59 protein-coding genes (1 of these 59 cut by a window edge) are annotated in these 56,726 nt (G+C 54.4%); 32 read left to right on the forward strand and 27 right to left on the reverse strand.

Annotated features, from left to right (window positions below; all coding sequences use genetic code 11):
• Positions 1–745 (reverse strand): tRNA (adenosine(37)-N6)-dimethylallyltransferase (locus tag TA5113_RS13550; RefSeq protein WP_258953930.1); only part of this gene is annotated, 745 nt, incomplete at its 3' end.
• 119 nt (positions 746–864) lie between these two features.
• Here TA5113_RS13550 and pyrH point away from each other — a divergent pair.
• The 12 genes from pyrH (at position 865) to lpxB (ending at position 11,913) form a co-directional block, all read left to right on the forward strand.
• Positions 865–1,599: a UMP kinase gene (gene pyrH, locus TA5113_RS13555; RefSeq protein WP_106387458.1), complete on the forward strand. Its 735-nt coding sequence runs from the start codon at positions 865–867 to the stop codon at positions 1,597–1,599.
• A gap of 59 nt (positions 1,600–1,658) precedes the next feature.
• Entirely contained in the window at positions 1,659–2,222 is a 564-nt protein-coding gene (frr, locus tag TA5113_RS13560) for a ribosome recycling factor (protein WP_058314358.1), read from the forward strand.
• Positions 2,223–2,243: 21 nt separating this feature from the next.
• Positions 2,244–2,966 (forward strand): undecaprenyl pyrophosphate synthase, encoded by a 723-nt coding sequence (uppS, locus tag TA5113_RS13565; RefSeq protein ID WP_245627132.1) that lies wholly within the window; start codon positions 2,244–2,246, stop codon positions 2,964–2,966.
• The gene (locus TA5113_RS13570) at positions 2,963–3,739 is read left to right on the forward strand and encodes a phosphatidate cytidylyltransferase (protein ID WP_058314356.1); all 777 of its coding nucleotides are present in this window, start codon (positions 2,963–2,965) and stop codon (positions 3,737–3,739) included. The genes uppS and TA5113_RS13570 overlap by 4 nt, the downstream gene beginning before the upstream one ends.
• 121 nt (positions 3,740–3,860) lie before the next feature.
• Entirely contained in the window at positions 3,861–5,210 is a 1,350-nt protein-coding gene (gene rseP, locus TA5113_RS13575; protein WP_058314355.1) for an RIP metalloprotease RseP, read from the forward strand.
• Positions 5,211–5,318: 108 nt separating this feature from the next.
• Positions 5,319–5,459, forward strand: a complete 141-nt coding sequence (locus tag TA5113_RS17025; protein ID WP_165589428.1) for a hypothetical protein — start codon at positions 5,319–5,321, stop codon at positions 5,457–5,459.
• Between the two features lie 175 nt (positions 5,460–5,634).
• Positions 5,635–8,016: an outer membrane protein assembly factor BamA gene (gene bamA / locus TA5113_RS13580; RefSeq protein WP_058314354.1), complete on the forward strand. Its 2,382-nt coding sequence runs from the start codon at positions 5,635–5,637 to the stop codon at positions 8,014–8,016.
• A 10-nt stretch (positions 8,017–8,026) separates the two neighbouring features.
• Complete coding sequence (locus TA5113_RS13585) at positions 8,027–8,590, forward strand: OmpH/Skp family outer membrane protein (protein WP_165589429.1); 564 nt, start codon at positions 8,027–8,029, stop codon at positions 8,588–8,590.
• An 87-nt stretch (positions 8,591–8,677) separates the two neighbouring features.
• Positions 8,678–9,142 (forward strand): 3-hydroxyacyl-ACP dehydratase FabZ, encoded by a 465-nt coding sequence (gene fabZ, locus TA5113_RS13590; RefSeq protein ID WP_058314352.1) that lies wholly within the window; start codon positions 8,678–8,680, stop codon positions 9,140–9,142.
• A gap of 4 nt (positions 9,143–9,146) precedes the next feature.
• A complete protein-coding gene (lpxA, locus tag TA5113_RS13595; RefSeq protein WP_058314351.1) occupies positions 9,147–9,944 on the forward strand; it encodes an acyl-ACP--UDP-N-acetylglucosamine O-acyltransferase in 798 nt (265 codons plus the stop codon).
• Between the two features lie 10 nt (positions 9,945–9,954).
• A complete protein-coding gene (locus TA5113_RS13600) occupies positions 9,955–10,755 on the forward strand; it encodes an LpxI family protein (protein WP_058314350.1) in 801 nt (266 codons plus the stop codon).
• On the forward strand, positions 10,756–11,913 hold the full coding sequence (gene lpxB / locus TA5113_RS13605; RefSeq protein ID WP_058314349.1) for a lipid-A-disaccharide synthase: 1,158 nt from the start codon (positions 10,756–10,758) through the stop codon (positions 11,911–11,913).
• An 84-nt stretch (positions 11,914–11,997) separates the two neighbouring features.
• On the opposite strand, the gene mnmA is transcribed toward lpxB, so the two are convergent.
• Positions 11,998–13,152, reverse strand: coding sequence for a tRNA 2-thiouridine(34) synthase MnmA (mnmA, locus tag TA5113_RS13610; RefSeq protein WP_058314348.1), 1,155 nt, complete (start codon positions 13,150–13,152; stop codon positions 11,998–12,000).
• Between the two features lie 212 nt (positions 13,153–13,364).
• Between mnmA and sciP the strand changes: the two genes are divergently transcribed.
• From sciP to TA5113_RS17250, 5 genes are all read left to right on the forward strand, one after another.
• Positions 13,365–13,643 (forward strand): CtrA inhibitor SciP, encoded by a 279-nt coding sequence (gene sciP, locus TA5113_RS13615; protein ID WP_058314499.1) that lies wholly within the window; start codon positions 13,365–13,367, stop codon positions 13,641–13,643.
• 90 nt (positions 13,644–13,733) lie between these two features.
• On the forward strand, positions 13,734–14,453 hold the full coding sequence (ctrA, locus tag TA5113_RS13620) for a response regulator transcription factor CtrA (protein ID WP_058314347.1): 720 nt from the start codon (positions 13,734–13,736) through the stop codon (positions 14,451–14,453).
• A 125-nt stretch (positions 14,454–14,578) separates the two neighbouring features.
• Complete coding sequence (gene ligA / locus TA5113_RS13625) at positions 14,579–16,831, forward strand: NAD-dependent DNA ligase LigA (protein WP_058314346.1); 2,253 nt, start codon at positions 14,579–14,581, stop codon at positions 16,829–16,831.
• The gene (recG, locus tag TA5113_RS13630; RefSeq protein WP_058314345.1) at positions 16,828–18,918 is read left to right on the forward strand and encodes an ATP-dependent DNA helicase RecG; all 2,091 of its coding nucleotides are present in this window, start codon (positions 16,828–16,830) and stop codon (positions 18,916–18,918) included. Before ligA ends, recG begins: the two co-directional genes overlap by 4 nt.
• Before the next feature lie 107 nt (positions 18,919–19,025).
• Positions 19,026–19,148 (forward strand): hypothetical protein, encoded by a 123-nt coding sequence (locus tag TA5113_RS17250; protein WP_258953931.1) that lies wholly within the window; start codon positions 19,026–19,028, stop codon positions 19,146–19,148.
• Between the two features lie 256 nt (positions 19,149–19,404).
• Here the strand turns inward: TA5113_RS17250 and TA5113_RS13635 are convergent, their stop codons facing one another.
• Positions 19,405–19,857: an iron-sulfur cluster assembly scaffold protein gene (locus tag TA5113_RS13635; protein WP_058314498.1), complete on the reverse strand. Its 453-nt coding sequence runs from the start codon at positions 19,855–19,857 to the stop codon at positions 19,405–19,407.
• Positions 19,858–19,922: 65 nt separating this feature from the next.
• Between TA5113_RS13635 and hisI the strand changes: the two genes are divergently transcribed.
• Positions 19,923–20,318, forward strand: coding sequence for a phosphoribosyl-AMP cyclohydrolase (hisI, locus tag TA5113_RS13640; RefSeq protein ID WP_058314344.1), 396 nt, complete (start codon positions 19,923–19,925; stop codon positions 20,316–20,318).
• Between the two features lie 128 nt (positions 20,319–20,446).
• On the opposite strand, the gene gluQRS is transcribed toward hisI, so the two are convergent.
• From gluQRS to TA5113_RS13655, 3 genes are all read right to left on the reverse strand, one after another.
• On the reverse strand, positions 20,447–21,286 hold the full coding sequence (gluQRS, locus tag TA5113_RS13645) for a tRNA glutamyl-Q(34) synthetase GluQRS (RefSeq protein WP_058314343.1): 840 nt from the start codon (positions 21,284–21,286) through the stop codon (positions 20,447–20,449).
• Positions 21,287–21,313: 27 nt separating this feature from the next.
• A complete protein-coding gene (gene trmFO / locus TA5113_RS13650) occupies positions 21,314–22,672 on the reverse strand; it encodes a methylenetetrahydrofolate--tRNA-(uracil(54)-C(5))-methyltransferase (FADH(2)-oxidizing) TrmFO (protein WP_058314342.1) in 1,359 nt (452 codons plus the stop codon).
• Positions 22,673–23,091: 419 nt separating this feature from the next.
• Entirely contained in the window at positions 23,092–23,877 is a 786-nt protein-coding gene (locus TA5113_RS13655) for an enoyl-CoA hydratase (protein WP_058314497.1), read from the reverse strand.
• 94 nt (positions 23,878–23,971) lie between these two features.
• On the opposite strand from TA5113_RS13655, the gene TA5113_RS13660 reads away from it, so the two are divergent.
• From TA5113_RS13660 to rpsI, 4 genes are all read left to right on the forward strand, one after another.
• Positions 23,972–24,397 carry a PaaI family thioesterase gene (locus TA5113_RS13660; protein WP_058314496.1) on the forward strand — a complete coding sequence of 142 codons (426 nt, stop codon included), beginning with the start codon at positions 23,972–23,974 and terminating at the stop codon, positions 24,395–24,397.
• Between the two features lie 355 nt (positions 24,398–24,752).
• Positions 24,753–26,126, forward strand: coding sequence for an aminotransferase-like domain-containing protein (locus TA5113_RS13665; RefSeq protein WP_058314341.1), 1,374 nt, complete (start codon positions 24,753–24,755; stop codon positions 26,124–26,126).
• 176 nt (positions 26,127–26,302) lie between these two features.
• Complete coding sequence (rplM, locus tag TA5113_RS13670) at positions 26,303–26,764, forward strand: 50S ribosomal protein L13 (protein WP_058314340.1); 462 nt, start codon at positions 26,303–26,305, stop codon at positions 26,762–26,764.
• Positions 26,765–26,766: 2 nt separating this feature from the next.
• Positions 26,767–27,252 carry a 30S ribosomal protein S9 gene (gene rpsI / locus TA5113_RS13675; RefSeq protein ID WP_058314339.1) on the forward strand — a complete coding sequence of 162 codons (486 nt, stop codon included), beginning with the start codon at positions 26,767–26,769 and terminating at the stop codon, positions 27,250–27,252.
• 70 nt (positions 27,253–27,322) lie between these two features.
• Here rpsI and TA5113_RS13680 read toward each other — a convergent pair whose 3' ends face one another.
• The 10 genes from TA5113_RS13680 to guaA all read right to left on the reverse strand — a co-directional run bounded on the left by TA5113_RS13680 (position 27,323) and on the right by guaA (position 36,955).
• The gene (locus TA5113_RS13680; protein ID WP_058314338.1) at positions 27,323–27,709 is read right to left on the reverse strand and encodes a hypothetical protein; all 387 of its coding nucleotides are present in this window, start codon (positions 27,707–27,709) and stop codon (positions 27,323–27,325) included.
• A complete protein-coding gene (locus tag TA5113_RS13685; protein WP_058314337.1) occupies positions 27,706–28,323 on the reverse strand; it encodes a TetR/AcrR family transcriptional regulator in 618 nt (205 codons plus the stop codon). Before TA5113_RS13685 ends, TA5113_RS13680 begins: the two co-directional genes overlap by 4 nt.
• Positions 28,316–29,185, reverse strand: coding sequence for a polyphosphate kinase 2 (gene ppk2 / locus TA5113_RS13690; protein WP_058314336.1), 870 nt, complete (start codon positions 29,183–29,185; stop codon positions 28,316–28,318). Before ppk2 ends, TA5113_RS13685 begins: the two co-directional genes overlap by 8 nt.
• A gap of 41 nt (positions 29,186–29,226) precedes the next feature.
• Complete coding sequence (locus TA5113_RS13695) at positions 29,227–30,051, reverse strand: alpha/beta fold hydrolase (RefSeq protein ID WP_306338672.1); 825 nt, start codon at positions 30,049–30,051, stop codon at positions 29,227–29,229.
• A gap of 111 nt (positions 30,052–30,162) precedes the next feature.
• Positions 30,163–31,086 (reverse strand): homoserine O-acetyltransferase MetA, encoded by a 924-nt coding sequence (gene metA / locus TA5113_RS13700; RefSeq protein WP_058314334.1) that lies wholly within the window; start codon positions 31,084–31,086, stop codon positions 30,163–30,165.
• Between the two features lie 41 nt (positions 31,087–31,127).
• On the reverse strand, positions 31,128–31,988 hold the full coding sequence (locus tag TA5113_RS13705) for a hypothetical protein (RefSeq protein ID WP_058314333.1): 861 nt from the start codon (positions 31,986–31,988) through the stop codon (positions 31,128–31,130).
• Positions 31,989–32,135: 147 nt separating this feature from the next.
• Positions 32,136–33,257 carry an OmpP1/FadL family transporter gene (locus tag TA5113_RS13710; protein ID WP_058314332.1) on the reverse strand — a complete coding sequence of 374 codons (1,122 nt, stop codon included), beginning with the start codon at positions 33,255–33,257 and terminating at the stop codon, positions 32,136–32,138.
• A gap of 107 nt (positions 33,258–33,364) precedes the next feature.
• Positions 33,365–34,231 (reverse strand): DMT family transporter, encoded by an 867-nt coding sequence (locus TA5113_RS13715; protein ID WP_058314331.1) that lies wholly within the window; start codon positions 34,229–34,231, stop codon positions 33,365–33,367.
• A gap of 60 nt (positions 34,232–34,291) precedes the next feature.
• On the reverse strand, positions 34,292–35,197 hold the full coding sequence (locus TA5113_RS13720) for an NAD-dependent epimerase/dehydratase family protein (RefSeq protein WP_058314330.1): 906 nt from the start codon (positions 35,195–35,197) through the stop codon (positions 34,292–34,294).
• Positions 35,198–35,395: 198 nt separating this feature from the next.
• Positions 35,396–36,955 carry a glutamine-hydrolyzing GMP synthase gene (guaA, locus tag TA5113_RS13725; protein ID WP_058314329.1) on the reverse strand — a complete coding sequence of 520 codons (1,560 nt, stop codon included), beginning with the start codon at positions 36,953–36,955 and terminating at the stop codon, positions 35,396–35,398.
• 253 nt (positions 36,956–37,208) lie between these two features.
• Here guaA and TA5113_RS13730 point away from each other — a divergent pair, with 253 nt between their 5' ends.
• A complete protein-coding gene (locus TA5113_RS13730; protein WP_058314328.1) occupies positions 37,209–38,789 on the forward strand; it encodes a trimethylamine methyltransferase family protein in 1,581 nt (526 codons plus the stop codon).
• On the opposite strand, the gene TA5113_RS13735 is transcribed toward TA5113_RS13730, so the two are convergent.
• On the reverse strand, positions 38,767–39,087 hold the full coding sequence (locus TA5113_RS13735) for a DUF6477 family protein (protein WP_181949472.1): 321 nt from the start codon (positions 39,085–39,087) through the stop codon (positions 38,767–38,769). The genes TA5113_RS13730 and TA5113_RS13735 overlap by 23 nt on opposite strands.
• Positions 39,088–39,320: 233 nt before the next feature.
• On the opposite strand from TA5113_RS13735, the gene TA5113_RS13740 reads away from it, so the two are divergent.
• Complete coding sequence (locus TA5113_RS13740) at positions 39,321–40,409, forward strand: DUF6456 domain-containing protein (RefSeq protein WP_058314327.1); 1,089 nt, start codon at positions 39,321–39,323, stop codon at positions 40,407–40,409.
• A gap of 3 nt (positions 40,410–40,412) precedes the next feature.
• Here TA5113_RS13740 and TA5113_RS13745 read toward each other — a convergent pair whose 3' ends face one another.
• Both TA5113_RS13745 and TA5113_RS13750 read right to left on the reverse strand, forming a co-directional pair.
• Positions 40,413–40,793 carry a VOC family protein gene (locus tag TA5113_RS13745; protein WP_058314495.1) on the reverse strand — a complete coding sequence of 127 codons (381 nt, stop codon included), beginning with the start codon at positions 40,791–40,793 and terminating at the stop codon, positions 40,413–40,415.
• A gap of 88 nt (positions 40,794–40,881) precedes the next feature.
• Positions 40,882–41,427, reverse strand: a complete 546-nt coding sequence (locus TA5113_RS13750; RefSeq protein ID WP_058314326.1) for a peroxiredoxin — start codon at positions 41,425–41,427, stop codon at positions 40,882–40,884.
• Positions 41,428–41,671: 244 nt separating this feature from the next.
• Here TA5113_RS13750 and lipA point away from each other — a divergent pair, with 244 nt between their 5' ends.
• The gene (gene lipA, locus TA5113_RS13755; RefSeq protein WP_058314494.1) at positions 41,672–42,622 is read left to right on the forward strand and encodes a lipoyl synthase; all 951 of its coding nucleotides are present in this window, start codon (positions 41,672–41,674) and stop codon (positions 42,620–42,622) included.
• Between the two features lie 45 nt (positions 42,623–42,667).
• On the opposite strand, the gene TA5113_RS13760 is transcribed toward lipA, so the two are convergent.
• The 4 genes from TA5113_RS13760 to hpt all read right to left on the reverse strand — a co-directional run bounded on the left by TA5113_RS13760 (position 42,668) and on the right by hpt (position 44,847).
• Complete coding sequence (locus TA5113_RS13760) at positions 42,668–43,546, reverse strand: c-type cytochrome (protein ID WP_058314325.1); 879 nt, start codon at positions 43,544–43,546, stop codon at positions 42,668–42,670.
• Positions 43,547–43,555: 9 nt separating this feature from the next.
• Positions 43,556–44,011, reverse strand: coding sequence for a c-type cytochrome (locus TA5113_RS13765; protein WP_058314324.1), 456 nt, complete (start codon positions 44,009–44,011; stop codon positions 43,556–43,558).
• Between the two features lie 117 nt (positions 44,012–44,128).
• Positions 44,129–44,311 carry a hypothetical protein gene (locus TA5113_RS13770; RefSeq protein WP_058314323.1) on the reverse strand — a complete coding sequence of 61 codons (183 nt, stop codon included), beginning with the start codon at positions 44,309–44,311 and terminating at the stop codon, positions 44,129–44,131.
• A complete protein-coding gene (hpt, locus tag TA5113_RS13775) occupies positions 44,308–44,847 on the reverse strand; it encodes a hypoxanthine phosphoribosyltransferase (RefSeq protein ID WP_058314322.1) in 540 nt (179 codons plus the stop codon). Before hpt ends, TA5113_RS13770 begins: the two co-directional genes overlap by 4 nt.
• Positions 44,848–44,928: 81 nt before the next feature.
• Between hpt and TA5113_RS13780 the strand changes: the two genes are divergently transcribed.
• Positions 44,929–45,372 (forward strand): type II toxin-antitoxin system RatA family toxin, encoded by a 444-nt coding sequence (locus tag TA5113_RS13780; protein ID WP_058314321.1) that lies wholly within the window; start codon positions 44,929–44,931, stop codon positions 45,370–45,372.
• 55 nt (positions 45,373–45,427) lie between these two features.
• Here the strand turns inward: TA5113_RS13780 and TA5113_RS13785 are convergent, their stop codons facing one another.
• The 4 genes from TA5113_RS13785 to TA5113_RS13800 form a co-directional block, all read right to left on the reverse strand.
• The gene (locus TA5113_RS13785; protein WP_058314320.1) at positions 45,428–46,759 is read right to left on the reverse strand and encodes a ferredoxin reductase family protein; all 1,332 of its coding nucleotides are present in this window, start codon (positions 46,757–46,759) and stop codon (positions 45,428–45,430) included.
• Positions 46,760–46,908: 149 nt separating this feature from the next.
• Positions 46,909–48,090, reverse strand: a complete 1,182-nt coding sequence (locus TA5113_RS13790) for an ammonium transporter (protein WP_058314319.1) — start codon at positions 48,088–48,090, stop codon at positions 46,909–46,911.
• Between the two features lie 154 nt (positions 48,091–48,244).
• Positions 48,245–48,718, reverse strand: a complete 474-nt coding sequence (locus TA5113_RS13795) for a CinA family protein (RefSeq protein WP_058314318.1) — start codon at positions 48,716–48,718, stop codon at positions 48,245–48,247.
• Positions 48,718–49,227 carry a phosphatidylglycerophosphatase A family protein gene (locus tag TA5113_RS13800; protein WP_058314317.1) on the reverse strand — a complete coding sequence of 170 codons (510 nt, stop codon included), beginning with the start codon at positions 49,225–49,227 and terminating at the stop codon, positions 48,718–48,720. The genes TA5113_RS13795 and TA5113_RS13800 overlap by 1 nt, the downstream gene beginning before the upstream one ends.
• A 159-nt stretch (positions 49,228–49,386) precedes the next feature.
• Between TA5113_RS13800 and dusB the strand changes: the two genes are divergently transcribed.
• From dusB to trkA, 6 genes are all read left to right on the forward strand, one after another.
• A complete protein-coding gene (dusB, locus tag TA5113_RS13805; RefSeq protein ID WP_058314316.1) occupies positions 49,387–50,385 on the forward strand; it encodes a tRNA dihydrouridine synthase DusB in 999 nt (332 codons plus the stop codon).
• Positions 50,382–51,461, forward strand: coding sequence for a two-component system sensor histidine kinase NtrB (locus tag TA5113_RS13810; RefSeq protein WP_058314315.1), 1,080 nt, complete (start codon positions 50,382–50,384; stop codon positions 51,459–51,461). Before dusB ends, TA5113_RS13810 begins: the two co-directional genes overlap by 4 nt.
• Positions 51,462–51,464: 3 nt before the next feature.
• Complete coding sequence (locus tag TA5113_RS13815; protein ID WP_058314314.1) at positions 51,465–52,829, forward strand: response regulator; 1,365 nt, start codon at positions 51,465–51,467, stop codon at positions 52,827–52,829.
• Positions 52,830–52,929: 100 nt separating this feature from the next.
• Positions 52,930–55,206 (forward strand): sensor histidine kinase, encoded by a 2,277-nt coding sequence (locus TA5113_RS13820; protein WP_245627131.1) that lies wholly within the window; start codon positions 52,930–52,932, stop codon positions 55,204–55,206.
• A 17-nt stretch (positions 55,207–55,223) separates the two neighbouring features.
• Positions 55,224–56,642, forward strand: a complete 1,419-nt coding sequence (gene ntrX, locus TA5113_RS13825; protein ID WP_058314313.1) for a nitrogen assimilation response regulator NtrX — start codon at positions 55,224–55,226, stop codon at positions 56,640–56,642.
• A 69-nt stretch (positions 56,643–56,711) separates the two neighbouring features.
• A protein-coding gene (gene trkA, locus TA5113_RS13830; RefSeq protein WP_058314312.1) for a Trk system potassium transporter TrkA crosses the window boundary here: on the forward strand, positions 56,712–56,726 show its start. 1,365 nt of this gene lie beyond the right edge of the window; the window shows 15 of its 1,380 coding nt (coding positions 1–15); it begins with the start codon at positions 56,712–56,714; its stop codon lies beyond the right edge, outside the window.

Below are 56,726 nucleotides of genomic sequence, written 5' to 3' on the forward strand. Positions count from 1 at the left end.
AGGCAATCAATTCTGGGGCGCCGATGGCTTTGGAACTTGGTAAGTCCGGGTTCCAGCCATGAAGGTTGGCTTCAGCTTCTTCCATCGCGCCCAGTTCGAGCATCAGATTAAAGCGCCGCGCAATCCTCTCATTAAGCCAGTCCTTGTCGGCATCCATCACGAAAGCAGCGCAGTTTTCGAGTGGCAATAGCGGGGGCGGGGTTTGGTCTTGCCAATGCCAGATGGGTTTCCCGGTGGCTGTCATGACTTCCCAAGCCCGTTGGACACGCATCGGGTTTTGTTGATCGATGCGCCGCAAGGTTTCTGTGTCGAGTTCCGCACGCAGCGCTTCAAACCCTTCGGCGGCCACGCGTGCATTTGCGGTCTCTCTCAACTTAGTTGGAGTCGCAGGTATCTCTGCTAGGCCTTCGGTGAGCGCGCTGAAATAAAGGCCGGTCCCGCCGACGATAATGGGGCGTTTTGCGCCGTCTATGAATTCAGAAACATCCCGCAGCCAGTGACCAACAGAATAGTCATCTGTCTTTCCCACATGCCCATAAAGTGCGTGCGGGGCTTGGGCTTCGTCTTCCTCCGAAGGTCGCGCAGAGAGGACACGCCAGTTCTCATAAACTTGAAGCGCATCGGCGTTGACGATGATTCCCCCTTGAGCTGCCGCAATCTCTAGCGCGAGGGCGCTTTTGCCGCTTGCGGTTGGCCCGGCGATCAGTACTGGCTGATCCGGGGCCAGCGCATCCATGTCGATCATGCAATTAAATTCCGCGTTTTGGCCTAAGGCCGCTCAAGAGGTGGTTTCTTCGATTGAATATGTCTGCGAATTCAGACATCTTGCGCGCAATTTACATGCCAGTCGTGACGGAGTGCAATATGGCCGATCAAACCCCAAGTTCCGCCCCTAAATATAAACGCGTCATGCTGAAGATTTCGGGGGAGGCTTTGATGGGGGATCAAGGTTTCGGCCTGCACCCGCCAACGGTTCAGCGCATCGCGCAAGAAATCAAATCGGTACATGACCTTGGCGTTGAGATTTGCCTTGTGATCGGTGGTGGCAACATTTTCCGCGGTCTTTCCGGGTCCGCACAGGGCATGGAACGCACTACTGCGGACTACATGGGCATGCTGGCAACTGTTATGAACGCGCTGGGGATGCAGTCTGCTTTGGAAGAAGTGGGCGTCTTTACCCGGGTGATTTCTGCGATCCGGATGGATGAAGTGGCAGAGCCTTACATCCGCCGCCGCGCGGTGCGCCACTTGGAAAAACAGCGTGTTTGTATTTTTGCGGCAGGCACCGGTAACCCTTATTTCACAACCGATACTGCAGCGACACTTCGTGCCAACGAAATGGCCTGTGAAGCGATCTTTATGGGCAAGAACGGCGTTGACGGCGTCTACGACAAAGATCCGAAAGAGCACGCGGATGCGGTGCGCTATGACGAGATCAGCTATGACGATGTTCTGGCCAAGCGCCTGAAAGTCATGGATGCGTCTGCGATTGCCTTGGCACGTGACAACAACTTGCCACTGATCGTCTTTGGGCTGGATGAGCCGGGCGGCTTTAAAGGCATTCTTGCTGGTGAGGGGACCTATACAAAGGTCCAGTAACCTCGTTAAGGTAATAAAAACAATCTCGGGATATCCCGACAAGCATAGAGCAAACCGCCATGTCTGAAGAATTTGAACTTGATACCGATGATCTGACCCGCCGTATGGACGGCGCAATGTCTAACCTGAAAACTGAATTTGCCTCCCTGCGCACAGGGCGCGCATCCGCAGCGATGCTTGAGCCAGTGCAGGTTGATGCTTACGGATCTATGACACCGATCAACCAGGTGGGCACAGTGAACGTGCCAGAGCCGCGCATGGTCACCATCAATGTTTGGGACAAAGGTCTGGTGGGCAAGGTTGAAAAGGCGATCCGCGAATCCGGTCTGGGCATCAACCCTCAGCTGAATGGCACGATCATCATGCTGCCGATCCCCGAGCTTAACGAAGAACGCCGCCGCGAGCTTGGCAAGGTTGCAGGTCAATATGCTGAAAGCGCCCGCGTTTCGATCCGCAACGTGCGTCGAGATGGCATGGACCAGATCAAGAAGGCGAAAAATGACGGCATGTCCGAAGATGACCAGAAGCTCTGGGAATCGGAGATGCAGGAGCTGACAGATAGCTACATCAAGAACGTCGATGATGCGCTGGAAGCAAAACAAGCCGAGATCATGCAGGTCTAACGGCTGACGAGGATGACGAGTATGGTCAGTGAAGACCCCCAAAAGGGGCCGCGTCATGTGGCCATAATCATGGATGGTAACGGTCGTTGGGCGCAGGCAAAAGGGCGCCCGCGACTTTTTGGCCACCATGCAGGGGCGCGGCGCGTGAAAGAGATTGTTCGCGCATGTAAGCCCTTGGACGTAAAGTACCTTACAATTTTTGCCTTCTCGACAGAGAACTGGAAGCGCACACAAAGTGAAGTTTCCGGTCTCATGACCCTGTTTCGTCAGTATATCAAACGCGAAATGCGCGGTTTGAAAGAAGAAGGTGTGCGCGTCCGCTTTATTGGCGACCGCGTGCGGCTAGACGACAAGCTCCTCGAGATGATGGATGATCTGGAAGAGGTGACCAAAGACAATGACGTGGTCAACCTAACGATCGCCATCAACTACGGTGGTCGAGATGAAGTGGCCCGTGCCACAAAACGCCTAGCCACGGATGTGGCTGCGGGCAATCTTGATCCCGAATCTGTGGATGAAGAAACGCTTACAAGGTATTTGGATACAAGGGTTTTGCCTGATCCTGATCTTGTGATCCGTACGAGCGGTGAAGCACGCATTTCGAACTTCTTGCTCTGGCAATCTGCCTATTCTGAATATGAGTTCATCGATACGTTGTGGCCCGACTTCTCAGAAGACGAGTTTTGCAAAGTTGTCGGCTCTTTCGGCAAACGTAAACGCCGTTTTGGGGCCGTGCCTGCATGACGTCCCAAGGTAAATGGGGCGACCTTCAAGCACGGGTATTGTCGGCCGTCGTTATGCTGGCGGTGGGGTTGGTTGCCCTGTGGCAAGGGGGCATTCTTTTCCACGCGCTGGTTGCCTGTGTCGCCGGGGGCATGATCTGGGAACTCACGCGACTGATCGCGCATGACAAGCCGTCCTGGCCAATCCAAATGGGCGCTGTTGTGACCTTGGCGTTGTTCGTGCTCTATTTTATACCGCCGTTTTTTGCGCTTCCGATCCTTCTTGCGCCTGTATTGGTTGCGCTGAGCGGAATGACCGCTGATCGGCTGCGCTACGCGCTTTATGCGATCGGATTGCTGGTTGCGTGTTTTGGATTGACCGTGCTTCGGGAACAGGGTGGCCTAGAGCGGGTGCTTTGGTTGATCTTGCTAGTCGTCGCCACTGATATTGCAGGTTATTTTGCGGGAAAAATGATCGGTGGCCCAAAATTCTGGCCATCGCTTAGCCCCAAGAAAACCTGGTCAGGTACGTCCGCGGGTTGGGTTGCGGCTTTTGTTGTCGGTCTGATCTTTGGTGGCTTTTGGTTGGGCTTGATCAGTGTCGCCGTTTCCTTTGCCAGTCAGCTAGGCGATATATCTGAAAGCGCGCTAAAGCGCAGGGCAGGGGTGAAGGACAGTAGTAACCTTCTTCCAGGTCATGGCGGATTGCTGGATCGCTTTGATGGGCTCGTGGCCGCAGCTTTGCTTGTGACTTTGATTTCTGCCTTTATTGGCCTTCCAACTCTTCCGAATTAAAGAAAATGCCCTAAATCGGTCGTAATCCCATGTTTTGACTCTGTGATTGACCCGGCGAATAAAACCGACGATCAAGCGGCAAAACAAATGCGATTGGCGAACAGGCAAAGGACTTAGCACTTTGGATCTTTCATCCCTTCTTCCGAGCTTTCAAAACGGCGCATTGACCATTGTGGCCTTTGTGGTGGCCCTGTCCATCATCGTCGCGATCCACGAATACGGTCATTACATCGTTGGGCGTTGGTCGGGGATCCATGCGGAAGTGTTCTCTCTCGGCTTTGGGCCCGTGCTTTTTTCCCGCGTCGACAAACGGGGTACGAAATGGCAATTGGCCGCCATTCCATTGGGCGGCTACGTTCGTTTTAAAGGCGATGCGAATGCAGCTTCTGCGGGCGCGGACGGGGAGGTGATTTCGACCCTAAGCGATGAAGAGTTGCGTTCGACAATGCATGGCGCTCCGCTTTGGGCGCGGTCTGCGACCGTTGCCGCTGGGCCGCTGTTTAACTTTGCGCTCACGATCATCATTTTTACTGCTGTGATCATGTCTCAAGGCGTTGTTGGCGAGAAACTCATTGTGGGTGAGCTACGCGAACTGCCGACGCAAGAGTACACGTTGCAAGAAGGTGACGTTGTCCTCGGCATCAACGGTGTCACGCTACCAGACGGCGAAGACGCGAATGAAGCAGACGCCTTCCGAGACGGCCTGCCAAACACGAATACACTCGACTATCAGGTCGAGCGTGATGGCGATGAGATAACAGTCACCGGCCCGCACTTCTACCCGCCTTATATCTCCCATGTGGCCCCTCAAAGTGCCGCCTTTGCCAGCGGTCTTAAGGAAGGTGACGTCATAACCGGTGTGAATGGCAAAGACATCTTTGCCTTTAGCGAGCTTAAAGACGTTGTCGAAAGCTCAGACGGCGCCACCCTGAAGCTGGATGTCTGGCGTGACGGTTCTGTGCAAGCGTTTGAAATGACTCCGAAACGGGTAGATGAACCCTTGCCTGAAGGTGGTTTCCACACCCAATGGCGTATTGGCATCGGCGGTGGTTTTGCTTTTGATCCGGCGACTGAACCTGCTGGTTTTGGCCTCGCGGTCAGCTCTGCCGTTGCGCAGACTGGAAATATCATCGAAGGATCGATTTCGGGTCTTTATCACATGGTGACCGGTGCGATCAGCAGCTGCAATCTGTCTGGCCCGATCGGCATCGCTCAGGTGTCTGGAGCGGTGGCGAGCCAAGGGTCGGGTGATTTCATCCGCTTTATCGCTGTGCTTTCGACGGCGATTGGTCTTTTGAACCTCTTCCCAATCCCTGTTTTGGATGGGGGGCATCTGGTATTTTACGCCTATGAGGCTGTGGCGCGACGCAAGCCAAGTGAGAAAGTGACGCGGGTTTTGATGACGATTGGGTTGGCGATGATCCTGTCCTTGATGCTGTTTGGGCTAACGAACGATTTGTTCTGCCCTTAACGGCAGGAATCGACGTCCTTTAACCATTAAAACTCCGCTTCGCCCTAATCTTGCCCGATTTATCCCTGATAAGTCGGGCTGTGAGGCAGATTAACGGCGGAGTTGGCCATGCAAACGATTCAAAATGGATACCGTGCCATGAACGTTCTATGGAACGTGAACTGGGAACGTTTGGCGTTTCCGGCAGCGATTTTGATGAGCCTTGGCATCGCGGCGGAACTGGGCAGTATGGGCTTTTTCTGGCACTGATCCCGAAGGGACAAGCGTACATTTCTGAACCGCAAAATCCCCAATTATTTCAAATCGTCACAAACATCTTTTGATTGCCACGTGATCCTGCCGATTGCGTGGTTTGTGTTTTTGACAATGCAGCCTATTCCCGCTACTCAGTTTGTGACTGGGATGTCTGACAGGAATAAGAATTATGAGCAGGACTACTGGGGGCGCTGCCAGCCGCCGCACCTTGCGTAAGGGCACGTTGCGTAGCACGGCGATTGCACTTTCTTTATTGATTTCAACAGGTTTTGTGGCTGCACCTAATTTTGCAGAAGCCCAAAGCTATCGTTTCTCGAGTTTTGTTGTAGAAGGAAATAACCGCATTGAAGATGCGGCCATTGCTTCATATGCAGGAATCGCTCAGGGGCAGGTGGTCTCTGCGGGTGACCTAAACGACGCATATCAACGCATTTTGGCGACAGGTTTGTTTGAAACTGTCGAAATCGTTCCGGCAGGAAACCGGTTGATTGTCCGCGTCACGGAGTTCCCAACCATCAACGTCGTGCGATTTGAAGGCAACCGCCGCCTAAAAGATGATGTTTTGGAAGCCGTCGTGGAATCCCAGTCCCGTCGTGTTCTAAACCCAGCTACCGCAGAACGCGATGCAGACGCGATTGCGGAAGCTTACGCCCAGGCAGGCCGTATTGCCGCACGGGTAACGCCACGGGTGATCCGTCGTTCTGAAAACCGGGCTGACCTCGTTTTTGAGATTTTTGAAGGCTCTGTCGCTGAAATCGAACGGCTAAGCTTTGTTGGCAACCGCGTTTATTCGGACCGCCGCCTGCGCCGCGAACTTGGTACCAAGCAAGCGGGCCTTCTGCGTGCGTTTGTACGTCGGGATACATTGGTTGAGGACCGCATAGAATTCGACAAACAGCTGCTGCGTGATTTCTATCAGTCCCGCGGGTATGTTGATTTCCGGGTCACCGGCGTGAACGCCGAGCTGGCTCGAGAACGGGATGCCTACTTCCTGACCTTTAACGTGGAAGAGGGGCAAAAGTTCACCTTTGGTGAGATCACGGTTGTAAGTGACTTGCCGGAAGTTGATGTTGAGACCTTTGAAAAGACTCTGCGTATTCGGACAGGCAAAACATATTCTCCGCTATTGGTAGAAAATGCGATTGCGCGGATGGAAAAACGAGCCTCCCAAGAGGCATTGGATTTCGTGCGGGTTGAACCACGCATCACTCGGAACGACCGCGACTTGAGTCTAGATGTGGAATTCGCCCTTGTCCGCGGGCCACGTATTTTCGTCGAGCGCATTGATATCGAGGGCAACACCACGACTCTGGACCGCGTTGTGCGTCGCCAATTCAAGGTCGCGGAAGGGGACCCTTTCAACCCACGTGAGATCCGTGAGTCCGCAGAACGTATTCGCGCGCTTGGGTTCTTTTCTACTTCTGATGTGAATGCACGCCAGGGCTCTACGCCAGATCAAGTTGTTGTTGATGTGGATGTCGAAGAACAGCCCACCGGGTCTTTGAGCTTCGGCGGTACGTACTCTACCGACTCTGGGTTCGGTTTGGTTGCAGGATTCTCTGAACGGAACTTCTTGGGTCGGGGGCAGACGCTCTCGGTTAATGTCTCAACCTCACCTGACGTAAATGACTACCAGCTGAGTTTCGTTGAACCCGCATTTTTGGGCCGCGATGTCGCGCTTGGCTTTAATTTAAGCTACCAAGATAGCAATTCTGGCTCGGTACGCTTTGAAAATACGACGGGGCGTTTCCAGCCATTCCTAGGTTTTGCTTTGGGTGAACAAAGCTCTTTGCGGTTGCAGTACACTTATGAAGATGTGGACATGAAGGTGCCTACTGCTGTGGGCGACCCTGCTCAGGTAACAGGTTCAATTATCAATACCGAAGGCGCTCGTGGTAAACTGAGCAATAGTTCTATCGGGTACACTTACAGCTTTGACTCACGGATCGGCGGTTTGAACCCAGACGCTGGTATCTTATTTGAAGTTGGTCAGGACATTTCTGGACCAGGAAGCGACGTCGAAATGATCCGCTCCACTGCGCGTGCGGTGGCTCAGACTAAAGTGCTGAACGGCGATGTAACACTTCGTGCGACACTAGCAGGCGGCGCAATCCACGCGCAGAACGACGACACTCGTGTGCATCATCGTTTTGCTTTGGGGAGTCGCCAGTTCCGTGGCTTTGAGCCATATGGAATGGGACCAAGAGAAATTTCGACCGCTGATAATGGCGCGACTGTGAATGACGGTTTAGGCGGCAAATTCTATGCGGTGGCACGTTTTGAAGCGGAGTTCCCATTGGGCTTGCCGGAAGAATACGGCATCTCTGGCGGTGTATTCTATGATGTCGGTTCCCTTTGGGGTGTCGATGGCACGCCAGCAGCCGGTAATTCGTTGCTCTATGATGACTTCACACTACGTCAAACAGTTGGGGTATCATTGTTCTGGGAAACGCCCATCGGTCCTTTGCAGTTTAATTGGTCTCGGGCGATCTCCAAAGAAGCGTTTGATAAAGAGCAGACGTTTAACCTGACCATTCGGACTGAATTCTAAGGTGACAATGTTGCTGCGTGCATTGGTTTTTGTGATCGGCATAGCATTTATGCCGGTCACGCTTGAGGCTCAGGCGCGCAACCTTCCTTCCAGTACAATACTGATAATAGACTCTGAGCGTCTTTACGCTGAAAGCAATTTCGGCCAGCGAGCGTTGACAGAGTTACAAGCTGAGACAGCTGTTTTGGCCGCAGAGTATCGCCGGATTGCTGCGGAACTTTCTGAGGAAGAGCAGGCGTTGACCGACAAGCGGCCAACCATGTCCCCTGAGGACTTCCGCAAAGTGGCTGATGCATTTGATGAACGGGTCGAAGGCATTCGCGCATTTGAGCAACAGCGCGAAAACGATCTAGCTGCAAATGCAGAAGCGGAGAAACGTCTTTTCTTCCAAGAGCTTGCGCCGGTGCTTGAAGTGGTGTTGCGCGAAAGCGGGGCGCTTGTGGTATTAGAAAAGAACTCGGTCTTTGCCTCTTCCAGCGTGTTAGATGTGACGGATCGGGTGATTGCGCAGGCCAATGTGATGCTGGGTGATGGCGCCGCGGAAGAAGAACAGCCAGACGGCGAAGAGAACTGATATATTCAATGGGCTGCTTGCTCAGCCGTGTTGCCCTTGTTAGGGACAGAAACAGCGAGCAACGATCGAACTAAACAGGAGAGAAAAATGAGCGAGACATTAAAATCCGCCGATATCCACTTGATCCAACGGATCATTCCACACCGTTACCCTTTCCTGTTGGTCGACAAAGTTGTTGATATTTATGGCTTTCAGTCAGCGACTGGCATCAAAAACGTCACCATGAACGAGCCGCATTTCCAAGGCCATTTCCCAGGCAATCCGATCATGCCAGGCGTGACCATTATTGAGGCCATGGCGCAGACTGCGGCGATTATGGTGGGCACAGAGCTTGGCATGGAAGACAAGAACATGCAGGTCTATTTTATGGCCATCGACAAGTGCAAGTTCCGCCGCATGGTGGTGCCGGGCGACGTGCTGGAAATGAAGCTGACCACCGTGCGCGGCAAGCCTGGCGGTAAGGTTTGGAAGTTCTCGGGCGTTGCCGAAGTTGAAGGTGAAATGGCGGCTGAGGCAGAATTCACCGCAATGATGGAACTGCCGAAAGCTTAATCCTATGGGAATTTCTTCCAAAGCAGAGATCCACCCATCCGCCGTTATCGAAGAGGGCGCTCAGATTGCAGCTGGCTGCAAAGTGGGGCCGTTCTCATTGGTGGGGCCTCAGGTCGTGCTGCATGAAGGTGTCGAGCTGAAATCCCATGTGGTAGTGACAGGCGATACCGAGGTCGGCGAAGATACCGTGATCTTCCCATTCTCAGTAATTGGCGAAATCCCACAGGATTTGAAGTTCAAGGGCGAAGCCAGCAAGCTGATCATCGGCAAACGCAATCGCATCCGCGAAGGTGTGACCATGAACTGCGGCACCGAAGGCGGTGGCGGGGTGACGAAGGTCGGCGACGATGGTCTGTTTATGCATGGCTGCCACGTGGCCCATGATGCACAGATTGGCGATCATGTGATCTTGGTAAATTCCGTCGCCATTGCAGGCCATTGCATCATTGAAGATCACGTTATTGTGGGTGGTCTATCCGGGGTGCACCAATTTGTCCGTATCGGCAAAGGTGCCATTATTGGTGCGCTGTCTATGGTCACGAATGACGTTATTCCTTACGGCTTGGTTCAAGGCCCACGCGCGCAGCTTGATGGTTTGAACCTCGTCGGCCTGAAACGCAGTGGCGTGGCGAGGGAAGACATCACTGCGCTGCGAGCGGCGTTTCAGATGCTGGCACAAGGGGAAGGCTCGTTCATGGAGCGCAGCAAGCGGCTGGGTGAGGAGAGCGACAGTTCTTACGTACAAGATATTGTCGAATTCGTGCTCGGCAATTCCGACCGCTCTTTCCTGACCCCACAATAAGAGGCTGGATTTGGGCCGTCTTGCGATCATTTCCGCCAAAGGGTTGTTGCCAGTAGAGCTGGCTCGTGCGGTCCCGGATGCTCTGGTCGTGACACTGAAAGGTGTGGATCATGATCAGACCGGGCCGGTCCACGAACACCAGTTTGAAAAACTGGGAGCGCTGTTTGTTGATCTAAAGTCTGAAGGCGTGAGCGAAGTGGTCTTTGCAGGTGCTATGTCGCGTCCTGCGCTGGACCCAGCAAATTTTGACGACTTCATGAAGGCCAACGCGCCGCGTCTCACCGCGGCGTTCGGGCAGGGCGATGATGCGTTGTTGCGCTTGGTGATTTCCTTTTTTGAGGAAAACAGTCTGACTGTGCGCGGTGCCCATGAGCTTCTTGAGATCACCGCGAAAACGGGGCTTATCGCGGGCCCTGCGCCCGACGAACAAGCGCTTGCTGATGCGGCGAAAGCTGCTGAAATTCTATCCGCGCTGTCTCCGCTGGACGTAGGGCAGGGCGCGTGTGTCGCCGCTGGTCTTTGCTTGGGCATTGAAACCCTGCAAGGCACCGATGCAATGCTGCAGTTTGTGGGGCAAACCGATCCAAATCTGCGCCGGGCCAAAGGCGTATTTGTGAAAGCCCCAAAGGCAGGTCAAGATCTGCGGGTCGACATGCCCGCCATCGGACCGGACACCATTCACAACGTCGCACAGGCGGGCCTCGCGGGCATTGCGCTCGCGGCCGGTCGGGTTCTGGTACTTGATCGCGAGGACTCGCTGAAACTCGCTGAAGACCTCGGTGTCTTTATCTACGGGTTGGAGGACCTTTAGATGAAGATCTACCTCATCGCCGGGGAGCTTTCGGGGGACAAGCTTGGGGCCTCACTGATGCAAGGTCTTAAAGCTCTGCGTGATGATCTGGAGTTCCATGGAGTGGGCGGGCCGTTGATGGAAGCGGAAGGCTTGGAAAGTCAATTTCCAATGCAAGAGCTCTCTGTCATGGGGATTGCCGAGGTGCTTCCGAAGTATTTCCATCTCAAGCGTCGTATTCGAGAATGCGCTGATGCAGTGATTGCGCTTCAGCCTGATGTGATGATCACCATCGATAGCCCCGATTTTTGCCTACGTGTGGCCAAACTTGTGAAAGCAGCAGGCGATACGCGGACGGTGCACTATGTCGCTCCATCGGTTTGGGCATGGCGTCCAAAGCGCGCAGACAAAATGGCGAAAAGCATCGATCAGGTACTTGCATTACTGCCTTTTGAGCCGCCGTACATGGAGGCTGCAGGGATGCGCTGTGACTTTGTGGGGCACCCGGTGGTGAATGAACCGGTGGCCAGAGGCGCAGAGGCGCAGGCATTTCGGGACATGCTCGGCTTACCCGATGCGCCTATCGCATTGATCTTGCCCGGAAGTCGCAAAAGTGAAGTCACCCGGCTTTTGCCGATCTTTGTTCCAGCGATGGACGCGTTGGCCAAATCGCGACCTGATTTGCGGTTCGTTTTGCCAACCACGGGGCCAGTTGCTGAGATCGTGAAAGAACAGGTCGCGGCGATGGCGCAGCCGCCGGTGATTTTGGATCCGACAGGGCAGGATCTTAATACATTCGCCCAACAAAAACGCGCAGCCTTTAAGGCCGCCAACGTAGCTTTGGCCGCTTCTGGCACCGTATCTTTGGAGCTTGCAGCATCGGAAACGCCGATGGTCATTGCTTATGACGTCAGTCCGATCAGCCGCATGATTTTCAAACGCATGTTGCGCATTGATACGGTGACATTGGCGAACCTGATCACCGACACCCGCGTGATCCCCGAACATTTGGCAGAGAACTGCACGGTAGAGAACATTGTGCCCAGCGTGCTGGATGTTTTAGAGCAGCCCGATGCACAGTTGCAGGTGGTCCGAGACACCATGGATAAGCTCGGCAAAGGCGGTGAGGACCCGGGTCTGCGTGCCGCTAAAGCGGTTTTGGATGGGCTGGATACGTAGGCCGGGCGTAGGGTGGGGTTTCACCCCACCATGAATCCGTTTTTATGAATGCAGAAATATGGAGGGGTAAAACCCCACCCTACATCACCCCCGCCAGATCCAGCCGCCGCCATAGATGCGGCTGCCTTCCGGGGCGTAAAACACACAAGCCTGTCCTGGCGAGACCCCTTCCTCAGGCGTCAGCAATTCAACCTCAGCCGTGGTCGGTCCAGTCGGACGAATGATCGCTTCCCGTGGAGGTCGCGTTGAACGCACTTTCACCGAAAGATGCCATTCTTTCTCGCTGTCAAAGGGTTCGTCCCCAAGCCAGTTGATTTCTTTCACCGGAATGGTCCGCGTGGCGAGCATCTCTTTTGGGCCCACCACAACTTGCTTTTTGTCCACGTCGAGCTTGACCACATAAAGCGGCTCAGACAGGCCTCCGATCCCAAGGCCGCGACGTTGGCCGATGGTGTAGTGCAGCACGCCGTTGTGTTTGCCACGTACGACACCTTCATGATCAACAATGTCACCGGGCTCTGCGGAACCGGGGCGCAGTTTCTCAATGACAGACGCATAGTCGCCATTTGGTACAAAGCAAATGTCTTGGCTGTCAGGCTTGTCAGCAACCGACAGCCCATATTCCGCCGCCAAAGCGCGCGTCGCTTCTTTGTTTGGCAAATGCCCCAATGGGAAGCGCAAATATGAGAGCTGCTCTGGTGTGGTGGAGAACAGGAAGTAGCTTTGGTCCTTACCTGCATTCTCTGCGGAATGCAGTTCTGCGCCGCGATTGCCCATCTTGCGCTGAATGTAATGGCCCGTCGCCATGCAGTCCGCTTCTAGGTCTTTGGCGGTTTCAAGCAGATCCTTGAACTTCACACGCTCGTTGCACCGGATGCAAGGCACCGGGGTCGCACCCCCCAGATAGCTGTCAGCAAATTCATCAATGACCGCATCTTGGAAGATATTTTCATAATCCAGAACGTAATGCGGAAAGCCTTTTTCCTCGGCCACTCGACGCGCATCATGGATATCAATCCCGGCGCAGCAGGCGCCTTTTTTGGCCAGCGCCGCCCCGTGATCATAAAGCTGGAGTGTCACACCCACCACGTCATAGCCCTCATCGGCCAGTTTCGCGGCGACAACAGAGCTATCAACCCCGCCCGACATAGCCACAACCACACGCGTTTCTGACGGGGGTTTGGCGAAGCCAAGGGAGTTAATTGGGTGCGTATTTTCCTGTGTTTTATCCAAAGCCATCGGGAAGTTCCAAAGCGAGCAGGGGGTGAACGTGAGGAATATAGGAAAATCCTAATTACTCTCAACCCCTCGTTTCACGTCCCGTTAAGCCCCTTTGTTGCAAAAGGCCAGTGCGAAACCGCTGCCGAAACGCTTTGTGATCAGGGGGCTGACTGTGCGTTTTGGCGGTGCGCGCGGGGGACGGGCAACGGTGTGAGCGGAAGGAAGATGGCATGTATTTGAAAAAGGCGGACGGGCGCAGGGCGGTCACCCTGCCGGATGGCAGTGTATTCTCGCAGGCGGATTTACCACCAAGGAGCACCCGACGATGGGTTGCCTCTCGCAAGGCCGCGGTGGTGCGTGGGGTGGTCTATGGGCTGATCAGTCAAAAGGATGCTTTAGACCGATACGGCCTTACAGAGGAGGAGTTCATGGAATGGCTGCGGGCCATTCGGAGCCATGGTGAGGATGGATTGAAGACGACGGCGCTACAAAAATATAGACAACTTTAGCGATAGTTTATAATTTCAAAATGAAATTAGTAAAAAGTTAAGACTATGGCATGCATGGTTAATTTTAGCTGCCAGTCTCGGAGAAATTGTATGCGTGTTTTATTGATTGAAGATGATCCTGCCACAGCTAAGAGCATCGAAATGATGCTGACCCATGCCAATCTGAACGTTTATGCGACGGATTTGGGCGAAGAAGGGGTCGATCTAGCAAAGCTTTATGATTACGACCTGATCCTTCTGGATCTGGGTCTGCCAGACATGATGGGCCATGAGGTGCTGCGCCAAATTCGACTTGCGCGGATTGAAACGCCAATTCTGATCCTGTCTGGTGCAGATGATACCGACAGCAAGCTTAAGGGGTTTGGTTTTGGCGCAGATGATTACTTAACGAAACCTTTCCATCGCGAAGAGCTGGTCGCGCGGATCCACGCGATTATTCGTCGCTCAAAAGGGCATTCGCAGTCCATTATCAATACGGGACGGGTTGCCGTTAATTTGGATGCAAAAACCGCAGATGTGGACGGCCAGCAGGTGCATTTGACCGGCAAAGAGTATCAGATGCTAGAGCTGCTCTCTTTGCGCAAAGGCACGACGCTGACGAAAGAGATGTTCTTAAACCATCTTTATGGCGGGATGGATGAACCGGAGCTCAAGATCATTGATGTGTTTATCTGCAAGCTACGTAAGAAGCTGACAGAGGCGACTGGCGGTGAAAATTACATCGAAACCGTTTGGGGGCGTGGGTATGTGCTGCGAGATCCAGCCGGGAACGAGAATGAAACACCAGAGGCCGTGGCGTTGCGGGCGTAAGACCCGACTTGATGACAAAAATTGGCGAGAGAAAGTAGCGTTAGATATGGTCTGACGCCACTTGTCTTCTGGACGAAGCCCGAGCCCCGTTTTATCTAAAAGGATAAGCAGGGGAAGCGCGCTTTATGACAGAAGAAAAAGACATCAATCAGCTTAGCGCAGATGAGGCAAAAGCAGAGCTGGCGCAGTTGGCACAAGTGCTGGGCGCAGCGAATGACGCTTATCACACCAAAGACGCGCCTGAGATATCAGATGCGGAATATGACAGGCTCAAGCGCCGGAACGCGGCAATTGAAGCGGCCTTTCCTGATCTGAAGCGAGCGGATAGCCCAAGCGATCAGGTGGGTGCACCTGCGGCGGATGGGTTTGGCAAGGTCACCCATGCCGTGGCGATGCTCTCATTGGGCAACGCGTTTGAAGATGAAGACGTCAGTGCTTTTGTTGAGCGCGTGCGAAATTTTCTGGGCGTCGATCAAAGCGCCGGGCTTTCCTTTACCGCAGAGCCCAAGATCGACGGGCTTAGCCTGTCGCTGCGATATGAGCAGGGGAAGCTTGTTCAAGCCGCCACTCGTGGTGATGGAGCGACCGGTGAAAACGTGACTGCCAACGCCTTGACCATCACCGATATCCCGCACCAAGTTTCAGATGCGCCCGATGTGCTGGAGGTACGCGGCGAAGTCTATATGAGCCACGCGGATTTTGCGGCGCTCAACGCGCGGCAAGCGGAAGCTGGCGATAAACCCTTTGCCAATCCACGAAATGCCGCCGCCGGGTCATTGCGCCAGTTGGACGCAAAGATCACGAAGTCCCGCCCGTTAAAGTTCTTTGCCTATGCATGGGGTGAGCTGTCTGAGCCTTTGGCAGAGACGCAATTTGGCGCCATTGAACGCTTGGCCGCGTTTGGCTTTTCGACCAACCCATTGACGCAGAAATGCAATTCCGCGGCGGAACTCATTTCTCATTATCGCTTGATCGAAGAACAACGCGCCACGCTGGGCTATGACATTGATGGGGTCGTCTACAAGGTGGACGATCTCGCGATGCAGGCGCGCCTTGGCTTCCGGTCCACCACACCTCGCTGGGCGATTGCCCATAAATTTGCCGCCGAAACCGCTTGGACGCGCTTGGAAGCGATCGACATTCAGGTGGGCCGCACGGGCGCATTGTCCCCGGTCGCGCGCCTGACGCCGGTGACCGTGGGCGGTGTGGTCGTGTCCAACGCCACGCTCCACAATGAGGATTACATCCGCGGTTTTGACAACAAGGGCCACAAAATCCGCGACGGAAAAGACATCCGGGAAGGCGATTGGGTTCAGGTCTACCGCGCCGGCGATGTGATCCCGAAAGTCGCGGATGTGGATCTTTCGAAACGTCCAGACGGCTCAGTGCCTTACGAATTTCCTACCTGCTGCCCAGAATGCGGCAGCCCGGCGGTGCGCGAAGAAGGCGACTCGGTCCGGTTCTGCACCGGCGGAATGGTCTGCCCGGCGCAGGCCAAAGAGAAGCTCAAACATTTCGTGGCGCGCAAGGCCTTTGACATTGAAGGGCTTGGCGCAAAACAGATCGAGATGTTCTTTGAGGATGAGGCGCTGCCCATCAAAGAACCTGCGGATATTTTCACTCTCGCGGAACGGGATGCGAACCAGCTGACCAAGCTGAAAAATCGCATGGGGTGGGGGGATCAAAGTGCAACCAACTTGTTTGCGGCCATTGAAGATAAACGCAACATCGCCTTCGCCCGCGCGCTTTTCGCTTTGGGCATTCGCCATGTGGGCGAAACTGCCGCCAAAGACCTAGCACTGCATTTCATGGACTGGAACGCGATGGTGGCCGCCGCGAACACCGCGCGCCCAGCGGCTCTGGCTTGGCGCAAAGCGGATGAGGCGGAAGATGCAGAGCGTAAAGCCGCGGAGGTCGCCGGGCGCAGCGCCAAAATCAAAGCCACCCGCGAGGCGGCGATTGCTGCGTGCCATGTTCCGATAGAGGCAACCACCGCATGGCAGGACCTAACCGGGATTGACGGGATCGGTGCGACAGTGGGGCTTTCCCTGACCGACGCCTTTGCCAATCCAGACGAGCGTGCGGCGATTGAGCGGTTGATCAATCAGCTCACGATCATCCCTCCAGAAGCGCCGTCAAAAGAAAGCCCCGTGGCGGGCAAGACCGTGGTCTTTACCGGCAAGTTAGAGAAAATGACCCGCGACGAGGCGAAGGTGCGTGCCGAAGGGCTTGGGGCGAAGGTCTCAAACTCCGTTTCCGGAAAAACAGATCTGCTGGTTGCTGGCCCGGGTGCAGGCTCAAAGGCGAAAAAGGCCGCGGATCTGGGCGTTGAAACCATCGATGAAGACGCCTGGCTTGCGTTGATTGAGGGGCTGTGAGCAGCCGCCCGGAAATCCTGTTTCCGCTTTTTGCGGATGTGACCAAGCTTGATGGCATTGGGCCCAAAGTCGCGCAGCATATTACGGCGATTGGGATAGAAAAGCCCCGTGATGTGTTGTTTTCATTGCCTTATTCGGTAATCGACCGGCGGCGGCGCGACACCATTCAAGGGGCAGAGATGCCCGGCGTTGTAACTGTCGCGGTCACCGTCGGCACCCACCGCGCACCGCGCAACCGCTCTGGGGCGTATCGGGTGACGGTCGAGGACGCAGAGACGAGTTTTCAATTGGTGTTTTTCCATGCGCGGGGGGATTACCTTCAGAAACAACTGCCGGAAGGCTCTCGGCGTTTGGTGTCGGGTAAGATCGAGCTGTTTGATGGCATCGCCCAAATGGTGCACCCCGATCATATGCTGCCCGAAGATGCAGCCGACACGATCCCCGATTTTGAACCAGTCTATCACCTGACGTCTGGTGTGACTCTGAAGACCATGACCAAAGCGGCTGCCTCTGCGCTGCGGCTTGCGCCAGAGTTGGACGAGTGGATTGACCCCAATCAAAAAGCCCAATCGGGCTGGCCAGATTGGCAGGACGCCATCAAGACCGCCCATCAACCGGCTGGAAGCAAAGATTTTTCGCCGACCAATCCCGCTCGGGAACGCTTGGCCTATGATGAGTTTTTCGCGCATCAAATGACGCTCGCCTTAGCGCGCAGCCAGCTAAAACGCGCCCCCGGCCGGATCAGCGAAGCGACGGGCAAACTGCAAGGCAAGGTGCTGGCCGCTTTGCCATACCGCCCGACCGGCGCCCAACAACGCGCGATTTCTGAGATTGCCGATGACATGGCTACCGCGCATCGCATGAACCGTTTGCTGCAGGGGGATGTGGGCGCGGGGAAGACGCTGGTCGCGTTCATGGCCATGCTGAATGCGGTGGAGGCTGGCGGGCAGGGCGTCATGATGGCCCCGACCGAGATTTTGGCGCGCCAGCATCTGCAAGGGCTGCGGCCATTAGCGGAGCAAGCGGGTGTGGTTGTCGAAATCCTCACTGGGCGCGACAAAGGCAAAGAGCGCAAAGCTAAACTAGAGGCTCTGAAAGCGGGCAACATCCATATTCTCGTGGGCACTCATGCGGTGTTCCAAAAGGACGTGGAGTTCATGGACCTGCGCCTTGCCATTGTGGACGAACAGCACCGGTTTGGGGTGCGTCAGCGGTTGGAGCTGGGTAAAAAAGGGGCGCAGGCGGATGTCTTGGTGATGACCGCCACGCCAATACCGCGCTCGCTGGCTTTGGCGCAATACGGGGATATGGATGTTTCGGTGCTGGACGAAAAGCCGCCGGGACGCCAGCCAATCACCACGGTCATGGTATCCGACAATCGCATTGACGAAGTTGTGGAACGGCTGCGGCAGGCGGTCACTGAGGGCAAGCAAGCCTATTGGGTGTGTCCGCTCGTGGAAGAAAGTGAGGTCATGGACCTCACGGCGGCGGAAGATCGGTTCAAAGCGCTGCGCGCGGCTTTGGGCGAGGGCGTTTGTGGTTTGGTGCACGGTCAAATGGCCCCGGCAGAGAAAGATGCGGCCATGGCCGATTTCGCGAGTGGCAAGACACAGGTCTTGGTCGCCACCACGGTGATCGAAGTCGGGGTCGATGTGCCCAACGCCACGATCATGGTGATTGAACGTGCGGAAAGCTTTGGCCTGGCCCAACTTCACCAGCTGCGCGGTCGCGTCGGGCGGGGGGATCAGGCCTCGACTTGTTTGCTGATGTATCAAGCGCCGCTGTCTGAAAATGGGCAGAAGCGGCTGAAGGTCATGCGCGACACGAATGACGGGTTCAAGATTTCTGAGACCGATCTGGAAATGCGTGGGGCAGGGGACTTGATTGGTACGGCGCAATCGGGCCTGCCGCGGTTCCGCATTGCTGACATAGAATCGCAGGCCGCATTGATGGCCGTTGCGCAAAGTGATGCCCGAAAGCTGCTCAATGACGATCCAGACCTGACATCGGAGCGCGGGCAGGCGGCGCGGGTGCTTCTGTGGCTCATGGAACAGGATCAAGCCATTCGTTTGATTTCAGTGGGTTAGCGTTTAATTCGATAAATGTTCTCAAATGTTCTCAAAAAGTTCTTGCATATGAGAACAAAAAATGAGAACAAATAAGCAACAAAACGATTGAGCGCAGGAACAAAGACATGATGACCCAGATCAAGACCGTGATCCGCAATTCCCAATTCACACTGCTACATGATGCAGTTGGGGCCGGTGCTTTGGTGGTTATGATGATCGTTGCTCTGCATATTCCCGGTCTTGCTTAAAGACACCTTGCTTAAGAACTTCTTACCGAAAGGATTTTGATTACCTCGGACTGCCTGGCGTTCAGGTAGAGGGCCGTTTCACACGCACCTGTCCCCAATTTGTGCGTACCGACTGAAACTGCCTGTCCCATACCTCAGTTATGTCTCTCGATGGGTCTGCCTCACAACATCCCATTTCGAAACATCCCTTGGCTTGAACGCATCCTTCGCCGCCTTCCTGTCCCGGAAGTGCGGCGATTTTTTTGGTTTGGGCTTTTTAGGCGCAGGCGGTTTGTTCGGCCTGATCAAAGGCTTCAAGCGTTGCCTCGAGCGAGAGCAAGATTGACGCGTGCCGGTTGCGGTAATCTGCGGCCGCGCGCAGAACCTCTAGGCCGTCAAAGGGCGCGGGTGGCGTAGGGCCGTTGTCTTTGAGCATGACTTTCAGGGCGTCACGCGCGCCTTCAACTTCGGCCTTTGAGCTGCCAATGACATTTTTGCCAACCACAGATGCGGCCGCTTGACCTAATGCGCAGGCTTTCACGTCTTGGGCATAGCCCGTGATTTTGCCGTCTTGAATTTTCACATCGACCGTGATGGTGGATCCACATAAGGGTGCGCGCTTTTTTACCGTTGCGTCCGGCGCATCGAGACGGTCCGTGTGGGGCATATCCGATGCAAGGGCAAGGATTTGCCCGGAGTAGAGTTTGATCAGATCGCTTTCCGCGGACATAACGGTTTCCTTTTGTTTGAGAGTCATAGATAGAGGGCGCGTTCAGAGATGCAAAGGCTTTCGATATGCACGAAGATGATTTTGGTATTTTTGATGTGAACCGGCTGAAGTTCAATGAAGCAGGTTTGATCCCGGCGATTGCGCAGGATGCGGATACGCATGACGTGCTGATGATGGCCTGGATGAATGCGGAATCTATTGAAAAGACTTTGGAAACTGGGAAAGTGACCTATTGGTCGCGGTCGCGTCAATCCTTCTGGGTCAAAGGCGAGACCAGCGGGCATACGCAAACGCTCGTGGATTTCCGCTTTGATTGCGATAGCGATTGTCTGCTGGTGATCGTGAAGCAGATTGGCCCTGCTTGCCACACCGGTCGAAAAAGCTGTTTTTACCGCGCGGTGCGCGATGGTGAGAGCGTTGAGCTTATGAAGCCAATGACGGATGGCGATCACTCCCACTGATTAAGAGGGCTCCGTCCACGTGCAAGGTAGGAGGGCTCTGCCCGCGCGGAATGAATGAGGGCTCTGCCCTCTTGGCCTATGGCCAATTCACCCGGGATATTTTTTCCAAAAAGAAGCGGTGGAACGGCCTAGAGGTCAATCATCCTGCGAATGTCTTCTGGGGTTGCACCTTCTGCGCGGAATTTGGAGAGCGCGCGCGCGTCGTCACGTTTGGCCAGGCGTTTGCCATGCTCATCCCGGATCAAACCATGGTGGTGATAGGTCGGGATCGGGAGTTCGAGCAGGGTCAGCAGGATCACTTGGATTGCGGTGAAGTCAAACAGGTCTTCGCCCCGCACCACATGGGTGATGCCTTGGGCGATGTCATCAAGGGCTGAGGCCAGAAAATAGGCGACAATGTCTTCGCCTTTGCGCGAAAGGACCACGTCGCCGATCTCTTGGATGGCGCGGTCAGGGTCAATGGTGTGATGGCCTTTGAACGTATTGCCGGTTTCTTCAAATGCTACCGTCTTATCACTGAGCTGGTTGAGCGCCCGGTCCAAGTGGATCCGCAGGGCGTCCCCCGGTTTGCGATCAGACATAGAGCGGTGTTTACAAGTGCCGGGATAGACTTCGTGCGTGACCCCTTCTTGAGGCGCTGCGAGTGCTGCCCGGATGTCTGCGCGACTGCAGGAACAGGGGTAGAGGAGATCCATCGCGGCAAGCTGTTCAAGTGCTGGCTCGTAAGATGAAAGCTGCTTGGATTGGCGCAGGATTGGCGTCTCCCATGTGAGACCAAGCCACGTGAGATCATCCACGATTTGCGCATCCCATTCAGGTTTTGAACGCTGCAAATCCGTGTCTTCCATGCGCAAAAGGAAGGCTCCGCCAGCTGCTTTGGCCATGTCATGGGCCACAATGGCCGAATAGGCATGGCCCAAATGCAAAGGTCCCGTAGGTGATGGGGCAAAGCGCGTGCGAAAGGTCAAAGGTTTCAAAGCCTTGTGTGGATGCGCTCAGACTTTAGCAGAGCTTACTTGCGCATCCAACCAGCCTTGCCATTCCGCTTTAGCGCGGTCCGTGTAAGCCTTGTAACGGTCCTTGCGACCGCGGCGACCGCCTTTTAGGCCTTCCACAGGTTGGAAGAGACCAAAGTTCACATTCATCGGTTGGAAGGTCTTCGCCTCAGCCCCGCCAGTGATATGATGCACCAATGCACCCATAGCTGTGTTGAGCGGTGCGGTTTCAAGGCTTTGGCCGAGAATTTCCGCAGCCGCCAGACGGCCTGCCAAAAGACCCATGGCCGCGCTTTCCACATAGCCTTCCACGCCAGTGATTTGGCCAGCGAAACGGATGTGGGGTTTGGACTTCAGACGCATTTGATCATCAAGCAAGGTGGGTGAGTTGATGAATGTGTTGCGGTGAATGCCACCAAGCCGTGCAAAAGACGCGTTTTCCAAACCCGGGATCATTTTGAACACTTCGGTTTGTGCGCCGTATTTCATCTTGGTCTGGAAACCAACAATGTTCATCAGCGTGCCAAGCGCGTTGTCATGGCGCAGCTGCACCACCGCATGGGCTTTTGTTTCAGGGTCATGGGGATTGGTGAGGCCAACCGGTTTCATCGGGCCAAAGCGCAACGTCTCGCGCCCCCGTTCCGCCATGACTTCGATTGGCAGGCAGCCATCAAAATAGCCAGCGGTTTCGCCTTCGTGGAATTCTGTCTTATCTGCCGCCAGCAGCGCGTCGATGAACGCCTCGTATTGGGCTTCCGTCATCGGGCAGTTCAAATAGGCTTTTTGCTCTTCTTCCGTTTCACCTTTGTCGTAGCGAGACTGAAACCAAGCGACGTCCATATTGACGGATTCGGTGTAGACGATCGGCGCGATGGCATCGAAGAAGGCCAAGGAATCCGCGCTGGTTTCAGCCTGAATGGCAGCCCCCAGACCCGCAGAGGTCAATGGGCCAGTGGCGATGATCCAATGGCCATCCGTTGGCAACTCGGTGATTTCTTCATACGAGACGCTAATATTTGGGTGGGATTTCAACGCAGCCGTGACGCTTTCCGCAAAAGGTTCGCGGTCAACAGCCAATGCACCACCCGCAGGAAGGCGGTGTTTGTCTGCGGTTCGCATAATCAAACCACCCGCCGCACGCATTTCCCAATGGAGCAGACCCACGGCGTTTTGCTCATCATCATCAGAGCGGAAAGAATTGGAACACACCATCTCGCCCAGATTGCCGGTCTGGTGCGCGAATGTTTCTACCTTAGGGCGCATCTCGTGGATCACCACGTTCACACCCATGTTGGCCGCCTGCCAAGCTGCCTCTGATCCGGCCATGCCGCCGCCGATGATATGCAATGTCTGTGTCATAGGCGCGACATAGGGCAGAATGGGGGCTTTGGAAAGGGCTGCAATCGGAGCGGGGGCCTAAGAGTCATTTGGGTCGCTGCGGCTTTGGACGGAACTGCCACGCTGGGCTAGGTCAGAGAGAGTTGACCTTGGAGGGACCGTCCGCCGTTCAGCGACCCAATGGTTCATCTAACGAAGTGCCATCAAATGATTTCGTCTTCGTTAACCCGGTTATGACACGCGGAATTTCATCGCGCTAGCCCAATCTGGGAAAAAATAGGGCGCAATATGGGAAACAATACCTAAAATTGCATAGAACCGGGGGAAATGGCCAAAAAACAATGGGTTGAAGCGTGGCTAATGATTGTTTTACGGCGTGGATCGCCATGTTTTTGCCACAATTGACCGGGGATTTGCGCCGATTTTCGGTAGATTACTGCTTATTGTGACCACTTGGGCGAACGCTTGTCCAAAAAGGCCGCGATTCCTTCTTCGGTGTCTTTGAAGAGCATGTTTTGCACCATGACGTCGCCCGCATAATCATAAGCGTCTGATGTGGTCATCGTGGCTTGCGCATAGAACGCTTCTTTGCCGATTTTCACCACAGAGCCGAGCTTTTCAGCGACCTTGGAGGCGAGCGCTTCTGTTTCGTCGGCAAGCTGATCATGGGGGACCGCTCGGTTGATCAGGCCCATCGCTTCGGCTTCTTGGGCGGAGGCAAAGCGACCGGTGGTCAACATCTCAAATGCCTTTTTGCGCGGGATATTGCGGGTCAGGGCCACCATTGGGGTCGAACAGAACAAACCGATATTAATACCGTTCACTCCGAACTTTGTGTTCTCTGCGGCAACCGCCATATCGCATGTGGCGACAAGTTGGCAGCCCGCCGCGGTGGCGATGCCGTGGACTTCTGCGATCACGGGCTGAGGAATGGATTGGATCGTGAGCATCAGTTTCGTGCATCGCGCGAAGAGATCCGCGAAATAGGCTTTGCCGCCGTCCTCAGACTGACGCCCAGCGGTCATCTGTTTGAGATCATGCCCGGCGCAGAAGGCTTTGCCGGCTCCAGAAAGGATAACAACGCGAATGCTCACTTCACTCGCGATGGTGTCAAGTTCGCTTTGCAAAGCCGCAAGCATTTCATCTGACAGGCAATTCAGGCGTTCCGGTATGTTCAATGTCAGCCGCGCAATCGCGCCAGTGTCGCAACGTTCTAAAATTGCCATCTTGTTCTCCTCCCAGATTGCCGCAAGCGTAAGGGGCACGGTGCCGCAAGCAAAGCACCGTGCAAAAAAACGTTACGGCGTTAAGGAGGATGTGATGCAGGCAGTGATGAGCATTGAAGAGATGCAAGCGTATCTCGATGAAGTGTTTCCGCAGATCAAAGGCAGCTTCTTGCTGGATCATTTGGATGGCAAAACCACTGTGATGCGCCTTATGGTCGAAGATCAGCACTTGCGGCCCGGCGGCACAGTGTCCGGGCCCACAATGTTTGCTTTGGCTGACGTGTCTGCCTATGTGGCGACGCTTGCTTGCGTTGGTCGAAAGGCACTGGCTGTGACCACCCATTGTTCTATCGATTTTATGCGCAAACCCGTCGCGGATCGGGATCTTGTGGCGACCGCAGAGCTTTTGAAACTTGGGCGCAGCTTGTCTGTTGTGAGTGTTTCTTTGCGTTCAGAAGGGCAGGAGGGGCTCGTGGCCCATGCGAGCCTGACCTATTCCATTCCACCCGAAAAATCCTAGCGGTCTCGGTCGAAAAAAAAGGCCGGGGACAAGCCCCGGCTTAAAGTGGTTTCTGACGTCCAACGGGGTTTGCGTCCGTCAGAAGATGTGGTTGCCCAGTGCAACCGCGACGTCGGGAGTGACACCGATGCCGCATCACGCCTTTGCTTCCAGGACAAAGTTCAGCGGAAGCTCAAGCGCTCATTCCTAAACCGAAACAGCCGCTTCGAATGTTGCTCCACAGCCTGTATTGGCGGGCGCGTTTTCGTAGCGGTTTTGTAACGGTTGCCTGATAAATTGTATTGATACAAAGCAGCAGGTGTATTACGAATTTTAGGTACAATGCGAAAATTGTTCGGTCTAGGAAAACATTGTAATGGGTACAAACTGGCAACCGCTTTTGGAGCAATCGGGCCGCGCAAAATACCGTGCTTTGATCGATTGTATCAACAAGGGCATAGCTGATGGCGCATTGGAGCCGGGTCAGAAATTACCCCCTGTGCGCGAGTTGGCCTATCGGCTGGAGATCACGCCGGGCACCGTCGCGCGCGCTTATTCTTTGCTGGTCGAAGATGGCGTTTTGACCGCAGGCGTTGGCCGAGGCACCTATGTCGCAGACTTGCGTGCTAAGGTGGCGAATGTCGATACGGGTGGCATGATTGATTTTTTCAGCCCACGCATTCCGAATATGGGACAAGAAGATTTGATCAGAGACGCGTTGCGCAAAGTCGCATCAAGTTTGCCTGCTAACGCATTGATGCAATATCCAAAACGAGAGACAAACCTAGCGGCTCGTAAAGCTTTCGTTGCATGGATGAAAGACGCACCAATTGGTCACTACACGTTAGATGACATCGTGATCACCCATGGCGGTCAAAACGCAATTTTGCATGTCATGCAGGCAGTGCTGCGCGGCAATGATCCGGTGGTTCTGGTTGACGAAGTCACCTTCTCTGGTTTCCGGCGCGGGGCGGAATTATGTCGCGCTCGGGTGGTTGGGGTGCCTTGGGATGGAGAGGGGCCCGATCCGCAGGCTCTGGACAAATTGGTACAATCCACCGGGGCTGCTTTGTATTGTACCTCTGCTGAGACAAATAACCCCACCACTCGGTCTACAAGTGCGCGTCGTCGTCGGGAGATCGCGGATGTCGCGTCGCGCCATGGTCTGCATATTTTGGATGATGATTGTTACAACACCGGTCGCCACAGTGCGGAAAGCTATCGCGCGCTGCTGCCGGATCATGGGTGGTATATCAGCTCTCCATCAAAGCTCGTGTCTCCCAGCTTGCGCATTGGGTTCACAGTTCCGCCCAATGGTTGGGTGGGGGAAATGCTGCGCAGCGCTCAGTTTAGTCATTTTGGTGTGTCCAGCATGCTGACGGAGGCTTTTGCACACGTCATGTCCAATCCCAAATTGCCGGGTATCATTAAAAAGGTGCAAGCTAAGATAAATGAAGACTTGCGATTTGTAGTGAACCAATTGGGGGGGTACCCAATCCGCTGGCGCAGTGATGTACCGCTGGTTTGGGTAGAACTTCCTAGCGGCTGGCGTGCGCCTGCTTTTGCACAGGCTGCAGAAGCGCGTGGCGTAGAAATGAAATCGGCGGATGAATTCACCTTGCGCGAAGGACGGGCTGTCCATGCGGTGCGCGTCGCTCTGAATGGACAAATGGAACAGGGGCGTTTTGAGGAAGGCATCAAAATAATCCGCGCGCTCTTGGATAACCCACCAAGAAGCTTTTCGACCTAAGAAAATGGCGAGAAAAGATGGGGTAAAATAATACCTATTTTTTAAGCTATTGAAAATTAAGGATAAATTAAGGATTGTTGCGCTTGACTGTGCCTCAAACCCCTTTATAACCCGCCCATCGCTTTTAGACAGCGTGCTTTGCCACGTTGTTTGTCACCAAACTTAGGTAGACCAAAATGAAAACCTTTTCTGCTACTCCGGCAGACATCGAGAAGAAATGGATCATCATCGACGCCGAAGGCATCGTGCTGGGCCGTCTTGCATCGATCGTTGCCACTCGTCTGCGCGGCAAACATAAGCCGTCTTTCACACCGCACATGGATTGCGGCGACAACGTGATTGTCATCAACGCTGACAAGATTCAGCTGACCGGCAAGAAACGTTCCGACAAGAACTACTACTGGCACACAGGCCACCCAGGCGGCATCAAGTCCCGCACTGCGGAGCAAATCCTGGAAGGCAAGTTCCCAGAGCGTGTTGTCACCCAAGCGGTTAAGCGCATGCTGCCAGGCAACCGCCTGTCCCGTCAGATCATGACCAACCTGCGCGTCTATGCTGGTGCTGAGCACCCGCATGAAGCACAATCTCCAGAAGTTCTGGACGTTGCGTCCAAGAACTCTAAGAACACGCGGAGCTAATCATGACTGATCAAATCAATTCTCTTGAAGAGCTGTCCGCAGTTGCAGGCGAAGAAGCTGTTGTAGAAGTTGCAGCACCTCGCGAGCCTGTTCGTGACGAGCTGGGCCGTTCTTATGCAACTGGTAAACGTAAAGACGCGGTTGCCCGCGTTTGGATCAAGCCAGGTTCCGGTAAAGTCGTCGTAAACGGCAAGCCACAGAACGAATATTTCGCACGTCCGGTTCTGCAAATGATCCTGGCACAGCCATTCTCTGTTGCAGGCGTTGAAGGTGAATTCGACGTATACGCAACCGTGAAAGGTGGCGGTCTGTCCGGTCAAGCGGGCGCGGTTAAGCATGGTATCTCTAAAGCTCTGCAGCTTTATGAACCATCCCTGCGTGGCGCGTTGAAAGCCGCTGGCTTCCTGACACGCGACAGCCGTGTTGTTGAACGTAAGAAGTTCGGTCGCCGCAAAGCGCGTCGTTCCTTCCAGTTCTCCAAGCGTTAATCGCGACTGGTATATGTTTACGGAAAGGGCTGCCTTCGGGCGGCCCTTTTTGTTACCGAAAAGCGATTGATTAGTCAGGTGCACATTTAATTTGAGCAACCCAAAGATAGCGTTGAACGCCGTTTTGAAGTTCTCGCGTTTCAAGGCAGACTGTTTCTACAGCATCTGAAGCCAAAGTAATCGATCTGGTAGACGTAAGTGCGAAGCTGCCATCAGGGAGTTTAACTCGCGCTATTGCTGAAAATCCATTGTCGCTCGTTCCGTCATGGATACTCATTACTTCCGCACGAATGTATCCCCGGAACACATAGGGCTGAGGGCGAAAAGCAAAGTAAAATATCAAGATTGCGAATGTTAACCAAAAGGCGGAATGGAATGCTCCAGGGTGTTCAATAAGCCAAATTTCGAAATTGATGTAATGTTTTTCAGGAAGAATTTTTCTGAGAATAAATTTCATGAATCCGGTTTGATTAATCCAAGTCCTCTTAAATATACGCCAATCCCAGTCTCCAACAAATCCTCGGGCGGAAACGGGCTTTGGGTGCCCGGTGAGTTCCGGGCAAAAAGTTCGACAACCCCGTGGCTCATTGCCCAGATATGGGCGGAGAACATGCTCGCCGGTGGGCGTTTCTCTGGGGGGATATGTTCTGATAGGTCTGCCGCCGCGCGTTCCATGACACCACGAGCACGGGCGGCGACGGCGGCGAGTTCCGGTGTGCGGTTGACGGATATTCCGCTTTCAAACATCGCGATATAGTGGCCAGGATATTTGCGTGCAAAAGCGAGGTAGGCGCGGCCCGTTGCTTCAAAGCTGGCAAGCGCGGAAGGTTGGCCTTTGTCATAGGCAAACTGCATCAAATCCGCAAAGATTTCATAGCCTTGGCGGGCAGCTTCGGCAATGAGGTCTTCACGACCCTCAAAGTGGCGGTAAACCGCAGCAGGGGTCACGCCCGCCTGTTTGGCCGCCTCAGACAGGGTGAAGCCTGTTGGACCTTTGGCCTCAATCAGGGTCAGAGCGCCTTCCACCAGCGCTTGGCGCAGGTTGCCGTGGTGATAGCCGCGTTTAGGCATTCCAGATGTCCTTGGGGCCGCAGACTTTGGCGTCGCATGTACCAACAGCCTTTTCATCTTTGCGGTCATAGTCGATTTGGCCGAGCACATGGCGGATGGCACTTAAACGCGCACGGCGTTTGTCGTCACTGCGCACGACTGTCCAAGGGGCCTCTGGGCAGTCCGAGCGCTGCAATGTCTCTTGGATCGCGGCGCTGTAGTCGTCCCATTTTTTCAAACCTTCGACGTCAATCCAGCTGAGCTTCCATTGTTTCAATGGATCGCTTTCACGCGCCATAAAACGGCGCAGCTGTTCGGCGCGGCCCACGTTGAGCCAGAATTTAAAGAGCAGGATGCCGTCATCCACCAACATTTTTTCAAATTCAGAGACCTGCGTGAAGAAATGTTCGCGCTGATCGTCTGAGCAGAAGCCAAACACCTTCTCAACAACGCCTCGATTGTACCAGCTGCGGTCAAAGAAAACCAGTTCACCTGCCGAGGGCATGTGTTTGATATAGCGTTGGAAATACCATTCTGTGCGTTCGGTGTCCGAGGGCTTTGACAGCGCCACAACCCGCGCGCCGCGCGGATTTAGGTTCTCCCGAAACCGTTTGATGGTGCCGCCTTTTCCGGCAGCATCCCGGCCTTCGAACACAATTGCAATGCGCGCGCCACTTTCTTTGGCCCAAGCCTGTAGTTTCACCAGCTCGATCTGGAGCGCTTCCATTTCTTTCTCATAGTCCTTACGGCCCATGCGGTCTGAATGGGGATAAGAGCTGTCTATGATATCGCCTTTGCCTGCCTCCGCGATGGCCGTGCGAACGGCGTCCGGCGCACCGGTTTTGTAGAATTCGCTGATCGCACCATCAAAGGGTAGCTCCATGAAAGGCCTCCATTTTTTCTTAATATGGCAATGGGATGGGGCTAGTGCAATGCAGCGCGGTGTGAAGCGCGTTTGATTGCGGCAATGATGTCATCTTCCGCCACGTGATGGGGCATATGACCAACGCCTTCTAAAACCGTTAGGTTTGCTTGGTCTAGGCGCGCGGCAAGGGGGCGGGAGTGGATGTGGAGCCCGACCGTCGTGTCCGCATCGCCGTGAACGATTTCCATGGGTACGCTTATCGCCTCATACCGCAAGGATAGAGATTTGATTTCATTCAATAGACGCGCCCTTTGGATTGCATTGGCCCGCAGTGATGCACGGCGCAGGGTGAGGCCCGGGCCGAAATAGTCGCCATACCCTTTGGGCGCCGATTGGGGCGCAAAAACGCTTTCGACCCCTTGGGTCACGCGATCCCTGCTGACCCATGCGGTGATCAGCGGTGCGGTGATTGGGCCAAGTATCGGGTTTGAAAGCGTTTTGTAGAAGGTCGACAATCCTGTGGTCCAAGGGAGTGCTGGTGAGGCGAGTGTGACCAAAGCAGATAGATCATCTGGATGGTTTACAGCCCATGCCAGTGCGACGGAGCCGCCATAGCTTTGTCCCAACACAATTGGTTTGGGCGCTCCTAGCTGTGCGGCGGCTTTTCCAAGGAGGTCTGCTTGGCGTTCGATCGTTGGGTCCTCAATGGTGCCTGTATAGCCAAGACCCGGGCGATCAAAGACGATAACCCGGAAATCCGGTGCAAGCCGTTCCACCAAAGCGAATGTGAAATCGCGGGTGCTGCCAGAGGAGCCGTGGATCAGTACCAGATCAGGCCCTTCGCCACGCACAACCGCATGAACTTGGACACCGTCGATGTCCAAGAGTTGACCTTCAGGCGGGTAATTGCTTTCAGCTCGGGCTTCGTTTGCACCGGCTTTCCAGACAGTGACCGCACAAAGGCGATCACAAGAATCACAAGAAAAATGAACAGTTTAACTGCCAATTTCATTCAGATCATAATGCGTGGTTTCATATACTTCTGTGATCCAGTTGCCGTAGAGCAAATGCGCATGGCTGCGCCAGCGGTTTTGCGGCGGTTGGCTTGGATCATCATCAGGATAGTAGTTCGATGGCACGTTAATGGTAGTGCCCTCGGCCACGTCACGATCATATTCTTGTTTCAGCGTTTCACTGTCATATTCGAAATGGTTGAAGATATAGAGCGCGCGATGCTCTTTATCTTCGACCAGACACGGACCAGTGTCATCGCTCCCCAACAGGGTTTTCAGCGCTGGTACCGTGTCAATTTCGTCCTGTTTCATTTCAGTCCAGCGGCTGACCGGGATCACGCAATCATCTGAAAAACCACGCAGATAATGGCTGGCCGGATCCAGGTTCTTGTGACGGAAACAGCCAAACGCCTTCGCATCCAACATGTGCTTCTTCACACCGTGGAAATAGTTGATCATCGCCATGCCGCCCCAGCACACGCCAAAGGTGGAGTGCACATGGGTTTGGGTCCAGTCAAAGACCTCACACAGCTCGTCCCAATAGGTGACATCTTCAAACGGAAGATGCTCAATCGGCGCGCCGGTGATGATCAGACCGTCAAACTTCTCACCAGAAGCCTTCACCTCTTCAAACGAGCGGTAGAACTCTGCCATATGTTCGGCGGCCGTGTTCTTGGTCTTGTGCTCACTCATGCGGATCAGCGTAAGCTCGATCTGCAATGCAGTGGCTCCGATCAGGCGGGCGAATTGGTTCTCCGTCTGAATTTTCTTCGGCATCAGGTTCAAAAGACCGATGCGAATAGGGCGGATATCCTGCCGCGCTGCCTGATCTTCTGACATGACCATAACGCCTTCGCGCGAAAGCACGTCGAAAGCAGGCAGGTCAGAGGGCAGTTTAATGGGCATTGGACAGGTTTCCTATATATTGGAAAGCCTATTTAAGGCAGTTAGGCGCTGCGCTCAAGGGCATCCGCGATCAGGGTATCAAAGTCTGACACAGATTTGACTTTGGCTACATCAGACGCACAGACAGTCACGCCCCAATTTGCCATGGCTTCATAGCGTGGCTGGCGGTGCGCAAGCGCTTGTGAATAGGCCCACCGCACGAAGGCGTCCGGGTCAACCTCGTCAGAACTGCAGCCCTCTTTTTCTAGGAATTCGTCCCAGCGGGCATTCAGAAATTCTGGCTGGTAATACATAGGCTTAGGAGCGCGGTCGAAGCGTTTGACCAGCTCTTCAGTATGGGCATCAGAACCTTTGATCCACACCATCAATGTGTTCTCAGAAAGCGCCTTTAGGATCGGGTCATTGGGGTCCTCTGGATCAACCACTTCGCAGATCGACCCGCCCGTATCACAGACAAAATGGTCATAGCCGTAAAGGGATTGGGCCCGTTCACTGAAATGCATGGTGTCCATGAGCGCTGCGAGTTCCGCCTCGCGGTGCTGCGCTTGGCGGCGCATGTATTCCTCAAATGCCACACCACCTTTGTCCGGATTGCCCGGCTTGCCGAGATAGGTGGACAGCGGGGCAAGGTTATTGAAGGTGATGTTAGAGCCAATATAGATGCTGTCGCTCAGCAGAAGCTCGCGTAGAAACGGGACCTTCATCGCCTCAGCTTTGGCATTGTCAGCGATATGTTCGCCCATGTAACGGGTGCCGATGCGGTAGTCGACCGAGTAATGAAACCATTCACCACTGTCGCGCAACATGTTGGAAACATGTGTCTTTCCAAGGCCTGACATGGCAAAGAGCAACACTTTCTTGTGCTTGGCAGCGCGCCAGTCATCTGCGGATTTGTAGATCATCTCGGGCCTCAAAATTGGTTGATCGTTGGTAGCCTTACGCGGCGAGCCGGTCAACACAGAGCGCTTGAGAATTGTTCCAAAAGAAAACCCCGCCTCAAGAGGCAGGGTTTAGGACTATTACATCTTTTTAATCGTTACGCCGCGAATTTAGAAAGTCACGCCTACGCGTAGACCAACACCGATCGCGCTGTTGTCGTTGAAGTCAGATTGAATCAGCGTCGCAGCTGCTGGGGGTGCCAATGCATTTGTATTTGCATCCCCAATCCATGTGTAATTGATCCCGCCGGAAATCGTTACATTGTCCATTGTGTAGCGACCGCCGATCGTGACGCCGAATTTGCCATCTGTTGGGCCAAGGTTTGACGAGATGCCACCTTGAGATGCTTCATAGCTCATGGATACAGAGGCCGCGAAGTTTTCAGTGAAACGACGGCCAACACCGATGTTGTAGGTGTAGGTGTCATTGTCATAAGCCACCAGCGAGCTTCCCGGAGAAACACCGGTGGTGAAGAGCGTTGGTGTGATGTCAAACTCTGACCAATCAACCCAACGGACGCCACCGAAAAGCAACGTGTCCTTCGCAATACCTGTTTGGAAATCCAGGTTTACCGATTGCGGTGCGTTGATTTCAGTAACGGTCGATGGGATCGAAATCGCACCAAAACCCGCGCTTTCCGTTGTTACGTTCTCGTGTTTGATAGATGAGTTATAGGTCAGTGCAACCCGCAGAGCGATGTCCGGAATCTCATAAGCCACACCGACGAGGTAACCCGTGGCGCCATCGCTTTCTCCGACTGCTTCATAGCCCGCAATGTTTCCGGCCAGCACTGGGATCGCAATGGCTGCTTCCATAGTCTGATAGCGCAGACCGCCATGAACGCTAAAGTTATCGTTGACCTTATAGCGCAGAACACCGGTCAGAGCTGAGGTGTTGAGTTCCGCTGTCGCCCCTGCAAAGGAATAGCCTGTTCCAGATGGATAAGCGACGTCCGCACCATAGGGTTGGTCGTAAATCAAAGCGAAGCTTAGCTTCTCGCTAAATTGGTGTTTATACGCGAAACCAACTTGCGTGTAGTCGGCGGCCATATTACCAGATGCCGTGCCCGCGACCGAGCCTGTGATCTCTGGCTGAACGCTTCCGACCGAAAATTCAAAGTAGTTTCCATCTTCAAAAATCGGAGCAACCGATTGCGCCGTACGCTCAATGCCACCTGCGGTCGCCGTTGATGCCGCTACTGCCATGCCAGCGGCCAATTTCCATGCCTGCATTCGTCCACGCCTCCCCACGTGTTTCAAAATCATGTGATAAGCTACGGATTGCTTGACGTGCACGTCAACGGTTGACCAAACGTTAAACTGGTCAGTCTACCGTAAAGTTATTTTACGTCACTTTTCATTTCTGACAATATATTCAAATAGTTACCGCCAAAAATGAAAATGGCTCCGATCAGGACTAGCGGGTCCAGCGGCTCGTTGTAGAGCATGGCGCCGACCACTGCGATGGCTGGAAGGCGGAAAAATTCGATGGGTGCGCAGACTGACGCAGGGGCAAATTTGAGGGCCATTGAGATGCATAAATGCGCCACCAATCCGGTGATCGAGACCACAAGTAGCGGGGCAATCATCGCGTTGGTGGGCCAGGCAATGTCCCCGTCATAACCTGCGAAGATCACGCTGAACGCGGCCTGCATTGCAGTCATCATAAAGAGGATTGCGTAGATGCTTTCGTGCTCCAGAAGCTTCTTGGTGTAGAAATATGTCAAGGCAAAGCCAATGGCGCAACCAAGCCCTGCCCAGACACCAGCGCCAAAGGGTTCTGCACCCGGGCGGGTGATGATCAAGATTCCTACGAATGCCAAAAGCGCGGCCATGAGGCCCGGCCAACGCAGTTTTGTGCCAAGCATCAAAGGCGACAACAGGATCACCCAGATCGGAGTGGTGAACTCAAACGCAAAGAGCTGAGCCATGGGCATCAATGTCAGCGCGTAAAACCAAAGATTCTGTCCGGTGAAGTGCGAGACATTGCGGAACGTGTGGAGTTTCAGGTTCCGGGTGGAAATCCGGTTCCAGCGTCCCGTCGCAGTAATGGCCAGCGCCATAATGAAGAGACCAATGAAGCTGCGATAGGTCATGATCTCGAACGTGTCGAGTTCCGCGCTCGCAGAGCGCCCGGCAACGGCCATAGACATGAAAGAGACAATGGCGCCGCTCATCCAAAGGGCGGCTTTGACATATGGGCTCATTGAGGGCTCGCGATTTTCATTTCGCCGGACCTTGGCGGAATTCTTGAAGCGGCGAAAGGACTATTTGAGCTTTATGCAGCGCGCCAAAGCCTCTTCTGGGCTTAATGGCGGGGTCCAGCCGCAGGGGGTCGGCTCAAAGCGAAGCGACAGAAAGAGCTGCTCATAGAGGTATCGCCGCCGCATGAGGCTCGCGGCTGCGCGCATCACGGGTTTGGGTGCAGTAAATAGCCGGCGGGGTTTGCCCATGGCTTTTCTAAGATCGTTGAACACCTGTGTTGTGCCGATGTCTTGGTGATCGGTGGCAAGGATGATGTCTGGGACGTCATCGGTTTGCGCGCAGTAGGTAATGAGATCAGCAAGGTTTTGCACCGCAATCATGCTGCGGCGATTGCCCACAAAATCAAACGGTAGCGGATAGGGTTTGGCCGCCATCCGCAGGTATTTGCCCCAGAGGCCCGGCGCATGGGGGCCGTAGACTTGGGGGACACGCAAGATCGTTGTGCGCATAGGGCTTTTGCGCAGGATCTCTTCGGCTTCCAACTTGGCTGTGGCGTAAGCGGTTTGAGGATTGGTTGGGTGATCGTTTGAAATCACTTGGTCGGAATGATCAACGCCAAAAACTGCAATGGTGGAGAGAAAAATGAAGTGGTCCATTCCCGCTGCTTCTGCCTGCCGCAGCAGCTCTGCGGTGCCGTCGCGATTGGCTCTGCGTTGATCCTCAAGCTCTGTGGCTGGGTTTTCTTTGCCATGTACGCGCGCGGCGCAGTGGATGACCGTTTTGGCGCCCGTAAGCACTTTGGAAAGATCGCCAACATTGGTGAGGTCAAACCCATCGACCAGCCCCGGTGTGCGTTTGCGGCAAAGTCCTACGGGGTGCTCTCCAGCGGCTGCCAAAGACCGCATGACATGGGTGCCAACAAACCCGCTTGCGCCGGTGACAACGATGTGGGGCGGAAGATCTGTCATGGGAATGTGTGAGGCCTGCAGTTGGGTGTGTTCTTGATTGGCAGATTACACAATTTGCGAGGGCGACAAATGGTGAAGTTGTCGATTTGAGTATTTAAACAAAGAAGAAGCGGAGGCGTTGCTTTTGCCGCTCGCGGTTGTGAGAAAAAGGCAGGTATAAACGAAACAAAGCCCCGAAGGGCTTTGCTAAAAGTCTCGTTATTCCCACTCAATCGTGCCGGGAGGCTTGGAGGTGATGTCGTAGGTGCAGCGGTTGATGCCTTTGACCTCATTGATGATCCGCGTGGCGGTTTCACCAAGGAACTCGTGGGTGAACGGGTAGTAATCCGCTGTCATGCCATCCACAGACGTGACCGCACGCAGGGCGCAAGCATAGTCATATGTCCGGCCATCGCCCATGACGCCAACAGTGCGCACCGGCAGGATCGCGACAAAGGCTTGCCAGATCTCATCATAAAGACCGTGTTTGCGGATTTGGTCGATATAGACCGCATCTGCTTCGCGCAGGATGTCGAGCTTTTCGCGGGTGATCTCGCCCGGGCAACGGATCGCCAGACCCGGACCCGGGAAAGGGTGACGGCCAATGAAGCTTTGCGGCAGACCCAATTCGCGGCCCAAAGCACGCACTTCGTCTTTGAAGAGTTCGCGCAGGGGCTCGACCAGTTTGAGGCCCATCTTTTCAGGCAGGCCGCCCACATTGTGGTGGCTCTTGATGGTGACCGATGGGCCGCCTGAGAAAGACACGGACTCGATCACATCTGGATAGAGCGTGCCTTGTGCCAAGAATTCTGCGCCATCAATCGTGTCTGCGTGTTTTTGGAACACGTCGATGAAGAGCTTACCAATGATCTTTCGCTTGGTTTCCGGATCAGACTGGCCGTCCAACTCGCCAAGGAACAGCTCCTGCTCATCCGCGTGGATGAGTTGCATATTGTAGTTGTCACGGAACATGGTGACGACTTCTTCTGCTTCGCCTTTGCGCAGCAGACCGTGGTCCACAAACACACAGGTCAGTTGATCGCCGATGGCTTCGTGGATCAGAACCGCAGCAACAGAGCTGTCGACACCGCCAGAGAGACCACAGATGACTTTTTTGTCGCCAACCTGTTCGCGGATCTTCTCGATCATGATTTCGCGGTAAGCGCCCATGGTCCAGTCGCCTTTGAAGCCCGCCAGTTTCACGAAGTTCTCGTAAAGCTTCGCGCCATTTGGCGTGTGGTGTACTTCTGGGTGGAACTGCACCGCATAGAAATGGCGAGAGACATCCGCTGTGATCGCATAAGGCGCGTTCGGGGAGGTGCCGTAGACTTCAAACCCCGGAGCGATTTCAGAGACGTGATCGCCGTGGGACATCCAGACCTGTTCGTCGCCATCCGCGAACCAGCCATCCAGAATGTCGAGTTTATTCTGTGGGGTCACAAAGGCGCGGCCAAACTCTGCGGTGCCATGACCGCTTTCCACTTTACCACCCAACTGGGTCATCATGGTTTGCTGACCGTAGCAGATGCCAAGAATTGGCACGCCATAGTCAAAAATCTCTTGCGGCGCGCGTGGGCTGCCCTCGCGGGTCACGCTGTCTGGGCCACCAGAGAAAATGACCGCTTTCGGGGCCAGTTCACGCACGAGATCCATCGTGACGTTCTGATATGGGTGGATTTCACAATAGACATTCAGCTCGCGCAGGCGGCGTGCAATCAGCTGCGTTACCTGGCTGCCAAAGTCGATGATAAGAAGGCGGTCGTGGGATGTCTCTGTCATGCCTGCCGCATAGGCCAAAGCGCGTGATTTCGCAAGCCTCTGCAGCCGGGTTCGCGACTTTCCCGACTTGAAAGGGTAAAAGATCAGCTCACATGGGCAAAAGTCCCATTTATCGGTGGTTTCGTCGCTTCCCCAATACCCAATGTCGCTTTTTACACAATAGTGACGCTTCCTTTCCGAGGCGGGTCTGAGTTTGGGCTAGGTGTTAGAATACAGAGACAAAAACAGCATATGGCAACAGGAGCCCACGCGTATGGCACCCAGCTCTTCCGACACGTCTTCCGAAATTCCACCGCGCTCGGCACCGCGCCGTCGATCCCGTAGCGGTGGCGGCGCCGCACGGCGGGCGGAACGGACGGCGGTCAGCTTTGAAACTGCGAAATATATCGAGCGCAACGTGCCGGTCTATGAGATCCTCGACGAGGCGGCGCTGCAGGTGATCGAAGCAAATGCGGAAACGGTGCTTGAAGAAATTGGCGTGGATTTCCCGGAAAACCCAAAAGCGCTAGAGCGTTGGGCCGCGGCTGGCGCGAAAATCGATGGGCACCGCGTGCGCATTCCAAAAGGTCTGGCGCGAGAGCTTTGTAAGACAGCGCCTAGCAGCTTCACGCAACACGCGCGCAACCCAGAACGTTCTGTGGTGATTGGCGGCGACAATCTTGTGTGCGCGCCGGTCTATGGGCCACCCTTTGTGCGCGACCTGGATGGCGGGCGTCGCTACGCGACAATGGCGGATTTCGAGAAATTCGTGAAGCTTGGTTACATGAGCAAATGGCTTCACCATTCTGGCGGCACCGTTTGTGAGCCAACCGATGTGGCGGTGAACAAACGCCACTTGGATATGCTTCTGGCCCATATGGTTTATTCCGACAAACCGTTCATGGGATCGGTTACCGCACCAAGCCGCGCGCAAGATTCTGTTGACATGTGCAGCATCCTCTTTGGTGAGGAATTCGTGCAGCAAAACACCGTGATGACCTCGCTGATCAACATCAACTCGCCGCTGACATTTGATGACATCATGATGGGCGCGATGGAGGTTTATGCGGAAAACAACCAAGCCTGTATTGTGTCCCCATTCATCGTTGGTGGCGCGATGGCGCCGGTGTCGGTGGCTGGGACGCTGACACAAGTGTTGGCCGAAGTGCTGGCGGGGATTGCCTATAACCAACTTTGCCGTCCCGGTGCTCCGGTCATCTTTGGAGCCTTCGTGACATCCATCGATATGGGATCTGGTGCGCCGACCTTTGGGACACCAGAAGCGAGCCAAATCCTTTATGGGGCAGGGCAACTAGCACGCCGCATGGGCTTGCCGTTCCGCTCTGGTGGTGGTCTCTGCGGCTCAAAATTGCCGGATGCTCAGGCAGCCTATGAAACCGCCCACACGCATAACGCCGCGATGCTGGGCGGCGTGAACTTTATGTTGCACAGCTGTGGCTGGCTTGAAGGCGGTCTGGTGTCGTCCTTTGAGAAGTTTGTGATGGATGCGGACCAGTTGGGTGTGCTTCATAAATTCGCTAAAGGCGTTGCCATGGATGAAAACGGGCAGGGTATGGACGCTTTGAACGAGGTCGGGCCGGGTGGCCATTACCTTGGTGCTGCGCATACCCAAGCCAATTACCAAGACGCATTCTGGCGCACGGAGCTGCTGGATTATAAGCCTTTTGAAACCTGGCAAGAAGACGGGGAGCGGGACACTCAGATGCTTGCGGCCCTACGCGTCAAAAGCCAGCTTGAGGCTTACAAGCAGCCGCCGCTTGATCCAATGATCGAAACAAAGCTGCGCGCATTTGTTACTGAGAAGAAGGCCTCTATGCCGGACGCTCTGGAATAAGTGCCACGCGCTCTTGCTGGGACGACCTAAACAGACGGACCTCCGCCACCAAAGCGATCATCACATCTAGATGATCCGCTAAGGAGTAGCCCGCGCCATTGGCGCGGCGGCGGTCGTCGAAGTCCCGTTCTAATTCCAACAGCAATAAGATGGCCTCGCTGTGACGCGCGACATTCTTGCCCGGCAAGAGCCGCGCCAGGTGGCGTTCCCGTTTGTAATCCATCGCCGCTGCTTTCGCGGTCCGTACGAGGAGGCGCGGCCGATTGAGCCGTGCCACGCGATTCATAATATCCTGCATCTTCGCATCCTTTCGAGTGAAGGGATGATCAGGATTGCACAACTTTATCGGGTGTTGCGTCAGGCCCGTTCGCTGCGGACTGGGCGTTTCATAACTGTTTAGGATTTGGAAACAAACTCGGTCTCACCTGCAATTGTTAACGCATGGGTAACCTCTGCGACCTAGGTTTTTTCTGATTTCTGGGAGAACTTCTGTGGGTAACAAACACCAACAGTGACCCACCGGGGGAAAGAATGACGAAACATTGGCGGGCGGAATATTCTCTCTCTTCTGTTCCAAACTGGGTGCCGCAAAATGCAATTCGGTACTTAGCTCATATTGAAAAAGGAATTTCTATCAGAGCATTGGCGCGTCAATCTGATGTGCATCCGTCTACGGTTATGCGCCAGATCCGGCGTGTTGAGACCAAGCGTGATGACCCGTTGATTGACGAAGCGTTGTGGTCTTTGAGTTTGAGCGTTTCCGATCTTCCCCGGGCGGGCCTTCAGACGGAGGCATCCCCCATGAATGTACACGACCCAGAAACAAGTGTCAGTGACGCAGAGCTTGGAAAAGCGGCTTTGGAAATCCTCCAAAGGTTGAGCGATGAGGGGTCTGTGCTGGCCTTCGCAAAAGACATGGAAAAGGCAGTGGTGGTACGAGACCTGCCAAATGGTACTGCAAAACGCACTGCTGTGGTCGACCGCCCAGTGGCGCGCGCCATGGCGCTAAAAGATTGGATTAGCTGCAAGTCACAGGGTCGTATTTCGCGCTATCAAATCACCGCAGAAGGTCGTGCTGAATTGGCACGTTTGATGGCATTCCAGAGCAATGCACGATCTGGGTTTGGGGACGATCAAGTCGCGTTCGAGGCGGCAAGCGCCGACCAAAGCCAAAAACGGCGCGTGCGCTTTTCAACCCATGAGAGCCCCGTGGCCGTACTGGCGCGGCGCAAAGACAAGGGGGGGCAGCCGTTCCTTGGGCAGGATTTGGTTGCCGCCTCGGAACGGTTGCGCGAAGACTTTGAGTTAAGCCAGATTGGGACAGCGGTGTCGCAAAACTGGGATCGCTTCCTGACCGCTGGCACGACGGGCCACCATGGGTCGAGCTATCCAAAAGGCCAAAACGCCCAAACACGCCTGAATGCAGCGCTTGAGATGCTTGGGGAAGGGCTCTCTGATGTCGCTTTGCGGTGCTGCTGCCACCAAGAGGGCATGGAAAGTGTCGAGAAACGTCTGGGTTGGCCCGCGCGATCCGGCAAAGTGGTCTTGCGGATCGCTTTGACGCGACTGTGTCACCACTACGCGAACCAGGCGTCCGATGCCCATGAATTTATAGGGTAGATCCTATTGCAGCTCAGAGATCTCGACCAAGTTTTGGTCGGGGTCTCGAATATAGATCGAGCGGAGCGCACCCGTTGCGCCTGTTCGATCGACAATTCCGTCTACAATTGGGATTTCCAGCGCCTTAAGATGGTTGAATACCTCTTCGATAGGCGTATCCGTTAGAAGACAAAAGTCTGCGCTGCCGGGTATCGGGGATTTGGCTTTGGGTTCAAATTCATTGCCCGCCTCATGCAGGTTGAACTTTTGATCGCCAAAATGCAGCGCTTTGCGACCGCCTGCGAATTCGCTGACACGCATACCCAATACATCTTGGTAGAACGCACAGGTTTCCTCAATTGAGGCGACGGTCAAAACCAAATGGTCCAATGATCTGATGTGCACGAATATCTCCCCATGAAAAAGCCGGGCATAAAAAAGCCCGGTGGTCACAAGGACTACCGGGCTTCGCATCAGAAAGAAAGCGGGGGGCTTAAGCGGCCACCTCTGCTTTTGCCTGCAGGTGTTTTAGCAGGTTCTCAGGAGAGCTTTCCCCGTATGGGTCTTCTGGGTGGTTGTCATCACGGCCCGGCTCTTCGAACCACGCTTCGACAACGCCATCATTGATGATCGCCGCATAACGCCAGGACCGCATGCCGAAACCAAGGTTATCTTTGTCCACCAGCATGCCAACTTTGCGGGTGAATTCGCCGGACCCATCTGGGATGACCTTAACGTTCTCTAGGTTCTGGTTCTCAGCCCATTTGTTCATGACAAAGCTGTCATTCACAGACATGCAATAGATGTCTTCGATACCTTGCTCTGCAAAGTCGCCAAAGCCTTTTTCAAAGCCCGGCAGCTGGTAGGTGGAGCAGGTTGGGGTGAACGCACCTGGCAGAGAGAAAAGAATAACACGTTTACCCGCGAAATAGTCCTGAGTGGACATGTCTTGCCATCGGAACGGGTTAGGGCCTCCTACGCTTTCGTCGCGAACGCGGGTGCGGAAGGTAACATTGGGCAGCTTTTGACCAGCAAACATTGCGGTATCCTTTGTGCATCACTCGATTTGAATCTCGAATTAAAATGATTCTAATTTTGGTTCAATTGGAGTTTCTGCGCATGCACAGTAAATTCTGGTAAGCGCATAAAAAACATACAGAAAATCGGAGAAATGCTGCCGTGATGGCCAGGAAAGCATAGCGGCATTGCAGCTATGGCAATGGTCAGGCTTTGTCGCTATGGTAAGACAGACTGACGTAAATCGCACTGCAAGGACCTCCTACGTGAGAGATCTCAAGATTCCAGAGCAGCGGCACCCGGAAAAGGCACACCGTCCGGACAATGCCCAGCCAAAAAAACCCAAGTGGATTCGTGTGAAGGCCCCAACGGGGGAAGGCTATAACGCTACCAAGAAAATCATGCGCGAAAACAAACTGGTGACAGTTTGTGAAGAAGCGGGCTGCCCGAATGCCGGCGAATGCTGGAGCCAGGGACACGCCACCATGATGATCATGGGCGACATTTGTACCCGTGGCTGTACGTTTTGTAACATCGCCACCGGTCGTCCCGACGATCTGGATGTATTTGAACCGGGCCGCGTGGCGGATGCGGTTCAAAAACTGGGGCTGAACCATGTTGTGATCACCTCTGTGGACCGAGATGATCTGAAAGACGGTGGTGCAGAACATTTCGCCCAGACCATTCGCGCGGTGCGACATCGCTCTCCGAAAACCACGATTGAGATCCTGACGCCGGACTTTCTGAAATGTGATGACAGTGTTCTGGACATTGTTGTTGATGCGAAGCCTGACGTGTTTAACCACAATCTTGAAACCGTGCCGGGCCTTTATCCAGAGGTACGCCCGGGCGCGCGTTATTTTCACAGTCTGCGCCTGTTGCAGCGGGTGAAAGAACGCGATGCGTCGATCTTTACCAAATCCGGCATCATGGTTGGTCTGGGCGAGGATCGCCAGGCGGTGTTGCAGGTCATGGACGACGCCCGCGCCGCAGATGTCGATTTTCTTACCATCGGCCAATATCTGCAGCCAACACCAAAGCACCACGGGGTGGATCGTTTTGTGACGCCAGAAGAGTTTGAATCCTATGAAAAGGCCGCATATGGCAAGGGGTTCTTGATGGTGTCAGCCACGCCTTTGACCCGCAGTTCGTATCACGCTGGCGACGATTTCGCGCGTCTGCGCGAGAACCGCTTGGCGAAGCTCGGTCAAAAGTGATCTGTCCAAAATAGCAGTAAAAAGAGCGCCCATTGGCGCTCTTTTTTATTTGAAAACCTGTAAGTAGGCCGCGATTGCGTTGCGGTCTTCTGGGGTCAATTGGCCCATGTTTTCAACGACATGAGTCATGGCCCCTCCGGCGCTGTCAAACTCTGGCGTAAAGCCGCTTTCTAGATAATAGGCGACATCTTCTGGCGCCCAATCCAACTCTTTTGGAGTGATGCCGGGCACCTTGCCTTCACCCGGCAGCACCGATCCGGCCAGCCAGTTTGAACGGTCCAAGCCCCCCAATGGGTTGCGCGGTGTGTGGCATTCGGCACAATGGGCCTGCGCCTCAACCAGATAGCGGCCTCGGATCAATTCTGGCGTGGCAGCGTCCTGCAAGACCCAGTCTTTTCCAGCAAACAGCAGCTTCCAGCCGCCAAGCGTGCGGCGGATGTTGAATGGAAAGCCCACCTGATGTGGTTGGTTTGGAATGTCACTGGCAGGCAGGGTGTCGATAAAGGCCTTTAAGTCCACAATGTCCTGTTCGGACATTTGCGCATAAGCCGTATAAGGGAACACGGGATAATAATGTTTGCCACCAGGGGACACCCCGCGCTGAACGGCGTTGGCAAAGTCCAAAACGCTCCAGGTTCCGATGCCATGCTCTGCGCTCGGAGAGATATTGGGTGCCAAGAAAGTTCCAAAATCCGACGGGAAGGACTGCCCGCCTGTCAAAATAGGCGTGTCAGAGAATTCGACCTTCGGCGCGGTGTGGCAGGAGGCACAGCCAGAGGCGTGAAACACCGATGCGCCGCGACCGGAATCACCGGTCAGCCCATCAAAACGTGCCTCATCCACACTTCGTGGCATTGTTATCATGTAAAAGGCAGCAAGGCCCGCAAGCCCTAATAAACCTAAGTAACGGAAAATGCGGGCCATAAGAGCGACCTACCGTCGGCCGCGATATGCTTTGTGGCAAGAGCTACACGCGCCGCCCAAAGCGCCCATCGCGCCCTGTAAAGCGGTTAAGTCCGTGCCCGCCGCAGCGGCCATTACGTCCGCCGCGTTGCTCATGGCCATGCCGTTTTCGGCAATCGCAGGGAAGGTTGTCCAGATCTCAGCTTTTGCGCGCGTGCCTTCGACGCTGTCCATATCAGACCCTTGGGGCCACATGGACATGGCGTCTAAACTCGCAGCGGCTTTGATATTATTTGCCGCCGCCGCCGCTGCTGCTGCATCATAGTCTACGGTGCCTTTGGCCATTGCGCCCAGAATTCCCAGATTGTGCTGATAGATCTGCATCTGGCCTTGGCGCGCTTTGATTGCGCTTTCAATCGCTTTATCAGCTATGGCTGGCCCCGCAATGGCGATGGCGAGGATGGTCGTCAAAACACGACGTTTCATGGTTTTCTCCCTAAAATTTGTGTTTTTATGAGATCACCATAACCGAACGCGTGTAAAAACGAAGCGACGAGATTGAAAAAACCGTCACATTCTCTTGAGCGCGGGCCTTAAACAGGTCTACGGCTTTAGACCTTTGTTGCCGATACGCTCTGCCGTCAGGGCATCCGGCCAGCCAAAAATCTGTTCATATCCATAGATCACTGCGCAGATGGCAATTGTGCCGAAAACGATCTGAATGCGCCGACGCGATGGCGGGTTGCGCGCCCAAAGTGCCATGCGCAGGAACCAGCGTGGGTTCATTCTGTGAACCGCACTTTGCCAATAAAGGGCAGGTTACGGTTGCGTTGGGCGTAGTCGATCCCATAGCCGACAACGAATTCGTCTGGAATTTCAAAACCAGTCCAGTCCGCTTTCACATCCGCTTCACGCCGGCTCGGTTTATCCAAAAGCGCAATCATCTTCATCTTACGTGGCTCACGGCTTTCCAGCAGGTGTTTGACGTGATGCAGAGTGTGACCAGTGTCGACAATGTCTTCGACAACCAGCACATCTCGACCTTGAATTTCGCCACGTAAGTCTTTCAAAATGCGAACTTCTCGGCTGCTTTCCATCGCATTTCCATAGGAGGATGCTTCCAAAAAGTCGACCTCAACCGGCAGATCAAGTTCGCGCACCAAGTCAGCGATAAACACAAAAGATCCGCGCAAAAGCCCCACCACAACCAACTTGTCCGTGTCTGCAAATTCGCGCCGGATTTCGTCGCAGAGGTCTTCAATCCGAGCCGCGATGCTTTTGGCAGAGATCATCTGGTCGATCACATAGTCTGGCTGTGTCATGTTTGCCCCTTGATTTTACGCCCAGAGCATACGAAATGATCGCGCACTGTCCATAGACTTACTTGGAATTCAAAAGAAACGATGCCAACCCATTCAGAAACCCGCACGCTGCCTTACACCGCGCAGCAAATGTATGATCTGGTGGCGGATGTGGCGTCCTATCCGAAGTTCCTGCCATGGTGTGCTGCAGCGCGTATCCGCTCGCGCAGCCCAGAAGGCGATGCGGAACTGATGCTCGCGGATCTTGTGATCTCTTTTAAAGTGTTTCGCGAGCGGTTTGGGTCCAAAGTCCTGCTTCATCCCAATGAGAAAAGCATCGACACAGAGTATTTGGATGGCCCCTTCAAATTCCTGAAATCCACATGGGATTTTCAGGATACCGAAGGCGGCTGTGATGTGTCTTTCTTCGTGGATTTTGAATTCAAGAATGCAATCTTGCAAGGCATCATCGGCGTTGTGTTCAACGAAGCAATGCACCGGATTGTGCGAGCGTTTGAGAGCCGAGCGGCCGAACTTTACGGGTAAGGCCGCACTGCGCTGCCCAAAATTTTCATTCGGGCAGCGCTTGGTTTTGGCCGCTTCAGGCGCGTTTGTTGCGATGTGCGGCGATCTGTTCCAAAGCGGGCTCTTTCTTGCTCATGACCCATTTCGCCAGGGCTTTTAGGCCCACGCCGGTGCGGAACTCAAATTCTTCAAAGTGAAAGCTTCTTGGTCCAACTCCATGGCGAGACAAGCCTTTTTGAAGCGCCTCGCGCAATGAAACAGGGCCGCAGAAGGACACGCCCATCGTGGACAGGTCGCCATCAACTTGGTCTGCAATCATATCCGCAGATAGCCGCTGACCTTCGTTTGAAGCAATCACATGGAGCGTCAAATTGGATTTGGCTGCTGCAAGGGCTTCAATCTCATCCAAATGCGGCGCGGTCTCTTTGGATTTTACGCAGTAAAACAGATTGATCTGGGGGGCATCCGCGCTTAGCGCATGGGCCCAAGCCAAGAATGGTGTGATCCCGATACCGCCAGCGACCCAAACTTCTTGTTTTTTGCCGTAGTGACGGAAGCGGCCAAAGGGCCCTTGAATGCGTACGTCTTGGCCAGTTTCAACAAAGCGTCCAAGGCGAGATGTGAAATCTCCCAAGGCTTTGATCGTCACACGCAGAGTGCCATCCTCTTCCACTTTGGAGAAGCTAAACGGGTGTGGCTCTGTTTTGCCCGTGTCCGTGAATTGGAACACACCAAACTGGCCAGGTGCCGGTTTTAGGCCTTTGCCCTGTGGCTGCAGGGTGATGGCCAGAGCGTCGCCGGATTTCTGGATGCCAGTGATTTTGTATCCATGGCTTGGGCGCATACCTTCAGGCAAAAGCATCCAGATGTAGGCGATCACACCCAAAGCACAGAAAGCGCCGGTGTAAAGCCCGGCCGGGTCGGTCATGGCAAAGGGCTTTAGAATGAAGACAAAATGGAAGCTGCCCGCGATAAACATCGCGCCCATTGCTTTGTGTGTCCATTTCCAAAGGTGATAAGGAATGAACGTTGCGATAGAGACCACGACGAGGATCAACAGGCCGTAAAGGCTGATTTCACCCAGCGTTTCTGCCAAGTCCTCTAGCGCGCCTGCCTGCCCAAGACCGCGCATGTCTGCATCGATTGTATCATGTAGAAGAAGGGCGACCATGGCGAGAATGCCCGCCCATTTGTGCAGGACGTAAACCCGATCGAGGCCTCCGAAAATGGTCTCAATTCCACGCACCCGTGTCGAGAGGATTTGACCCCACGCCATCAAGATCAACGCAGCAATCCCAAGGTATTGAGAAAACAAGGCCAGTTGGTCGGTGATATTGGGAAGGGTGAACAGTTGGTATGCCGGGAACAGGGTTGTCACGGCGATAATGATGAGCCCGATCAGGTTCATGGGAAGTCCTCAAGTTCTGCGCGTTCGTTCTTAGTCAAAACTCTATAAGCCGCGGCGAGGAATTTGTTTAGAATTCTTTTGAAACGATGTGCAAAAAAGAAAAGGCGACCCGAAGGCCGCCCAATCTAAAAATGCTATGGTCGATCCGTTTACGAACTGACGTCGTAAGCACGCTCACCATGCACGGCGAGGTCCAGACCGTTGGTCTCGGTTTCCTCATCCACGCGCAGCGGAGTGATGGCTTTCACGACATAGATCAGCACCATGGTGACGACGACGGTGAAGATGCCGACAATGACCAGAGAGCCCAGCTGAGCCGCCCAAGAGCCTTGGCCAAAGGCTGCGATCATGATGGTGCCGAAGATACCGCCAACGCCGTGGACCGCGAATACGTCGAGCGTGTCGTCGATTTTCAGGCCGTTGCGGATCAGGTTGACCGCTTCTTGGCAGAGCACACCTGCCACCGCGCCGATGATCAATGCCTCAACTGGGCCAACAAAGCCAGAGGCCGGGGTGATGGATGCGAGGCCCGCAATCGTACCGGTGACCATGCCGACGAGAGACGCTTTGCCGTATTTGATCTTTTCCCAAAGAGCCCATGTCAGGGACGCGGTTGCTGCTGAGATATGCGTAACGGTCAGGGCCATCGCTGCGCCGCCATCTGCCGCCAGCTGAGAGCCGCCGTTAAAGCCGAACCAGCCAACCCAGAGCATCGCTGCGCCGATCATCACCATCCAAGGCGCATGTGGAGGGGTCGTGTTGTTCTTGCGCGGGCCAAGCACCACTGCGATCAAGAGCGCCGCAATACCAGCGGTCTCGTGAACCACGATGCCGCCTGCAAAGTCGCGCACGCCCGTGTCGCCAAAAATGCCGCCATCGGCCAGCATGCCGCCGCCCCAGACCCAGTGAACAACAGGCGCGTAGCACAGGAGCATCCATAGGGCAGAGAAGAGTAGCACAAAGCCAAACCCGATGCGTTCCACATAGGCACCAACGATCAGCGCTGGTGTGATGATCGCAAAGGTCATCTGGAAGGCAAAGAACAGAACCTCGGGCAGGGTGCCTGACAGGCTGTCTACAGTGACGCCAGACAAGAACATCTTGTCCAAGCCGCCCCAATAGCCGGTTCCGCCGCCACCGAAGGCAATAGAGTAGCCAAAGATGAACCACAGGACGCTCATCAAACACGCGATGGCGTAGCAGTGCATGAAGACGCTTAATACGTTACGCGCACGTACAAGGCCGCCGTAAAAGAGCGCCAGACCCGGTAGGGTCATAAACAGCACGAGTGCTGTGGCGACGATAATCCAAGCGGTATCCGCTCCGTTCATTGTCCCGTTCCTTCCCAATGTTTCGTTGCAGGGGAGAAAGCGGATGAGGGATGCAAAACAAAGCAGCAATTGGTTTGTTGATGCTTATTATTTGGACAATTCTAGGGGTGATTAAAAAATAATCTAAAAAATATGCTAAAAGATTAAAAAATAGTCAAAACGTGGATATTGCGTCTATGAGCAGTTTGAAAGCATGATTCCGCGCCGCTTCGCGCACATTTTCTCGACCAATTGCATTAAATTCCACCGTTTCGGTGACGGTTTCAGTTTTTCTAGTGATGCCAAAACAGACGCGACCTTCAGGCTTATGCTCTGATCCACCCGGTCCAGCGATACCGGTGATCGAAACCGCAATATTTGCCTTGCTATGTTTCAGCGCGCCTTCTGCCATTTCTTTTGCGACTTCCTCAGATACCGCGCCGACGGCATCCAAAGTGGCTTCTGACACCCCAAGCATCTCGCGTTTTGCATCATTCGTGTAGGTCACAAACCCGCGCTCCATCACGGCGGATGAGCCAGCGATATCCGTAAGGCCCGCGAAGACCATGCCGCCGGTGCAGCTTTCAGCCGTTGCGATCATGAGCCCTTTGGCTTTTGCGGCATTCAAGACGTCGGTTGCAGAGGTCATCAGAGCACCACGTGGAAAAGAACGGCGAGGATGCCTGTCGCGATGGCGGCATAGACACCCGCGATTACATCATCGAGCATCACCCCCAATGCATCACCGCGTCGATCGGCCCAGCCCACGAGGTTGGGTTTGGTGATGTCAAAGAGGCGGAAGAAAATGAAGCCAGCGATGACGCCCGGGTAAAGGTCAAGTAGATCGGCGCTCATGCGGTGCGCGCCGTAGCTCGTCACCAGTAGCGCAATCCACTGTCCGGCCACTTCGTCGATAACCACTTCGCTGGGATCGTGATCCTCCGCGCCACGCGTAACCTGTTTCGTGGCCCACCAGCCAACGAAGAAAACCAAAACGGTCGCGGTTGCGAGGGCGGCAAAGCCCCCGATTTGGTGAATAAGGATGGCGAGTCCAACGGCAACCGCGGATCCCCAAGTGCCCGGCGCAGGGCGCAAATATCCAGCACCGGCGACTGTCGCAACGGCCTGTGCCGCTGATTTTAGAAGCGTATTTTGCATAAGCTCTGTCTATGGGCTGCCACGCAAAGACGCAATCTCCCCCTTTTAATTGATTAAAAAGTAGGCAATTGCGTATTTCTGAAACAAAAATGCGCTTAGATTCGTTGAGAGCCCATCGATTCCTCCTTAAATTGAGCGCAAGTGACAAGGATTAGACAGTTGAGCATCCGTCTCGGAGATTTGACATTAGACCCGCCTGTTTTTTTGGCGCCGCTGGCAGGGATCACTGACCTGCCATTTCGCGAGCTTGTCTCGCGATTCGGCGCAGGTCTGGTTGTGTCTGAGATGATTGCTTCCCAAGATTTGCTGAATGCCAAGCCGGGTGTGCGTGAAAAGGCAGAGCTGGGCTTGGGTGTTGAAGGAACATCTGTGCAGATCGCGGGCTGTGAGGCGCATTGGATGGGCGAGGCGGCGCGCTATGCAGAAAGCAACGGCGCTCGGATCATCGACATTAATATGGGCTGTCCAGCCAAAAAGGTCACGAGCTCCAGCGGGGCTGGCGCGTCTGGATCTGCTTTGCTTCGCGATTTGGACCATGCACTGACATTGATTGAAGCGGTCGTCGATGCCGTCGATGTGCCGGTCACGCTTAAAACCCGCCTTGGGTGGGATGACAATCTCCTGAACGCGCCGGAATTGGCGCGTCGCGCAGAGGCGGCGGGCATTCAGATGATCACAATTCACGGACGTACCCGTTGTCAGTTCTACAAAGGCTCCGCGGATTGGAGTGCGATTGCCGACGTCAAAAATGCTGTTTCGATCCCTGTGATTGCCAACGGCGATATCGTGGACGCAGAAAGCGCAGGCGAAGCTTTGAAAAGCTCCGGTGCGGATGGTGTCATGATGGGGCGTGGCGTTCAGGGCCAGCCTTGGAAACTGGCAGAGGTTGGTGCGGAGCTGTTTGGATCGGCCTCACCCGAAATCCCGACTTCGGATGCATTTATCGAAATGGTATCAGAGCACTATGAAGCGATGTTGAGCTTCTACGGTGTTCCTCTTGGCGTGCGCGTCGCGCGCAAGCACCTGTCATGGTATATGGATTATATTGAAACTGGCAAAGAACTTCGAAATCAAGTTCTTACGGCAAAAACTCCAAGTGAAACCTTATCGCTATTACCGGTTGCTCTGGCGCCGAATGATCACCGGAGCGCCGCATGATTGACAACGCATCTCTTTGGGCATCCTTGCCGGTCCCGGCTGTGCTGGTTGATGGGGCCGACAATATCTTGGATATCAATGGCGTTGCTGAAAGCTTTTTGAATGCATCTGCTAAAACACTTCGCGGCGTTCCGGTCTGGGACCGCATTTCTGTGGATGCGCCGTTAGAAGAAGCTTTTGATCGGGCGCGCAGTCTTGGCTCATCTCTGTTCGTCAACGACGTGGACGTGGGCACCGGTAACGCGCCGCCATTGCAGTGTAACGTGCAAATTGCGCAGGTGGCGGGCAGCCCGGGTCAAATGATGATCCTGATCTCTCCACGTGAATTGGCAAGCCGCGTAAATAACTCTGATACGGTCAAGAGCGCCGCGAAATCCGCGATCGGCATGGCTGAAATGCTGGCGCATGAGATTAAGAACCCGCTCGCCGGTATCACCGGAGCGGCGCAGCTTCTGTCTATGAACCTCCCGCAGGAAGAGTTGGAGCTGACGGACCTAATCGTCGAAGAGAGCCGTCGCATTGTGAAGCTACTCGAACAAGTCGAGCAATTCGGAAACCTGCAACCACCTGCCAAAAACGCGGTGAATATTCACGATTTGCTGGACCGCGCACGCCGCTCGGCACTGCTTGGTTTTGGCGGGCATATGACGATCAAAGAAGAATATGATCCGTCTTTGCCTTACGCCTTGGGTGATGGTGATCAGTTGCTTCAGGTCTTCTTGAATTTGATCAAGAATGCCTCGGAAGCCTCTGAAGGAAATGGCATAATCCGTATTCGGAGCTACTTCGAGCATAACTTTAAGTTACGCCGCCGTGATGGCAGCGGTGAATCTCTTCCGCTTCAGGTCGAAATCATCGACGACGGGCCGGGTCTGCCGCAGGACATCAAAGGCGACATCTTTGATCCGTTTGTATCCGGTAAAGAAAATGGCACGGGGCTTGGCCTCGCGCTGGTTAGTAAAATCATTTCAGACCACGGGGGATGGATCGCTGTAGATTCCGTTCCCGGTCGCACAGTTTTTAGAATTTCACTCCCACGGGCCCCTAAAGGCCTCGTTCCTCCAGAGGAGACTTAAGTCATGGACGGTACCGTTCTGGTCGCAGATGACGATCGCACAATTCGCACGGTTTTGACCCAAGCGCTCACGCGCGCCGGCTGTAAGGTGCATGCCACCAGCTCACTGACCACGCTGATGCGCTGGGTTGGTGAAGGCAAAGGCGATGTGGTGATCACCGACGTCGCGATGCCGGATGGGAATGGCTTGGAAATGCTTCCGAAGATTTCAGAGGATCGTCCGGGTCTGCCGGTCATCGTGATTTCGGCGCAAAACACCATCATGACGGCCATTCAGGCGGCGGAAGCGGATGCTTATGATTATCTGCCAAAACCGTTTGACCTGCCGGACTTGATGAAGCGTACCGGTAAAGCCCTGAGCCAGAAACGTACAATTGTGCAGGCGGCGTCCACAGAAAGTGAGCGCCCTGATGAGTTGCCGCTCGTCGGTCGTACGCCGGTGATGCAGCAGCTTTATCGCGTGGTTGCGCGCGTCATGAATACTGACTTGCCAGTTCTCATTTCAGGTGAAAGTGGGACGGGTAAGTCTCTGATTGCAAAAGAGATACATGACTTCTCTGATCGCCGAAATTTGCCGTTCATTACGGTAACCAAAGCAGATATCAGCGATATCGAGGGACCGGCTCGGATCTTTGCGCGGGCAAAGGGCGGCACGATCTTGTTTGATGAAGTCAGCGACTTTGATGACGAAGATCAGGCGCGTCTTGTACGTATGATCGACAATCCGATGGAGCACTCACCACGTTTCATGGCGACAAGTCAGCAAGACCTGATGTCTTTGGTGGAAAAGGGTGAGGTGCGTCAGGATCTATTCTATCGCCTGAACGGTGCTGGTCTGCATGTGCCAAGCCTGCGCGAGCGTGTGGACGATATTCCACTGTTGATTGAACATTTCCTTGGTCGTTCTGAACGGGACGGCGGACCGTTGCGTGTCTTCTCTGAAGAGGCGCGTGAATTGTTCCGCGCTTACAGCTGGCCCGGTAACGTTCGTCAGCTTGAAAACGCAGTGCGCCGCCTGATCCTGACGGCCCGCGGTGAAGAGATTTCTCGATCAGAAGCGGAGTCGGTGCTGGGAACTCAGCCAGAAGCCGTGCCTTTGTTTGGTGGTGGCGAAAGCGAGAAGCTTTCTGGCGCGGTGGAGCGCCATCTGAAGCGTTACTTCGATCTTCATGGCAACATTCTGCCGCCGCCGGGTCTATACGGACGTATCCTTCGGGAAATTGAGCTGCCGCTGATCGAAATCGCGCTTGATGCGACCGGTGGTAATCAAGCGAAATGCGCTGATTTGCTTGGCATCAACCGCAATACTTTGCGCAAGAAGATCACCGACCTCGATATTCACGTGACACGCCGTCGTAAGTTGATGTAAAACTGCCACAGGGCGTGGCGGATCGGCCTCATAGCCGCAATTCGCCACCATATGTAGCAGGGAAGCCCAGTAAGGGCGCAACATCAATTGGGGGCAGCGGGTGGCGACCCGGGCAAAAACATCACATTGGATCCGTCTAAGACGTCTTAGACGCCAGCGTCGTGCGCAGAATTTCGCCACTTTCGGGTTGGTGATCCTGGGCCCCATTCTTGCGGGATTAACCTATTACGTCTTCGGGCCGCTTCAACAGGGCAGCTCAAGCATTCCTCTGCGCTCTGTTTTGCTTGCAGATATGGTGTATGTGCTGCTTGTTGCAGCGCTGATCATGCAGCGCGTGGTGCGCATGATCGCGTCTCGACGTGCTCAATCAGCTGGATCTCGTCTGCATCTACGTCTGACCGCAGCCTTTGCGCTGATGGCCTTGGCGCCGGCGGTGACAATGGCGGTGTTTGCCGGTCTTACGATCAATATTGGCCTTGAAGGGTGGTTCTCAGAGCGCGTGAGCAATGTGGTGGGCAGTTCTGTGGCCGCTGCGGAGGCCTATGAGGCCGAGCATATCAGCGGGCTTGAGACTGATGCTATTGAAGTCGCGCGCTTCATCAATGCTAATCGTGCGACACAGGGTGTCGTCTTTCGAAACACCGATTTCCGTCTTTTGCTGACACAGGCTCAACCTCAGATTCAAAGAGGGCTTCGCGAGGCGTTTATCGTTGATGGGGCTGGTGAGATTATTGCGCGCGGGGCGCGGTCTTATCTTTTTGATTTCGAACAGCCGTCAGAAGCACAGATAGAACAAGCTTCCGAGAACGGGATCGAAATCATCCGTGATTTGGAACAAAGCGAGCTTCGCGCGCTGGTGCGTCTAGATGCTTTTGTTGATCGCTACCTTTATGTGACCCGTGTCGTAGATCCCGCGATTTTCAGTCTCTTGGATGAAACGAAAGAAAGCGCGCAGCTTTATGCGCAGCTTGAGAATGAGCGCGGCGATGTTCTGATCCGTTTCGGCCTTGTTTACATGGGCTTTGCGTCGATTTTGATCCTCGCGGCCACATGGCTTGGTTTGATGTTCTCTGAGCGTCTTAGCCGTCCCGTAGGGCGTCTTACAGATGCCGCTCAACAGGTTGGTGCGGGCGATCTTGATGTCCAAGTGATTGAGGAAGATGGCGATGACGAAATCGCCATGCTGGGACGCTACTTCAACCAGATGACTAGGCAGTTGAAGGGACAGCGGGAAACACTTCTGAAAAACACGGACCAGATTGAGCGTCGGCGTCGTTTGTTTGACTCTGTGCTTGGCTCGGTCACTTCGGGTGTGATTGGGCTTGATGCATTTGGTCGAATTACTTTCCTAAACCGTTCTGCGGAACATGTTCTTGATCACGAACAGCGTGACTCCAACGTTCCCTTGGCGGTTGCGATCCCAGAGTTCGGCGAGATTTTTGAGGATTTGCGTCAGTCAGGCAATGAAGTCGCGCAGCAAGAGATCAAAGTGGTGCGTGACGGTAAGCTTGAAAGTCTGCTGGTGCGGATCGCCATCCGGCGTACCGAAGATGGGGCTTTAGAAGGCTATGTGGTTGCTTTTGACGAGGTGACGGATCTTGTGACCGCACAACGGATGGCCGCCTGGGGTGACGTCGCTCGTCGCATTGCCCATGAGATCAAAAACCCTCTGACCCCGATCCAGCTTTCTGCAGAGCGGATCAAGCGGAAGTTCTCGCCAATGGTGGGCGATGACTCAGAAAAGCTCGATTCCATGACCGATGTGATCGTGCGCCAAACAAACGATCTGCGCCGCATTGTGGACGAGTTTAGTAAATTCGCCCGAATGCCAGAGCCGGAACGCAGAGACGTCGATATTGCGCAATTGGTGGGGGATGCGGTTTTGCTTCAAGAAGCCGGACAACCAAATGTCACTTTTGTGTCGGATATTCCAACCGTTGAAATACACGGTTTTGCCGATGACACGATGCTCAGTCAAGCGCTCACCAATCTGATTAAAAATGCCGGTGAAGCCATTGAAAGCCTGTCGGAAAAAGGAACTGTTGAAGCGCTCAAACCTGAGATCCGTGTGACCATGCTGAAAGAAGAAAGCGAATGCGTTATTCGGATTGCCGACAATGGCATCGGCCTTCCAGAAGACCGCGCCAAATTGTTTGAGCCCTATGTCACGACGCGGGACAAAGGCACCGGTTTGGGGCTGCCAATCGTTAAAAAGATCATCGAAGAACACGGCGGCACCTTAGCTTTGCTTGATGCGCCTGTGTTTGACGGAAATGCCCATTGTGGGGCCATGGCAGAGATCACTCTGCCAATAACAGAGACGGCAGAGGTCACTTTGCCAGTAACAAGTGCGGCGAACGCCGATCGTAAAGAATAGAGTTGGGGGAAAGAGCCATGACTGAGAAGACAGGCGACATTCTGATCGTTGATGATGAGCGCGACATTCGAGAGTTGGTTTCGGATATTTTGGAAGACGAGGGGTTCACCACTCGGCTTGCGGGCACCAGTGACGAAGCGATGAGTCAAGTAACCGCAGCGCAGCCAGCCTTGATGATCTTGGACATCTGGTTGAAAGACAGCAACATGGACGGGATCGACATCCTGAAAGTGGTCAAGAAAGACTACCCAGATGTGCCGGTCGTGATCATTTCCGGTCACGGCAACGTCGAGATCGCGGTCGCAGCCATCAAACAAGGCGCTTATGATTTCATCGAAAAGCCCTTTAATATTGACCAGTTGATGGTGGTTATTCGCCGCGCAATGGAAACCAGCCGCCTGCGCCACGAAAACCAAGTACTGAAGCGTCAGGACAGCAAATCGACCGAAATGATTGGGTCATCTGCGCCATTCAAAGGGCTGGTGTCGCAGCTTGAAAAGGTCACGAAGTCAAATGGACGTGTGATGCTCTGTGGCCCTGCTGGGTCGGGCAAAGAAGTAGCTGCGCGCTACATCCACGCGCATTCCAACCGCTCGAGCGCGCCGTTCGTAACGGTGAACTGTGCGGGCGTTGAACCTGAGCGCATGGAAGAGGTTTTGTTTGGCTCAGAAAGCACTGAGCGCGGTGTGGAACCGGGCCTTTTGGAGCAAGCAAACGGCGGTATCGTCTATTTCGATGAAGTCGCTGATATGCCCATGGGAACGCAGTCCAAAATACTGCGTGTGTTGGTGGATCAGAGCTTTACCCGTGTCGGCGGCCGCGATGCGCAAAAGGTTGATTTGCGGGTGATTTCCTCGACCAGCAAGGATTTGGAGCAGGAAATCGCAGCGGATCGGTTCCGCCAAGAGTTGTTCCATCGTCTGAACGTGGTGCCGATCAGCGTGCCGTCCTTGGAAGAGCGTCGCGAAGATATTCCGACTTTGGCAGAACACTTTATCAACGAGCTGAACGAAACTCAGGGGTTGCCGCAACGCAAACTCTCTGACGAAGCCGTTGCCTTGATGCAAACCATGACATGGCCGGGCAACGTGCGACAGCTGAAGAACCTTATCGAACGGGTGCTTATTCTGGGCGACAGCAGCGGCGATATCGATGCGAAAGAGCTGCCAGGCAATGAAGCACCATCAGAAGAAGAGGGGCGGGTGGTCCTGTCCGGCTCTTTGGCGACTTTGCCGTTGCGTGAAGCACGGGAGGCATTTGAGCGCGAGTACTTGCTGACGCAGATCAACCGTTTTGGCGGAAATATCAGCCGTACGGCCACTTTTGTTGGCATGGAGCGTTCCGCATTGCACCGAAAGCTCAAATCTTTGGGGGTTGTGACCTCGAACAAGGCGGGCAACCGGGTTGCCCGTGTGGATGAGGTCGAGGAAACCTAAGCTCATCAAGCAATTGACGCCCTTTGCTGGCTCTGCCACACCAAGGGTCCTACGAATGCGGAGGCATGCATGAAGGTCATCATT

This window comes from Cognatishimia activa, assembly GCF_001458335.1.
GTDB classification, from domain to species: Bacteria; Pseudomonadota; Alphaproteobacteria; order Rhodobacterales; family Rhodobacteraceae; genus Cognatishimia; species Cognatishimia activa.

Bases quoted from the DNA above. Each gene is read 5' to 3' on its own strand.
- rpsI (WP_058314339.1), top strand. From the start codon at position 26,767: ATGACTGATCAAATCAATTCTCTTGAAGAGCTGTCCGCAGTTGCAGGC.
- TA5113_RS13665 (WP_058314341.1), top strand. From the start codon at position 24,753: ATGGGTACAAACTGGCAACCGCTTTTGGAGCAATCGGGCCGCGCAAAA.
- TA5113_RS13795 (WP_058314318.1), bottom strand. From the start codon at position 48,718: ATGACCTCTGCAACCGACGTCTTGAATGCCGCAAAAGCCAAAGGGCTC.
- TA5113_RS13780 (WP_058314321.1), top strand. From the start codon at position 44,929: ATGCCAACCCATTCAGAAACCCGCACGCTGCCTTACACCGCGCAGCAA.
- TA5113_RS13660 (WP_058314496.1), top strand. From the start codon at position 23,972: ATGCAGGCAGTGATGAGCATTGAAGAGATGCAAGCGTATCTCGATGAA.
- TA5113_RS13570 (WP_058314356.1), top strand. From the start codon at position 2,963: ATGACGTCCCAAGGTAAATGGGGCGACCTTCAAGCACGGGTATTGTCG.
- trmFO (WP_058314342.1), bottom strand. From the start codon at position 22,672: ATGACACAGACATTGCATATCATCGGCGGCGGCATGGCCGGATCAGAG.
- TA5113_RS13680 (WP_058314338.1), bottom strand. From the start codon at position 27,709: ATGAAATTTATTCTCAGAAAAATTCTTCCTGAAAAACATTACATCAAT.
- pyrH (WP_106387458.1), top strand. From the start codon at position 865: ATGGCCGATCAAACCCCAAGTTCCGCCCCTAAATATAAACGCGTCATG.
- lpxA (WP_058314351.1), top strand. From the start codon at position 9,147: ATGGGAATTTCTTCCAAAGCAGAGATCCACCCATCCGCCGTTATCGAA.
- ligA (WP_058314346.1), top strand. From the start codon at position 14,579: ATGACAGAAGAAAAAGACATCAATCAGCTTAGCGCAGATGAGGCAAAA.
- hisI (WP_058314344.1), top strand. From the start codon at position 19,923: ATGCACGAAGATGATTTTGGTATTTTTGATGTGAACCGGCTGAAGTTC.
- lpxB (WP_058314349.1), top strand. From the start codon at position 10,756: ATGAAGATCTACCTCATCGCCGGGGAGCTTTCGGGGGACAAGCTTGGG.
- TA5113_RS13655 (WP_058314497.1), bottom strand. From the start codon at position 23,877: ATGGCAATTTTAGAACGTTGCGACACTGGCGCGATTGCGCGGCTGACA.
- TA5113_RS13735 (WP_181949472.1), bottom strand. From the start codon at position 39,087: ATGCAGGATATTATGAATCGCGTGGCACGGCTCAATCGGCCGCGCCTC.
- mnmA (WP_058314348.1), bottom strand. From the start codon at position 13,152: ATGGCTTTGGATAAAACACAGGAAAATACGCACCCAATTAACTCCCTT.
- TA5113_RS13720 (WP_058314330.1), bottom strand. From the start codon at position 35,197: ATGACAGATCTTCCGCCCCACATCGTTGTCACCGGCGCAAGCGGGTTT.
- ppk2 (WP_058314336.1), bottom strand. From the start codon at position 29,185: ATGGAGCTACCCTTTGATGGTGCGATCAGCGAATTCTACAAAACCGGT.
- metA (WP_058314334.1), bottom strand. From the start codon at position 31,086: ATGCCCATTAAACTGCCCTCTGACCTGCCTGCTTTCGACGTGCTTTCG.
- TA5113_RS17025 (WP_165589428.1), top strand. From the start codon at position 5,319: ATGCAAACGATTCAAAATGGATACCGTGCCATGAACGTTCTATGGAAC.
- TA5113_RS13765 (WP_058314324.1), bottom strand. From the start codon at position 44,011: ATGAAACGTCGTGTTTTGACGACCATCCTCGCCATCGCCATTGCGGGG.
- rplM (WP_058314340.1), top strand. From the start codon at position 26,303: ATGAAAACCTTTTCTGCTACTCCGGCAGACATCGAGAAGAAATGGATC.
- bamA (WP_058314354.1), top strand. From the start codon at position 5,635: ATGAGCAGGACTACTGGGGGCGCTGCCAGCCGCCGCACCTTGCGTAAG.
- TA5113_RS13730 (WP_058314328.1), top strand. From the start codon at position 37,209: ATGGCACCCAGCTCTTCCGACACGTCTTCCGAAATTCCACCGCGCTCG.
- TA5113_RS17250 (WP_258953931.1), top strand. From the start codon at position 19,026: ATGATGACCCAGATCAAGACCGTGATCCGCAATTCCCAATTCACACTG.
- TA5113_RS13715 (WP_058314331.1), bottom strand. From the start codon at position 34,231: ATGAGCCCATATGTCAAAGCCGCCCTTTGGATGAGCGGCGCCATTGTC.
- TA5113_RS13760 (WP_058314325.1), bottom strand. From the start codon at position 43,546: ATGGCCCGCATTTTCCGTTACTTAGGTTTATTAGGGCTTGCGGGCCTT.
- ntrX (WP_058314313.1), top strand. From the start codon at position 55,224: ATGACTGAGAAGACAGGCGACATTCTGATCGTTGATGATGAGCGCGAC.
- TA5113_RS13815 (WP_058314314.1), top strand. From the start codon at position 51,465: ATGGACGGTACCGTTCTGGTCGCAGATGACGATCGCACAATTCGCACG.
- uppS (WP_245627132.1), top strand. From the start codon at position 2,244: ATGGTCAGTGAAGACCCCCAAAAGGGGCCGCGTCATGTGGCCATAATC.
- fabZ (WP_058314352.1), top strand. From the start codon at position 8,678: ATGAGCGAGACATTAAAATCCGCCGATATCCACTTGATCCAACGGATC.
- TA5113_RS13785 (WP_058314320.1), bottom strand. From the start codon at position 46,759: ATGAACCTGATCGGGCTCATCATTATCGCCGTGACAACCCTGTTCCCG.
- TA5113_RS13740 (WP_058314327.1), top strand. From the start codon at position 39,321: ATGACGAAACATTGGCGGGCGGAATATTCTCTCTCTTCTGTTCCAAAC.
- guaA (WP_058314329.1), bottom strand. From the start codon at position 36,955: ATGACAGAGACATCCCACGACCGCCTTCTTATCATCGACTTTGGCAGC.
- frr (WP_058314358.1), top strand. From the start codon at position 1,659: ATGTCTGAAGAATTTGAACTTGATACCGATGATCTGACCCGCCGTATG.
- sciP (WP_058314499.1), top strand. From the start codon at position 13,365: ATGTATTTGAAAAAGGCGGACGGGCGCAGGGCGGTCACCCTGCCGGAT.
- TA5113_RS13810 (WP_058314315.1), top strand. From the start codon at position 50,382: ATGATTGACAACGCATCTCTTTGGGCATCCTTGCCGGTCCCGGCTGTG.
- TA5113_RS13750 (WP_058314326.1), bottom strand. From the start codon at position 41,427: ATGTTTGCTGGTCAAAAGCTGCCCAATGTTACCTTCCGCACCCGCGTT.
- TA5113_RS13710 (WP_058314332.1), bottom strand. From the start codon at position 33,257: ATGCAGGCATGGAAATTGGCCGCTGGCATGGCAGTAGCGGCATCAACG.
- hpt (WP_058314322.1), bottom strand. From the start codon at position 44,847: ATGACACAGCCAGACTATGTGATCGACCAGATGATCTCTGCCAAAAGC.
- TA5113_RS13705 (WP_058314333.1), bottom strand. From the start codon at position 31,988: ATGATCTACAAATCCGCAGATGACTGGCGCGCTGCCAAGCACAAGAAA.
- TA5113_RS13800 (WP_058314317.1), bottom strand. From the start codon at position 49,227: ATGCAAAATACGCTTCTAAAATCAGCGGCACAGGCCGTTGCGACAGTC.
- TA5113_RS13770 (WP_058314323.1), bottom strand. From the start codon at position 44,311: ATGAACCCACGCTGGTTCCTGCGCATGGCACTTTGGGCGCGCAACCCG.
- ctrA (WP_058314347.1), top strand. From the start codon at position 13,734: ATGCGTGTTTTATTGATTGAAGATGATCCTGCCACAGCTAAGAGCATC.
- TA5113_RS13635 (WP_058314498.1), bottom strand. From the start codon at position 19,857: ATGTCCGCGGAAAGCGATCTGATCAAACTCTACTCCGGGCAAATCCTT.
- TA5113_RS13685 (WP_058314337.1), bottom strand. From the start codon at position 28,323: ATGCCTAAACGCGGCTATCACCACGGCAACCTGCGCCAAGCGCTGGTG.
- TA5113_RS13790 (WP_058314319.1), bottom strand. From the start codon at position 48,090: ATGAACGGAGCGGATACCGCTTGGATTATCGTCGCCACAGCACTCGTG.